The organism is Collinsella sp. AM17-1 (assembly GCF_003470665.1).
In the GTDB taxonomy this organism is placed as follows: Bacteria; Actinomycetota; Coriobacteriia; order Coriobacteriales; family Coriobacteriaceae; genus Collinsella.
The window spans coordinates 57,672-115,342 of record NZ_QRJZ01000003.1; the positions used below are offsets into that span (position 1 = coordinate 57,672).

Here is a 57,671-nt window from a genome sequence, read left to right on the forward strand (position 1 = left end):
GTGCATATCCACCAGGCCGGGGACGAGATACTTGCCGGAAAGGTCGCGGACCTCGGCTCCCTCGGCGGCGAGGTTCTCGCCGACCTCGGCGATCTTGTCACCGTCGATCAGGACGTCGACGACACCGTCAAGCTCGACGGACGGATCGACGACGTGGGCATTCTTAAGAAGCAAGGCCATTATCGGCACCTCCAAGCAGCAGATACAGGATAGCCATACGCACGCAGATACCGGCGTAGACCTGCTCCAGGATGACGGAGCGTTGCGGGTGGTCGGCCATATAGGAGTCGAACTCAACGCCGCGGTTGATGGGGCCCGGGTGGCAGATAATCGCATCGGGCTTCATGAGCTTCTCGCGGTCCTTGGTCAGACCGAAGAGCTTGTGGTACTCACGAATCGTGGGGAACGGTGCGCCCTCGAGGCGCTCCTGCTGCACGCGCAACATGTAGACGACGTCCAGCTCGGGCAGGACGGAATCGAGGTCGCTCGTCACGTGGTCGCAGCCCAGGACCTCGGGCGCCGGCGGCAGCAGCGTGCCGGGGGCGACGGCGTAGGTCTCGCAGTCCATGATCTTAAGTGCGGGGATCAGCGAGCCGCACACGCGGGAGTGCGCGATATCGCCGACGACGGCGACCTTCAGACCGTGGAAGTCACCCTTGTGCTCCCAGATGGTGTACAGGTCGAGCAGGGCCTGCGTGGGGTGGTTGTGCTTGCCGTCGCCGGCGCAGATGACGCTCGCGGGCGAGTTCTGCGTGACGATGTAGGGAGCACCGGCGTGCTTATCGCGAACGACGATGCAGTCGATCTTGTAGGCGTTGAGGGTCTCGACGGTGTCGACGAGGCTCTCGCCCTTGACCGTGGAGGTCGAGGAGCCGCCAAAGTTGAGGCTGTCGGCCGAAAGACGCTTCTCGGCGAGTTCGAAGGAGCTGCGGGTGCGCGTCGAGGGCTCGTTGAACATGTTGACGATGGTCTTGCCCTTGAGCGTGGGGACCTTCTTGATCGCACGCTCGTTGACCTCAGAGAACGCCTTGGCGGTCTCGAGGATGAGCTTGATGTCCTCTTCGGAGTACTCGGTAATGTCGATCAGGTGCTTATGGTTGAACGCCACGGTACTACTCACCTCCCAGCGGCGCGGAGCCCACGTGGGAACCCGGCGCGACGTCGTTAATCTCGACGGCGGTGTGGCCGTCGACTTCCTTCATATATAGGTGCACATTCTCCTCATGCGACGAGGGAACGTTCTTGCCGACAAAGTCCGGCGAGATGGGGAGCTCACGGTGACCGCGGTCAACGAGAACTGCCAGCTCGATGCGGCTCGGACGGCCCAGGTCCATAACGGCGTCCAGAGCGGCGCGGATAGTACGGCCCGTATACAGGATGTCGTCCACCAGCACGACGCGCTTGCCGTCGACGCTGAAGGGAATGTTGGTAGCGTGGATCGCGGGAGCGAAATTGGTCGCATAGTCATCGCGGTAGAAGCTGATGTCCAGGCTGCCGAGCGGAACGTCGACGCCCTCGATCTCCTTGATCTCCTCGGCGAGCTTCTTTGCCAGAAGGTCGCCGCGCGTGACGATGCCGACCAGAGCGAGGTCTTCACAGCCCTCGTTGCGCTCGAGAATCTCGTGCGCGATGCGGGTCATCGCTCGATTGACGGCGGTCTCGTCCATGATGACCGCCTTGGGGGAAGTCGTGCCCATCGATCTCCTTCCTCACATGTCTTGACTGCTGAAACAGTCAAAAAAATAGATGCCCGACCGCTTAAAGCGGACCAGACACCCACAGGAAGGGCTGCTCTTTGGCAGCTATGTAATTCCATGTGGGTATCTCGTACCCCTTTAATGGTCAAGGGATAGTGTAGCCAACCTCGAGCTTAATTGCGAGCATAAATACAGAACAATCCGTAAACGGGCGCAGGCGCTCCATAAACCTATATATATTTGTGGGACGAGCTTGAAAACGCACGCACGAGCTGGCATAATCCCCTCTGCTGCACGCAAATCGGATCTACGTCCAGGGCCGTGGCGTGAGCACTATCGCCAAAAGAGGAATATCTCTGTGTAGATTACGCACAGGGAGCTGCTTCTGTGCTATAGTTCAGGCTTGTTTGTTAACGCGACATGTTCGTTTGTCGCCCAAGGAGGGTCAGTTATGTCCAAAGTTTGCGAAGTTTGCGGTAAGCACCCCGTTGCCGGTCGCTCCATCAGCCACTCTCACCGCGTCACCAACCGTAAGTTCCGCCCCAACATCCAGCGCGTTTACGTCGTCGTCGATGGTCACCGTCGCAAGATGAACGTTTGCTCCACCTGCCTCAAGTCCGGCAAGGTTGCGCGCTCCTAAATAAGGTCTTACCAACAAGTACCTCGGACTCTCCGGGTCAAAGACCTCGCGTTCATATAGAACTTACCAAAGGCGTCCTCTCTTGTGGAGGACGCCTTTTTGCACTCATTGGGGACGCACTCATTGGGGACAGACTTACATGAGTGCTTTCATGCATTGGGAACAGACGTAACGCATGCCGGCAGCGGTTCGGCCCCTGCCTCACGCCGCCTCGTTCCAGCCTGCGGTGGCCTTGGTTACGCTTGTGGCGCCGATACCGGTGATACGGGCAATTTGCTTGACCGTGAGATGCGCCCGCCTGAGCCTCAGCAGACACGCATCACGTTCGGGGTGAGGCAGGGCCTTGAGCAGCGCAGGATCAATGCTCGGCAGGGCCTCGCGTGCGACGGTAAGGGCATCCTCGTCGGGAATCCGTCGACGCGGAAGAATCTCAACTGACCAGATCCGCCCGGCAACTTCCTTAAGATGCTCGCAATAGCGACGAGACCCCCCGACAATATCGAGCATAGGGGCCGCATCGCAGATGTCAAAGGGATCGTAGCCCAGCTGGTATGCCCTAAAGCTTGACCAGCGGTATGCTTCAAGTGAGTCGATCGCCCCTTTCACAGGATTGAGATGGATATAATCGAGTAGCTGCACCGCCTGTGTGTCAGACTCAACCGCAACACGCGAATAGCGATTGTCAAACAGGTGGCCCGTTCTCCCCGTTTTCCCGTTGAAATATTTAGCGTACGCCATCAGAGCACACTGCATCGCCCTTGAAAGGTTGTCATATGGGTCATCAACCATCAAATGGAAGTGATTGTCCATAAGGCACCAAGCCAACACCGCCACTTTATGGCGTGCAAACCTGTCCGAGATATCCGATAAGAAACGATAGCGGTCGGAGTCATCTTCAAAAATAATCTGTTTGGAATTGCCGCGGTCATAGACGTGGTAATAGCCGGTGAGCGAAACGGCGCGGGCGCATCGGGGCATAATCTCTCCTTTCAAAACTGTACAGGCAACACCTAAAAGGAGAGAAGCAACGCGAAATGCTGAGCCTGTGACCTATTTATATACAATGAACGACAAAAACATGCCCAAAACGACAAAATGACAAATCGATGTCTGTCCCAAATGAGTGAAAGCACTCATATAAGTCTGTCCCCAATGAGTGGGGCGATGCGGCAAACGAAAAGTTAAAAGTTATAGTTGAAACGTTTCAATTTATTGAAGCGTTTTAGTGTGCCTTTTACGGGAATCTTACCGTTTACCGAATTATTTCTTGCTATCATGCAAGACGTAGGGTAAATCTCCGATCGCAAGGAGACACAAATGGTGAAAAAGTCACCGGAAAACACTACTCCCGCAATTGTGGACAACGTAGAGGCGCTTGAGGCTAAGCTCGCTCAGATGCGAGAGGCCCAGGCGCTTTTTGCTACGTACACGCAGGAGCAGGTCGACAAGATCTTCTATGAGGCCGCCATGGCCGCCAACAAGGCTCGTATCCCGTTGGCGAAGATGGCCATCGAGGAGACCGGCCGCGGCGTTCTTGAGGACAAGGTCATCAAGAACCACTACGCCGCAGAGTACATCTACAACGCTTACAAGAACACCAAGACCTGTGGCGTTCTGGAGCGCGACGAGGCCTACGGCATCACCAAGATCGCCGAGCCCATCGGCATCGTGGGCGCCGTCATCCCGACGACCAACCCCACCTCCACCGCGATCTTCAAGACGCTGATCAGCCTGAAGACCCGCAACGCCATCATCATCTCCCCGCACCCGGCTGCCGCCAAGTGCACCATCGCCGCCGCCAAGCTCGTGCTTGACGCCGCCGTCAAGGCCGGCGCCCCCGAGGGCATCATCGGCTGGGTCGATGTCCCCTCCATCGAGCTGACCAACATGGTCATGCGCGACGTCGACATCATCCTCGCCACCGGTGGCCCGGGCATGGTCAAGGCCGCCTACTCCTCGGGCAAGCCCGCCCTGGGCGTTGGCGCCGGTAACACCCCGGTCGTCATCGACGACACCGCCGACGTGCTGCTCGCCGTCAACTCCATCATCCACTCCAAGACCTTCGACAACGGCATGATCTGCGCTTCCGAGCAGTCCGTGACCGTCATCGACACCATCTATGACCAGGTTAAGGCCGAGTTCCAGAAGCGCGGCTGCTACTTCGTCAAGCAGGGTGCCGAGATGGAGGCCCTGCGTGCCGCCATGTTCAAGAACGGCGCCCTCGATCACCGCATTCCCGGCATGGCTGCCGCCAAGATCGCCGAGCTCGCCGGCATCGAGGTTCCCGCCAAGACCAAGATCCTGATCGCCGAGGTCACCTCCACCGACCCCGCCAAGGAAGAGTTCTCCCACGAGAAGCTCTCCCCGGTCCTGGCCATGTATCACGCCAAGGACTTCCAGGAGGCCGTCGACAAGGCCGAGCACCTGGTGCTCGCCGGTGGCCCGGGCCACACCGCCTCTCTGTACGTGCACCCCGCCCAGGCCGAGAAGATCAGCCTGTTCGAGCACGTCATGAAGGCCTGCCGTATCGTCATCAACACCCCGTCTTCGCACGGCGGCATCGGTGACCTGTACAACTTTGGCATGAAGCCGTCTCTGACCCTGGGCTGCGGCTCCTGGGGCGGCAACTCCGTCTCCGAGAACGTTGGGGTGAAGCACTTGATCAACGTTAAGACTGTGGCCGAGCGCCGTGAGAACATGCTGTGGTTCCGCGCTCCCGAGAAGGTCTACTTCAAGAAGGGTTCCACGCCCGTCGCCCTCGACGAGCTGGGCAACGTCATGGGCAAGAAGCGCGCCTTCATCGTCACCGACCAGTTCCTCTTCAAGAATGGCAACACCCGCGCCATCGAGGCCAAGCTCGACGAGATGGGCATCGCCCACGACTGCTTCTACGACGTCGAGCCCGATCCGTCGCTGCAGTGCGCACGTCGTGGTGCCAAGCAGATGGCTCTCTTTGAGCCGGACGTCATCATCGCCGTCGGCGGTGGCTCCGCTATGGACGCCGGCAAGATCATGTGGATGATGTACGAGCACCCCGAGTGCAAGTTTGAGGACATGGCCATGGACTTCATGGACATCCGCAAGCGTATCTTCACCTTCCCCGAGATGGGCAAGAAGGCCTACTTCGTCGCCGTCCCGACCTCCTCGGGTACCGGCTCCGAGTGCACGCCGTTCGCCATCATCACGGACAAGGAGACCGGCATCAAGTGGCCGCTCGCCGACTACGCGCTGCTCCCCAACATGGCTATCGTCGACGCCGACAACTGCATGACCGCCCCGCGCGGCCTGACCGCCGCCTCCGGCATCGACGTCATGACCCACGCCATCGAGTCCTACGTCTCCATCATGGCTTCCGACTACACCAAGGGCCTCTCCGAGCGCGCTGCTAAGCTCGTCTTTGAGAACCTGCCCTCCAGCTTCACGAACGGCGCCAAGGACCCGCACGCCCGCGAGGAGATGCACAACGCCTCCTGCATGGCCGGTATGGCCTTCGCCAACGCCTTCCTGGGCCTCAACCACTCCATGGCCCACAAGCTCGGCGCTTTCCATCACCTGCCCCACGGCATCGCCAACGCCGTCATCCTGACCCGCGTTATGCGCTACAACGCCGCCGAGGCTCCCGTCAAGATGGGTACCTTCTCTCAGTATCCTTACCCCAACGCGCTGCACAACTACGCCGAGATGGCCAAGTACTGCGGCATCGAGGGCAAGGACGACAAGGAGGTCTTCGAGAACTTCATCACGAAGCTCGAGGAGCTCAAGGACTTCATCGGCGTCAAGAAGACCATAGCCGACTACGGTGTCGACGAGCAGTACTTCCTCGACACCCTCGACGAGATGACCGAGCAGGCATTCAACGACCAGTGCACCGGCGCTAACCCGCGCTACCCGCTCATGAGCGAGATCAAGGAGCTCTATCTGGACGCCTACTACGGCCGCGAGCCTCAGGATTACGCCGTCTGCTAGTTCTAGCACGGTTTTTAACGGCGGGGGTGCACGGGTGTTTCACACACCCCCGCCGTCGCTTCTATCGCATCGTTGAAAGGATGCAACCATGCTGCTACCCGATTCCAAGACCGAGCTCGTCCGCCGTGGCAACAAGGTCGTTTACGACCTGGGCGACAAGATCGTCAAGGTCTTTAACGAGACCAAGCCCGTCTCCGACGTGTTCAACGAGGCTTTGAATCTTGCCCGCATCAATGAGTGCGGCATCCGCAGCCCCAAGGCTCTCGAGGTTTCCCAGCTCGAGAACGCCAACGGCTGGGCGCTCGTGACCGAGAAGGTTCCGGGCACCACCCTTGCCGAGAAGATGACTGCCGAGCCCCAGCGCTTTGGTGAGTATCTCGAGATGTTCGTCGACCTCCAGATCGAGATCCACGGCTACACCTCCCCGCTGCTCAACCGTCAGCGCGACAAGTTCGCCCGCATGATCGACAGCCTTGATCAGCTCAATGCCACCACGCGCTACAACCTTCAGGAGCGTCTGGACGGCATGACCAAGGAGTTCAAGGTCTGCCACGGCGACTTCAACCCCTCCAACGTCATCGTCGGCGACGACGGCCAGCTCTATGTGTGCGACTGGGCACACGCCACCCAGGGCTCCCCTGCTGCCGACGTTGCCACCACCTACCTGCTCTTCGCCCTCAACAGCAAGGATCAGGCCGAGGCCTACCTGGAGCTCTACTGCGACCGCGCCGACATGCCCATGCAGGTCGTGCGTCAGTGGACGAGCATCGTCGCCGCTTCCGAGCTCGCTCGTAAGCGCAACGTGAACGATGAGTTCCTGAAGAACTGGATCGACGTCGTCGATTATCAGTAATATCTGAGCGATTTATTTCGCATCGGAGGCACAAGAAAACCCCGCAGCTCATATGGGCTGTGGGGTTTTCCTTTACCCATCGAGTTTATTCACGCAACAAAATAGACTGCTCCGCATCTCTTCCTAAGAGAGATACGGAGCAGTCCCGCAATTACATCTAATAGCAGAAACGTCGATTAACGGCGGGCCGCCTTCACAAGCTTGGAAACCTTGGCGACGACCTCATCGATCGCCACGTCCTCGCGCTCGCCCGTGGCACGGTCCTTGAGCTCGACGGTGCCGTTCTTAAGGCCACGCTTGCCGAGCACCACCTGATACGGGAAGCCCATAAGGTCGTTGTCGGCAAACTTAAAGCCGGGACGCTCATCGCGATCGTCGACGACGACCTCGATACCCTCGGCGCACAGGCCATCAACGATCTGCTCGCAGACAGAAGCGCACTCCTCCTTCTTGGGGTCGAGCGGAATCACCGCAACCTCGTACGGGGCAACGGAGACCGGCCAAACGATGCCGTGCTCGTCGTTGTGCTGCTCCACGACGGCAGCGAGCGAGCGAGACACGCCCACGCCGTAGCAACCCATAATCAGCGGCTTCTCCTTGCCGTCCTCGTCCATAAAGGTGGCACCCATGGCCTCGGAGTACTTGGTGCCCAGCTGGAAGACCTGGGAAACCTCGATGCCGCGGGCAGCAGAGAGCGGCTTGCCGCAGTGCGGACAGGGATCGCCGGCAACGACGGTAACCAGGTCGGCCCACTCATCGACGGTAAAGTCGCGATCGGGGCAGGCACCGGTAAAGTGATAGTCGACCTCGTTGGCACCGCAGGCCCACTGCTTGGACTCGCGCAGGCTCTCGTCGCACACCAGACGGATGCCCTCGGGCAGGTTGACCGGTCCGATAAAGCCCTTGTGCAGCCCGTTCGCCTGAAGTTCCTCGTCGGTCATCATGCGATAGCCCTTGCCAAAGACATGCTCGGCCTTACAGTCATTGAGCTCGTGGTCGCCCGGGACAATGGCAACGACCGGCTTGCCCTCGGCGTCGATCAACGCCAGCGACTTGCGCGTACCGTTCTCGGGGAAGCCGAAAAACTTGGCGACGGCCTCGATGGTGCCCATACCCGGAGTCTCGACCTTGGTAAGCGTGCCGTCGCCGGGGCCCTCGGTCACAACGACCTTGGTGCTTGCGGCCTCATCGTCGGCAGCAAAGCCGCAATCGTCGCAGTAGACGAGCGAGGCCTCGCCGGCGTCGGCCAGAGCCATGTACTCGACAGAGGTGTCGCCGCCGATCTCGCCAGAGTCGGCGACAACGGGCAGAGCCTTGATGTAGCAGCGCTCGCAGATGTTGGCGTAGGCCTGCTTCATCTTGTCGTACTCCTCCTGCAGACTCTCCTGCGTGGCGGAGAAGCTGTAGGCGTCCTTCATGATGAACTCGCGGCCGCGCATCAGGCCAAAGCGGGGACGGAACTCGTCGCGGAACTTGTCCTGAATGTGGTAAAGGTTGACGGGCAGCTGTTTGTAGGAGCGCAGCTCGTTGCGCACCAGGGCCGTGACGGTCTCCTCGTGCGTGGGGCCAAGGACGAACTCGCGACCGTGACGGTCGTCAAAGCGCACAAGCTCCTTGCCATAGGCGTCGATGCGGCCGGACTCACGCCACAACTCGGCGTCGACCATAATGGGCATCATGAGCTCCTGGGCACCGGCGGCATTCATCTCGTCGCGCACGATATTCTCGATCTTGCGAATCGAGCGCCATGCGAGCGGCAGGTAGGAATACAGACCGGCGGCCTCCTTGCGGATCATGCCGGCACGGAGCAGCAGGCGGTGGCTGGCGAGCTCAGCGTCCGCCGGATCCTCTTTAAGCGTCGGCGCATAGAGCTTAGACATATACATTGCTCGGGTCATTTATTTCTCCTCAATAAGTTTGTCGACCTCTGCCATAAGCGCGTCGACAATTTGGTCCTCAGCTACTTTACCAATGATCTGGCCATGCGAAAAGAGCAAGGCCTGACCACGTCCGCAAGCAACGCCCAGGTCGGCATCAGAAGCCTCACCGGGGCCATTAACGGCACATCCCATCACAGCGATAGAAAGCGGCGCGGAGTAGTTCTTAAGCCGCTCGGTGACCTCCTCGGCGATGGGAATGAGGTTAACCTGGCAGCGAGCGCACGTGGGGCACGAGACAATCTCAGGGCCACGGCGACGCAGGCCCAGCGACTGCAGAATACCCCAGGCAACCGGCGGCTCCTCAACCGGATCGGCCGTGAGAGAGACACGCATGGTGTCACCAATACCCTCAGACAGCAGAATACCAAGGCCCACCGAGCTCTTAATGGTGCCCTGAAGCTTGGTACCCGCCTCGGTTACGCCCAGGTGAAGCGGAACGTGGGGAATCTCACGCGACAGGGCTCGATAGGTATCGAGCGTCGTATGCACGCTATGGGCCTTGGCCGAAAGCACAATGTTCGTAAAGCCGCGGTCCTCAAAGTGCTTGACGAAGCGCTCGCTCGACATCACGAGCTTCTCGGGCTGCGTGAGGTCGTCGCGCTCGGCGATGTCCTGCTCGAGCGAACCGGCATTGACGCCGATACGAATCGCACAACCCGCGGCACCCGCAGCATCGATCACCGCGTCGACCTTAGCCCAATCACCGATATTGCCGGGATTGATGCGCAGCTTGGCGGCACCAGCCTCGACGGCGCCGATGGCGAGCTTATGGTTAAAGTGAATATCGGCAACAATCGGCACCGGAGACTCAGCACAGATGGTACAGAAGCCCTCGAGCGCGGCCTCGGTGGGCACGCTCACACGCACGATATCGCAGCCAGCCTGCGCCAACGCGCACACTTGCGCAAGCGTTGCCTGGGCATCAGCGGTATCGGTGCAGGTCATGGACTGAACCACCACCGGCGCGCCGCCGCCGATCTGCACGCCGCCCACATGCACGGGGCGCGTCAGCTCGCGCGGCAAAGAATGGGATAGAGACAATCCAAACACTCCCCTACAGAATGAATCGAAGGATGTCGGAACGAAGCATATAGACAAACAGCAACGCGAAGAGCGCGACGCCCACATAGCTCACGATTGTCTGGACCTTGAGCGGCAGCTCGCGGCCAGCAATCTTTTGAATGATCTCAATAAGCAGCTTGCCGCCGTCGAGCGGCGGGATGGGCAGCAAGTTCATAAAGCCCAGTGAGAACGAAATGAGCGCGGCAAACGACAAGAACGTGATGGGACCGGCAGCAGCTGCCTGCGAGGACATGACGCTAATACCCACGATCGAAGAGGACTGATCGAGGATCTCCATCGTATGCTGCGGCTGGAGCAGGCGCATCACGCCCTCCGCTGTCTGCGCAACATAGGAGAATGACAGACGCGCCGAGGTGATGGGGTCCAAACGGACTAGCTCCGTAGAAGCATACACACCTAACCGCTCGTCCTCTTTGAGCGCAACCGAGGTCGAACGCTGCTTGCCGTCGCGCTCATACTCAATGGCGATATCGTCCTTACCGGCGGCCTTGCCGATAGCATCGTAGACGTCCATCCAAGTGGAACATGAGACACCGTCGACCGAAAGGATCGCATCACCGGCCTCGATACCCGCCTTGGCGGCAATAGACCCCTCGTCAACCTGACCGATCACGTTGGTATCGATCGGCACGGTGACACCCGCAATGGAATAGATGCTCATAAGGAGCAAAAAGCCCGTCAGGATATTGACGATAATGCCCGCGAGCAGCATAAAGGCGCGTTTGACAAAACCCTGGCCCAAATAGGTGTGAGAGCGCTCTTGCGCCAAGAAATCAGCCTCGCCGCACGGCAGCACCCACACATCGCCCTCGGCAGTCGCATGCTCTCGATCGAACCGGCGGCCGTCAAAGGTGGTGTAACCCGCAGCGTCTCGAGGCAGTGTCTGATACTTGGTGGGATAGTAGCTCGGTGAGGGCTTCTCCCCTTCCTCATACCAAGGTGCGATGGAGCCCCAGCCCAGCAACAGAGCACAAGCCTCGAGCACATCTTCCTCGGAAAGCTCGAGCTCGACAGCAAGGTCGGCCACGGTCACGCGACCATGACGATAGATAGCCGCGAGCACGCGATCGGCACACGAAACATCGGTCGGATCCATACCGCAGATGGCAGCGTAGCCACCCAGCAGCAGCGGGGTCACGCCAAACTTGGTTCCAATGCGACGCGACGTGTAATGGATGTCAAAGCGGCACGGCAGGCCCAAAAAGAACTCGGTCACACGGACGCCGCAGGCACGCGCCGCCAAAAAGTGGCCGCCCTCGTGCAAAAACACGAGGACGGAAAGCATCAGCAGGCCCCAAAAGACCGATGAGAGAACGCTCAGAACAGTATCCATAAAACGAAAAAGAAATCCTTATGGGTTAGGAACGGGTTGCGGCGAGCACCTGCGCAGCCTTTTCACGCGCCCACGCATCGATGTCGCGAAGCTGCTCAAACGAATCGACCGCCTGCATATCGTGGGCATCCATGCAGGATTCCACAATGCGATCGATATCGGTAAAGCTGCAGCCATCGTGTAAGAAGGCATCGACGGCGACCTCATTGGCGGCATTGAGCACGCACGGCATGGTGCCACCCGTCTTGCCGGCACGCTCGGCCAGTGCCAGACAGCGGAAGGTATCCATGTCGGCAGCATCAAACGTGAGCTGCCCCAACTCGCGAAAATCGATACGAGGCGCCGGGGTATCCCAACGCTCGGGATACGAGAACGCGAACTGAATGGGAATACGCATGTCGGAAGCACCGAGATGCGCCATCACGGAGCCGTCGGCGAACTCGACCATAGAGTGAATCTTGGACTGACGCTGCACGACCACGTTGATGAAATCGAGATCGCAGTTAAACAGATGCATGGCCTCAATGCGCTCCAGGCCCTTGTTCATGAGGGTAGCGGAGTCGATGGTGATCTTGGCACCCATGGCCCACGTGGGATGTGCGAGGGCATCGGCACGCGTCACGCGGTCGAGCTCGCCGCGCGTGCGGCCAAAGAACGGACCGCCCGAGCAGGTGAGCCAAATACAATGAGCATCGCGTGGGTTCTCCCCCAGATAGCACTGGTAGATGGCGGAGTGCTCAGAGTCGACTGGAATAAGCTGGCCCGGTTGCGCCAACGGCATAAGCAAGTCGCCACCGACGACGAGGGACTCCTTGTTGGCAAGGGCAAGGCGCTTATTTGAGGTCAAGGCCGCATGGCTCGCCTCGAGACCGGCGGCACCCACAATAGCGACGAGCACGCAGTCGACATCGTGGCGACGCGCGAGCTCGCAAACCGCCTGCGCGCCAACGCCGAGCTTCGTGCCCTCGGGCAACTCCTGCAGCACGGCGTCATCGCCATGAGCGACATCGGCCACGGCAACCGCCGAAACCGAAAACTCGCGGGCAGCGGCAACGAGCTCGGAGGTACTGGAGTTAACGGACAGCGCCGTCACCTGCAGGCGATCGGCATGCTGGCGGCACACATCGAGCGCCTGGGTGCCGATGGAGCCCGTACAACCCAGGATGGCAACACGGAGGCGTCCATCGGGGCCATACGTCGTCTGGAATGACATTACAGCACGCCTCCGATCATCAGCATCAGCTGCGCGGTGATGCAGCCGAAGATAAGCGAATCGCTACGATCGAGCATGCCGCCGTGGCCCGGGATAAGGTTACCGGAATCCTTAACGCCCACACCGCGCTTGATGCGCGACTCGATAAGGTCGCCGATAACGCCCAAAATGGACACCACCACGCCGCACAGCAGCGCATAGGGCAGGCTGAGTTTGTAGAAGTGCGTCGCCCACAGGATGAGCCAAATCAAAACCGAGCCCAGGATGCCGCCAACAAACCCCTCCCAGCTCTTTTTGGGAGAGATCTTGGGAACCATCTTGTGTTTGCCGATACGGCTACCCACGATGTAGGCAAACGAATCGGAGACCCAAAGGGACGCGCAAACGCCCACCGAAAGCAGGGCGCCGGCAAAACCGGGCACGGCATCGCGCAGCAGCACGATAGCCGACAGCATAAAGCCAGTGTAGATGGGACCCATGAGCGTCACGGCCACATCAGAGATGCGGGTACGCGGCGACCAGACATACCAAATGCCCACAGCGAGCATCAGGGCAAAAAGCAGGGCATTCAGCAACATCGAATCGCCCAACGCCGACAGCGGAAAGAGTACGGCGGCAGCGATACCCATGCGCTCGTTAGCCATCTTGCCATCGAGCCTCGTCATACGGAAAAACTCATAGCAGCACAGACCGCTCATGACAGAAACAAAGATGGCCGTGGGGACGATACCCAAAACCAGGCACAGGATAAAGACAACGGCGTAGACGATACCGGCGGCGGCGCGGGTGATAAAGCCAGCCAGCCACGAACCGGTGCCGTTCTTTGCTGCAGGCGCTCCCGCAGCGGCAGCTTTGCGCGCAGGCGCCGCGGAAACTGGCGTCTTGGGAGCAGATGCCTTGGGACGATCGGACACGATTAAGCCTCCTCGGTCTTGCTCAGTCCACCAAACCTACGGTCACGGCCCTGATAGGCCAAAATGGCGTCGACAAGGCCCCAGCGATCAAAGTCGGGCCAATAGGTATCGGTGACGTAGAACTCGGAATAAGCCACCTGCCACAGCAGATAGTTCGAAAGGCGCAGCTCACCAGAGGTGCGAATCACAAGCTCAGGATCGGGAAGACCGGCGGTATAGAGGTGGGATGCCACCATGTCGTCATCAATTGCGGCAGGATCGATCTTACCGGCGGCAGCGTCGACTGCGATCTGACGGACAGCGCGGGTAATCTCGGCACGCGCGCCGTAGTTGACGGCAAGCGCCAGCGTCATACCGGTGTGATCGGCGCACTCGGCAAGACCGCGTTCAAAAACGTCGCGGGTCTTCTTGGGCAGCGCGGAAATGTCACCCAAAAAGACAACGCGCACGTTTTCGCGCTTCAGAAGCGGCAGCTCGTCGATAAACGTCTTAGCAAACAAATGCATCAAGACGTTGACCTCATGCTGCGGGCGGTTCCAGTTTTCGGTAGAAAACGCATAGGCAGAAAGCACGTCGACGCCCAGACGCACGCAGGCAGTAATGATCTCGCGAAGGGAGACGATACCCGCCTTGTGGCCCTCAGTGCGTGCAAGACCGCGCGACGTGGCCCAACGACCGTTGCCGTCCATGATGCACGAGATATGGTGCGGAATGTTATTGAGGTCAAGGTCGGAAAAACCGACGCCCGCAGGGGCGTCGGCAAAGTACTCGACCAGTTTATGCTCGTCGTATTGCACCTTAGATCTCCATGACCTCGGCTTCTTTTTCCTTCAGAAGCTCCTCGACCTTGGCGACATACTCATCGGTGTGCTTCTGGACCTTTGCCTGCTCGCGACGGACATCGTCCTCGGTGAGCTCCTCATCGCGCTCGAGCTTGTTGTTGAAGTCGCGACGGATGTTACGGATAGACACCTTGGCCTGCTCGGCGTACTCGCGGCACTCCTTGACGAGCTCGCGACGGCGCTCCTCGGTGGGAGCCGGGAACGGCAGACGAACGACGGTGCCATCGGAGTTGGGGGTAATACCCAGATCGGAAGCGCCGATGGCCTTGACGATAGCGTTGATGAGCGCCTTGTCCCACGGCTCGATGAGCAGCATGTGGGCCTCGGGGGTCTTTACGGCGGCAACCTGCGTGACCGGCGTGGGAACACCGTAATAATCGACGGTGATGTCGGACAGAATGTTAGCGTTGGCGCGGCCGGTACGGACCTTGGAGAAGTTATGCTTGAGGGACTCGAGCGACTTGTCCATGTGGGCGGTGATGTTCTCTGCCATGCTTAATCCTCCTGATAGACGAGCGTGCCGACGGGCTCACCCGAAAGCGCGCGCTTGACGGTGTCCTCGCCATCGATGTTGAGGACCAAAATCGGCATACGGTTATCCTGGCACAGTGCCGTAGCCGTGGAATCCATAACCTGCAGACCGCGGACGAGAACCTCGTGATAGGTAATCTTGTCAAACCGGACGGCGTCGGCACACTTGACGGGATCCTTGTCGTAGATGCCGTCAACCTTGGTGGCTTTAATCAGAATCTCGGCGCCGATCTCGCACGCACGAAGAGCCGCGGCGGTGTCGGTCGTAAAGTACGGATTGCCCGAACCGGCGGCAAAAATAACGACGTTGCCCTTGGAAAGGTGATTGATGGCGCGACGGCGAATATAGGGCTCGCAGATCTCGTTCATCTGGATAGCGCTCATCACGCGGCAGGGAACATCGTTATGCTCGAAGGCATCCTGCAGGGCGAGCGCGTTCATAACGGTTGCCAGCATGCCCATGTAGTCGGCCTGAGCACGCTCCATGCCACCGGCAGCGCCGGCCATGCCGCGGAAAATATTGCCGCCGCCGACAACGACGCCCACCTCATGGCCAACGGCGAGCAGCTCCTTGACCTGCTTGGCAAGATGGTCGGTAACCTTGGGGTCGATGCCATATTGGCCGTCGCCCATCAGTGCTTCGCCGGAAAGCTTAAGAAGCACGCGTTTATATCGGATGTCGGACAAAGCGATCCTCCTTTAGATTGAACTCTCAACATTCTATCAAAGGCTCTACGAAGAGCCATGAAAAAGCAGGCTGTGAGTAAAACCCACAGCCTGCTCATTACCAGCTACAAGAGCTTATTTACTCGCCACGGACCAGACGGTCAAAGGCAACGACGGTAATGGTGTCGCCGAGCTCCTTGGAGACCTGCTCAGCGTACTTCTTGATGGTGAGGGAGCTGTCCTTGATGAACTCCTGCTCGGTGAGCACGGACTGCTTGTAGAACTTCTCCAGACGGCCGACAGCCATCTTCTCCTGGATAGCCTCGGGCTTGCCGGACTCGGCAGCCTGAGCCATGTAGATCTGCTTCTCGTGCTCGACGGTCTCGACCGGAACCTGATCGCGGGTAGCGCAGATCGGGGCGACGGCGGCAACCTGAAGGGCAACGTCGTGAGCGAAGGTCTTGAAGGACTCAGCCTGAGCGGTCTCGGCCTTCTCGAAGGCGAACTCGACGAGGACGCCGATCTTACCACCCATGTGGATGTAAGAAGCGAGCGCGCCGTTCTCGGCCTTACGGGCGGCGAAGCGGGAGATCTTCATGTTCTCGCCCATGATGTGAATCATCTCGGTGAGCTCGGAGGAAACGGTCTCCTCGCCCATCGGCTTCTCGAGCAGAGCGTCGACGTCGGCAGGCTCGGTGGTAGCGACAACCTCAGCGACCTTGGAAGCAAAGCCGGTGAACTTGGCGTTGGAGCCAACGAAGTCGGTCTCGCAGGAGAGCTCGAGCAGAGCGCCGGTCTTGCCATCCTCGGAGACGAACGCGGCGACAGCGCCCTCGTTGGTCTCGCGGCCAGCCTTCTTGGCAGCCTTGGCAAGGCCATTCTTACGCAGAACGTCGACAGCGGCGTCCATGTCGCCGTCAGCTTCGACGAGAGCCTTCTTGCACTCCATCATCGGGGAGTCGGTCATCTCGCGGAGCTGCTTGACCATAGCGGCGGTAATCTGGGCCATTGTGGTTCCTTTCAAAGAGATGAAAAAGAATTAACTAAGACTGATTTACTCGGCCTTGGGCTCAGCGGCCATCTCGGCCTCGGAGACCTGCTCCTTGCCGGAGCCAGCGAGGCAGGCGTCAGCCATGAGCTCGCACATAAGGGTAACAGCGGAGATAGCGTCATCGTTGCAGGGGATGCCGTACTCGACCTCGTCGGGATCGGAGTTGGTGTCGATCAGAGCGACGACGGGGATGTTCAGACGCTGGGCCTCCTTGATGGCGTTCTCCTCGCGCTTGGTGTCGATGACGAAGAGAGCCTGGGGCAGACCCTTCATGTCGCGGGCGCCACCGAGGTTGGTCTGGAGCTTGGTGAGCTCCTTACCGAGCACAGCCTGCTCCTTCTTGGGAAGCACTGCCATGCGGCCGTCCTCGACCATGGCCTCGAGCTCCTCCATGCGGTTGATGCGGGAGCGGATGGTGACGAAGTTGGTCAGCATGCCGCCGAGCCAACGCTGGTTGATATAAGGCATGTTGGCGCGCTCAGCAGCGTTCTTGACGGCCTCCTGAGCCTGCTTCTTGGTGCCGACGAACAGCACGTTGCCACCCTTGGCGACGTTCTTGACGAAGGTGTAGGCCTGGTCGGCGTCGAGGATGGTCTGCTTGAGGTCGAGGATGTAGATGCCGTTGCGCTCACCGAAGATGAACGGCTTCATCTTGGGGTTCCAGCGACGGGTCTGGTGACCGAAGTGGCAGCCGGCCTCGAGCAGGGTGCGGATATTAATCTTGGTAGCCATGTTAAACCTCCTGTGGTTTGCCTCCGCGCGGGGTCATCCTCCAAAACCAACCCGGACATGTGCTACCAAAGCCCGGGCACCACGGTATGAAGTAGCCGCGCGTGCGTGATAAAAACCTGTTGCCGTGAAGCAACCCGATGAATGATAGCAGGAATGCTTCTTCCTGCCAACCCGCAATCAAAACCACACACCTGAGTGCGGCGCAGGACGTCCCAGCCACTATTCGCCGCGGGGATGGGCTTGAGCCACGGCCCGCTTAAGCCGATCGGGCGTGAGATGCGTGTAGATCTGCGTCGTGGACAGGCTCGCATGACCCAGCAGCTCTTGAACCGAGCGCAGGTCCGCACCGCCCTCGAGCAAGTCGGTCGCAAAGGTATGGCGCATCGCATGCGGGGCGATGTCGGCCGGAATGCCGGCGAGCGTCGCCAGCGTATGGAACCGCCGCCTGAGCATGGCGGCGCTCATGCGATTGCCGCGCGCCGATATAAGCAGCGGATGCGGCCCGGTAGCGGGGTCACGGCGCTTTGCCCGAGCGAGCAACTCCGGCCTCCCCTCCTCTATATAGAGACGCGTCGCCTCGAGCGCACGACGATACAGAGGGACGATACGTTCCTTGCTCCCCTTGCCCCACAGGCGCAGCGTGCGTTCGGACCAAGCGATGGACTCCACATTGAGTGCTGCGAGCTCAGAGATACGAGCACCCGAGGCATAGAGCAGCTCGAGCATCGCCGCATCGCGCAGTCCAGCGGGCGTCGAGGTATCAGGCGTCTTGAGCAGCGTCTCGACCTGCTGGGTCGTAAGGACGCCCGGCAGGTCACGCGGCAGCTTGGGCGATGCGATCGCCGAGACCGCATCGCCCTCGACAATCCCCTCGGCAGCCATCCAGCGATAGAGCGATCGAATAGCCGACAGATGCGCCGCAAGCGTTCGGGGAGCCACCTGCTCACGCGAAAGCTCGGCAAGATAGCGACGAATGGTGCGCACGTCGGCAGCGAAAGCATCGATATCCTCACGCTCGCACCAGGCAGCAAAGCGCTCCAGCCGCGAGCCATAGGCCGTCACCGTGTTGGGAGAAAGTCCCTCGACGCGTGCGATATAGGCGATAAACGAGTCGACGGTGTCGTACAGGTCAAAGGCTATGACCGGTCGCCTCCAAACAGATCGGGGCGAGTGGCCAGATAGGCATCAAGAGCCTCGAGCGCACGGTCCGCATAGGCCTGGTAGCGGTCGCGCTTACTGCGGCGCATGCCGTCCTCGAGCGGCGGCACCAAGCCAAAGTTGACGTGCATGGGCTGATAGCCCACCGTTGCCGGATCGGTCGCATAGCCCACGAGCGCGCCCAGGGCGCCCACGCGCGGCAGCTCGACGCCCGTGGCACCGATAGCCTCGGCATAGGTGTTGAGCGCCGCGAGCAGACCGGTCGCCACGGCCTCCATATAGCCCTCGGTGCCGGTGATCTGACCGGCCAGGCGCACACCGGTACCGGGCACGGCAAAGGTGCCATCGAGCACGTGCGGGGCGTCGACAAAGGTATTGCGGTGCATGACACCGTAGCGGAAGAACTCGGCGTTCTCCAGACCCGGCACCATATGGAAGACGCGCTTCTGCTCGCCAAAGGTCAGGTTGGTCTGGAAGCCCACCAGGTTATAGGCGGTCTTCTCCTTGTTCTCGGCACGCAGTTGAATCGCCGCCCAGGGGCGACGTCCGGTACGCGGGTCGGTGAGGCCGACGGGCTTCATGGCGCCAAAGCGAATGGCGTCCTTGCCGGTGCGCGCAACCTCCTCGGCAGGCTGGCATGCCTGGAACAGATCGCCGCCCTCAAAGTCCTTGAGCACCACGCGGTCGGCCGTGGTAAGCGCCTCGATAAAGGCCTCGTACTCCTCCTTATTGAGTGGAGCGTTGAGATAGTCGCCGCTCCCCTGTTCCTCGTAGCGCGACTGCGAGAACAGCACGTCCATATCGAGCGTGGAGGCATCGACGATCGGCGCCGCGGCATCGAAGAACGCAAGGGCGTCGCCACCGACGAGCTTCATGACCTCTTCGCTCAGTGCCGGCGAGCACAAGGGGCCAGCGGCAATGACCACATGGCCCTCGGGAATCTGCGTGACCTCGCCATGAATGATCTCGATATTGGGACGGGCGGCAACCTCGGCCTCGACAAGCTCGGAAAACTTGACACGGTCGACCGCCAGGGCCCCGCCGGCGGGAACGGCCGCACGATGGGCGCAATCGAGCAGGGCCGAGCCCATGCGCTCAAGCTCGGCCTTCAGCAAACCAGCCGCAGAATCCGGACGGGTCGACTTAAACGAATTGGAGCAGACGAGCTCTGCCAGGTGATCGGTATGGTGGGCCGGGGAGCTCACCTGGGGGCGCATCTCGCACAGCTTTACGGCAAACCCGCGGTCTGCCAGCTGGATCGCGCATTCCGAACCCGCCAGACCGCCACCGATAACCGTCACCTGATCAAACAGCATCTGCAAACACCTTTCTAATTGACACGTTTTCCATTGTGACCGAAGGGTGTCTGGGCGTGAAGGGCAAACTTGGAGGGCGCATACCTTCCATCCATCATGCGCTCGATAAGGCCCTCGAGCTCAAGCGAGCCCAAGAGCTTGAGCACTCCGACGGCATCGAGCGAGACAAGCGCCGCGATGTCGTCGACCTTGAGCGGAGAGGCGATGAGCGCATGCATCACGGTCTGCTGTGTTGGATCCAGGTCGGCAATGCCGGGCGCATCGGGGCGCGAGTAGCGCAGGGTGCCGTAGATGCGTGAGATAGCCATCTCGATAGATTCCTCGTCGATGATGCAGCAGGCCCCGTTCGCAATGAGGTAATTCGTGCCACGCGACTCGGGCGATAGGATCGACCCCGGCACGGCAAGAAGTTCGCGCCCCAAATCCATAGCAGCCTCGGCTGTAGAAAACGTCCCGGAAGGCATACCTGCCTCGGATACAAAGAGGGCTTGTGACAGTGCCGCGATCACGCGATTGCGGCGTGGAAAGGCAAACTTGCGCGGACCCATGCCCCACGGGGATATCGACACGACCGCGCCACCCGTATCGAGCGTGCGCGTAATAAGCCCCGCACTCGAACGCGGGTAGGCCACGTCGGCACCCGTCCCCAGCACCACGACGTGTTTGCCGCCGGCGTTGACCGCAGCCCAACCCGAGGCCTGGTCACAACCGACCGCGCCGCCCGAAACAACCGTCACGCCCGCCTCGACCGCCACCTTTGCCGCAAGCTCTGCCACGGCAAGACCATACGGCGAGGCCTTGCGCGCGCCGATGATGGAGAGCGCAGGCGTCGAAAGCACCTCGGGGTTGCCGCGCACATAGAGCGTCTGGGGAACATCAGAAAGCTCCAAAACAGTCTCGGGATACAACGCGTCACCTGGATGCAGCTCGAAGGTCCCCTCGGCCATCACTGGTCCCTCCTTCCCTGGTACATCGCCGCCTCGAGCACGTGGTCCTGCGTCACCTGCTCGCTCTCGGCGACGTCGGCGATGGTACGCGAGATACGCACCAGGCGCACGATGCCGCGGCCCGTGAGATGCGTGCGCTTCGACAGGCCGAGCACACACTTCTCCGCCGCAGCATCGAGCTCAAAAGTCGAAACGACGCCGTCAATGGACCGCGTCGCGTCATCCTCGGCCTCGGCATCCACATCGTCCATACGGGACTCGCGCCAGGCGCGAAAGGCGCGACCGCGCACAACGTAGTCACGCAACTCGGCCGACGACATACCCTCCGCACCCTCGATAATCACTTGGGGGTCGGGACGGGTCACATCGATCATCATGTCGATACGGTCGGCCAAAGGACCGCGCAGCTTTGCCCGATAGCGCTCCACCATCGATGCCGAGCAGCGGCATGGCACCTCGCGATCGCCCAAAAAGCCGCAGGGGCAGGGATTGCTCGCGGCCAGCAGCTGAAAGCGCGACGGGAAGGTAAAGGCCCCATCGACGCGTACGATCCTCACATGGCCGCGTTCGATAGGCTGACGCAGCGTCTGCAGCACACCCGTGGGAAACTCGGCAAGCTCGTCCAAAAAGAGCACGCCGCCATGAGCCAGGCTGATCTCACCCGGATGCACCGGGCGTCCTCCGCCGATAAGGCCTGCGATCGAAATACTGTGGTGGGGACTGCGGAAGGGCCGATGACCTGCCAATAAGCCATCGATGTTCTCGCCCAAGACCGAATGGATGCACAGCGCCTCCTGCTGATCCTCAACGGAAAGCTCGGGCAGGATGCCGGTCATACGGCGCGCAAGCATCGTCTTGCCCGATCCAGGGGACCCGATCATAAGCAAACCGAGCTCACCCGCTGCCGCCAGTGCCATGCCGCGTTTGGCAACCTCCTGCCCCAGCACGTCGGCATAGTCGAGCTCGGGCTCAAAGGTCGCCTCGAGCACTTCAGAATCCAAGTAGTGCCGCGCGGCATCGCCCATTCCATGAGCAAGCTGAGACAAATGATCGATAAAGCCGCAATCCACGCCCGCAAGCGGCACATGCTGATCGGACCTGCCAGCGATAAAGGACAGCCCCATATCACGCGCCAATAGCTGAAACGCCACCTCGCCCTTGACAGGAAGGACCGTACCGTCCAAGCCAAGCTCACCTGCGATAAGACAACGATCGAGGTTGTCGCGGGGAATCTGACCATCGGCCGCCAATACCGCGATGGCGATGGGCAGATCAAAGCCGCTACCGGTCTTGCGAATATCGCCGGGCGCCAGATTGACCGTAATGCCCGAGCGCGGGATCTCGAACCCGGCGGAGCGCATCGCACAGCGAATACGACCGCGTGACTCCATCACCTCCATACTCGGAATGCCGAGCATCTGAATGCCCGGAACGCCGCCGGCAAGCGAGACCTCGACCGTGACGGGAATCGCCTCGACGCCGCGGATGCAGGCCGCGTGAACGGCAAACGTCTCGAACGCCATCACGACACCTGCCAATCGAACGCATTGTACTGATGCTCGATCTCGGCGATATGCCCGCCGCGGATGGTGACGCCCACGGCATCGAAGCGAATCGCCTTGAGTGGATAATGCTCCATGAGGTAGCAACTTGCGATGCGGCGGTAGCGGCGTTGCTTTTGGGCGTTCACCGCCTCCTCGGGAAACACCCGCGTGTCGCAATCGAGCGCAACCCGCCTGGTCTTGACCTCGGCCATCACCACCACATCGTCGAGCTCATCGAGCAGCACCAGATCGGCCTCGCCCTCGGTGCAACGATAACCCTGCTCCAGCAAGGTGTAGCCGCGCTCGTTAAAGTAGTCGATGGTGATCAGCTCGCCCAGCATGCCCAGCTCGCGGGGACTGAGCCCCTTGATAAACTCGGGCGTCATCGCCCCGCAGTCGAGATCGCCGTTTTCCCAACGCTCCTTGAGCTGCTGCGTCTTGCTCTTTTTGCTTGCGGCACTCATGGGGTCTCCTTTCCCGCACACTGCATTGCCCCGATGATGAGGGCACCTTTCATGCGGGTAAGTACCGGAAGCAAACCAAAAGCTGACCAAATGCCAACAAAAAACGGGCCGTACGCAACAATCACGTTGCACACGGCCCGCTACCAGCAGGTTTATAAAACGCCAGGGGTCCCTGTCTCCACAATTGACCTAGAAAAGGCGCTCAGTCTGCAGAAAGTTTCCGCAAAAGCTCACGCGGTGCAGCGGACAAAGTCCATGTTTGCGAATCGCCTCGATGTGCTCGGGGCTTGCGTAGCCCTTCGACTCGGCTAGATGATACTCGGGGTACTCGGCGTCGTACTCGACCATCATCTCGTCACGCGTGACCTTGGCCATGATGGACGCCGCGGCGATGCAGGCGATTTTGGCATCGCCCTTCACCACGTCGCGCTCGTTGGGAACGGCGCCCAAGGGGTTGCCATCCATGAGGACGCAGTCGGGTTCAAGTCCCGTATCGGCCACGGCGCCCGCGACGGCGGCACGAATGGCACGCGCCATGCCCATCTCATCGATATCCTTAGGCGCGATATGGCAAAAACCGATCGCCGTCGCCACCTCGGCAATCTTCACTGAGAGCAACTCGCGGCGCGCCGGCGTGAGCTTTTTGGAATCGTTGATACCCCAAACGTGCGGCTCCATAGGAAGACAGACGGCGCACACCGTCAAAGGACCGGCCACCGATCCGCGACCCACCTCGTCGACACCAACGACCACCCCATCGCCGCCAAGCTCATGCATAAGCTCGTACATGTCATTGACGCGCTCGCGCTCGGCAAGCTCTTTGGCATGGCGTTTGAGGGCGCGTTCACAAGCCTTGATCACCTGCTGGCGCGGGTCCTCGCGATAATGCTCCACGAGGGCGGGAATCTCCTCAAACGTAGCGCTCGCCAACTCACCGGCAACCTGCGATGCCGAAACCGAGCTCGTCATGTTGGCCATACCAGGCCCTCCTTGCATGCAAATCAGATAAAAAGAAGGGCCACCCGAAGGTGACCCTTGTGTCCAAACGAGTGGACAGACGCTGCGATCTTCTTAGCGCTTCTCGGGGATGCGAGCAGCCTTGCCCACCTTGTCGCGGAGGTAGTACAGCTTGGCGCGACGGACGCGACCATGACGAACGACCTCGAGCTTGGCGATCTTGGGGCTGTGAAGCGGGAAGGTACGCTCAACACCGACACCGAAGGACATCTTGCGGACGGTGAAGGTCTCGCGGGCACCGGCGCCGGCCATGCGGATGACGTCGCCCTGGAAGACCTGGATGCGCTCGCGGTCGCCTTCCTTAATGCGGTAGTGAACCTTGACGTTGTCGGCGACGCGAACCTGAGGAATGTCCTCGCGGATCTGCTGACGCTCGATTGCGCGGATGTAATCCATGTGCAATTCCTTACTCTTCTAGAGGTGCCGTACCACCTTGGCCGGCACGTAGTTGAACAAACGTATTCGAGTATACACGCGCGGGTTTCTGCTGCAAGAACAATTTTTTACGCAGACAAAAAGACAAAACCCGCACATGATAACCGCCCGCCTCACGAATGAGGCGGGCGGCATGAAGGGGGCTACGCTAGGCGTCTATACCCAAAACGTTAGGCGGAACGTTTGGCCTCGAGCTTGGCCTGGGCGGCAGCCAGGCGTGCGAGGGGCACGCGGTAGGGCGAGCAGGACACATAGTCCACATCGGCCACGTTAAATAGGCCCTTGATGGACTTGGGGTCGCCGCCGTGCTCGCCACACACGCCAAAGTGCATGCCGGGGTTGGTGGCGCGACCCTTCTCGACGGCCATGCGCACCAGCTCGAGTACCGCAGAGTCGATGGTCTCGAAGGGGTTATCCTTCAAGATCTTCTTGTGCATGTACAGCGGGATGAACTTGGCCTCGGCATCGTCGCGGGAGAAGCCGAAGGTCGTCTGCGTGAGGTCGTTGGTGCCAAAGCAGAAGAAGTCGGCATGATGGGCGATCTCGTCGGCGACCATGCAGGCACGCGGCAGCTCGAGCATCGTGCCCACGGGAATATTGAGCTCGACGCCTTCCTCGGCGGAAACCTCGGCGATCACGCGCTCGATGACCTCGCGGGTCTGGACATGCTCCGCCGTGATGGAGACGAGCGGGACCATAATCTCGGGACGCGGGTCGACGCCTTCCTTGATAAGGCGGGCAGCAGCCGTTGCCACGGCACGGACCTGCATGAGCGGCAGATCGCTAAAGACGACGGACAGGCGCACGCCGCGTAGGCCGAGCATGGGGTTCGACTCGACCATGCCGTCGATACGACGCAGGCGGGTGCGCAGGACGGCAAGCTCTTCCTCGCTGGCGCCAGCGGCTTCCTTCTTGGTGATGGCGACCTCGAGCTCGCGAGGATTATCCAGGAACTCATGAAGCGGCGGATCGAGCAGGCGAACGACCACGTCGCGACCGGACATAGTCTTGAACATCGCCAGGAAGTCCTCGGTCTGAACCTTGAGCAGGTCGGCCAGGGCCTGCTGCTTCACGGTCTCATCGTCAGACAGGATAAAGCTCTGGATGATGTTCTTACGGTCGCCCAGGAACATGTGCTCGGTGCGGCACAGGCCGATGGCCTCGGCACCAAACTCGAGGGCGAGCTCAGCGTCCTCAGGGTTGTCGGCGTTGACGCGCACGTGGTTGGCGTGGCCATCGGTCTCGTCCAGACGAATCTCGTCGGCCCAGGACAGGATGGTGTCCAGGTCGCCGGTGAGCTCAGCCGAAACCAGATCAACGGCGCCGTCGACGACGATGCCCTGAGTACCGTCGATGGAGATGATGTCGCCCTCATGCAGCACGCGGTCACTGCCCTCGATGTGCACGACCTTCTCGGCGGCGTCGATGTGGAAGCGTTCAACGCCGCAGACGCAGGGCGTACCCATGCCGCGGGCGATAACGGCGGCATGGCTCGTCTTGCCACCGTGGCTGGTCAGGATGCCCTCGGCGGCGACCATGCCCTTCAGGTCATCGGGGTTGGTCTCCCAACGAACCAGAATGACCTTGTGACCCTCGTTGGCGCGCGCGACGGCGTCATCGCTCGAGAACACGACCTCGCCCACGGCGGCACCGGGGCTGGCGTTAAGACCGCTGGCCAGCGCCTCGTACTTCTTGGAGGCGTCAAACTGCGGGTGCAAAAGCTGGTCGAGCTGCGCGGGATCGATGCGGCTCACGGCCTCCTCGCGAGTGATCAGGCCCTCCTCGACCATTTCGATGGCGATGCGCAGGGCGGCGGTGGCAGTGCGCTTGCCCACGCGAGTCTGGAGCATCCAGAGCTTACCCTGCTCGATGGTGAACTCGATGTCGCACATGTCGCGATAGTGATCCTCGAGCGTCAGGAACACGCGCTCGAGCTCCTCACCTGCGGACTCGAGGCCCGGGGTGGTCTTGAGGTCGGCGATGGGCTCGGTATTGCGGATGCCGGCGACGACATCCTCGCCCTGGGCGTTGACCAGAAAGTCGCCGTAGAACTCCTTAGTGCCGTCGGCCGGGTTGCGCGTAAAGGCGACGCCGGTCGCGGAGGTCTCACCCTTGTTGCCAAAAGCCATAGCCTGGACGTTGACGGCAGTACCGAGCTCGTCGGAGATGCCGTGCTGTTTGCGGTAGATGCAGGCGCGCTCGTTCATCCAGCTGCCAAAGACGGCCTGGATGGCAAGGCGCAACTGGAGCTCCGGATCATGCGGGAAGACGGGCTTGCCGCCGGTGACCTCGAGCTCGGGATACAGGGCGGCCTCGACGTTATCAGAGAAGATGCCCTTGAAGGTCTCGACAAGCTCCTGAAGGTCCTCGGCCGAAAGCTCGGAATCGACGCGAACACCGGCGACCAGGCGGGCCTGGGTCAGGGCGTTCTCGAACAGGTCGGCATCAACACCCATAACGACGTTGGAAAACATCTGGATAAAGCGGCGGTAGCTATCCCAGGCAAAACGCGGATTTTGCGTCTGGGCGATGAGCCCCTGAACGGAGTCGTCGTTGAGGCCCAAGTTGAGGACCGTGTCCATCATACCGGGCATGGAAAATGGAGCGCCCGAGCGAACCGACACGAGCAACGGATCATTGTCGTCACCGAGCTTCTTGCCACAGCGGGCCTCGAGGTCGGCCTCGGCGGCAACGATCTCATCGAGTGCGCCTTCGGGCCAGACGTTGCCGGCACCGGAGTACTCGACGCAAGTCTGGCAGGTAATGGTAAAGCCACCGGGAACCGGCAGGCCGATGCGGCTCATCTCGGCAAGGTTTGCGCCCTTGCCGCCAAGCACGAAGTTCATGGACTTGTCGCCCTCAGTGACACAGGTGCCCTGGGCGTCGGTTCCAAAACGGTAAACCCTCTTGCAATCGCTCACGATACTTCCCCTTCCATGCGCTTACGCGCACGACCGTGGTAACGAATCGACCCGCCGGATGCGGGCCGTGAGGGAACTATACGGCCGGATTTGAACGGGCTTGAGCAGAGGATACGCGGTTTGGTAAACGTGCTAAAACTGGCGGTAAACGGTAGGTAAAGTTGGTTACCTTATGAAGATACCAACACAATAAAAAAGCAGGTCAGATGCGATGTTTTTGCTAAATCGCTTTATCAAAATGCTACTAATATTAGGCGCGGCGGGTGGCTCGGCGGGCGCGAGCTTCTTGGATTTCCTCCAAGTGGCTAATGATCTCGGAGGCGCTCTCCTCAATCGCCTTGCCATCGGTGCGTACCACAAAGCAGCCCAGGCGCTTCATAAGGGCACGGGCTTCCTCGAGCTCGCTGCGTACGCTCTCGGGCTCGGCATAGGAGCCGGCAACGGCACGGGCGTAATCATCCCCCAGGCGGCTATCGCGGATCTCGGAAATCACGTCAACAGTCGAAATCAGACCGAACAGCCGCATCGGGTCGACCTCGTAAATCGACTTAGGCGGCTCCATACCATGCGCCAGCGGAACATTGGCGACTTTATAGCCCTGATAGGCCAAATACATCGACAGTGGCGTCTTGGACGTGCGCGATACGCCCAACAGCACGATATCGGCACCCGACAGATCATCGCACCCGCGCCCGTCATCGTGCTCAACAAAATACTCCATGGCCTCGATGCGATGGAAATACCGGTCATCGGTCTTGTGAATCACGCCCGCAACGCCCTTGGGTGCAACGCCAATAAGCGACGAAAGCACGGCGAGTGTCGGGCCGATCAAGTCGACCGAGCGGATATGCAGCATGCTCAGGTAGTCGAGTACGCGAGCGCGCAGCGCCGGGTCGACGATGGTGTGGAACACAGCGATATCGCGGTGGTCGGCATCGACGCGCGGCCCCACAAACGACTTGACCTGCTCCACCGAGGTCACCTTGGGCAGGCGTAAAACACGAAAAGCCCCTTCATCAAATTGCCCGGACGCCGCAAGCACCACCTCACAAGCGGTATCACCGAGCGAGTCGGAGATAACGATAACGGTGGGACGAGCGGCGACCGGGCAATCCATGCGGGGCTCCTTTTGCGCTTACGCGCAGGCTAGCTTACTTTTTGCGGGCAAGCTCACCGATATTGGCGATGCCGGAGAACACGGCCTCGAAGCGGTTGAGCAGCTTAAGGCGATTATCGCGAAGCTGCTCGTCCTTGTCCATGACCATAACCTCGTCGAAGAAGCGGTCGATGGGTGCGCGCAGAGCGGCAAGCGCGGCAAATGCGGCCGGGTAGTCCTCGGCAGCAAGGGCGGCGTCGACAGCGGTCTGGGCAGCCTCGGAGGCGTCGGCGAGCGCGAGCTCGGCCTCGCCCATCAGGCTGCGGTCGTACTCCGCGCCCAGCTCGGGCTTGGAGATATGCGCGGCACGAGCATAGGCGGTGGCCAGGTTGTCAAAGGTCTCGGCGTCGTTCTTGCGGGCCTCGTCGAGGGCGGCGCAGCGGGCGAAGAAGACCGACGGCGCGATGATGTGCACCGCGGAGACGGCGGCAACAGTATCCGCCGGGATCTTCTCATCACGGGCCATGCTCACCAGACGGCCGTGGAAGAAGTCGCGAACCTGCTGGGCGACCTCGGCGGCGTCGAACTCGATGCCCTGCTCGCTATAGAGCTCAAGGGCGAAGTCGATGAGCGACGTGGGGTCGATCGGCAGACGGTCGCGCAGGATGTTGATGATGCCGATGGCGGCACGACGCAGCGCGTAGGGGTCCGAAGAGCCGGTCGGAGGCTCTCCGATGGCAAAGATACCGGCGATGGTATCGAGCTTGTCGGCGCAGGCCACGATGCAGCCAGCGGTGCCCTCGGGCAACTCGTCACCGGCAAAGCGGGGGCGATAGTGATCGCGGATGGCATGGGCGACCTCGTCGTTCTCCCCCATCGCGGTCGCGTAATAACCGCCCATCACGCCCTGCTGGCTTGTAAACTCGACGACGGCGTTAGACACCAGGTCGGCCTTGCACAGGTGCGCGGCACGGCCGGCGTCGGCTGCCAGGTGAGCACCCAGGTGTGCCTCGCGGGCAATCGCAAGCGCAAGCTGCTCAATGCGCTCGGACTTGGCAAGCACGCTGCCGAGCTTCTCCTGGAAGGCGACCTTGGCCAGGCGCTCACGGAACTCGTCGAGGGAGATCTTCAGGTCCTCCTCGTAGAAGAACTTGGCGTCGTCCAGACGGGCACGCACGACGCGCTCGTTGCCGTCGATCACGCGCTCGGCGTTCTCGGGCTTGCTGTTGGAGACGACCACGAACTCACGCGTCAGCTTGCCCTCGCCGTCATAGATCGGGAAGTAGCGCTGGTTGGTGAGCATGGACTCGCAGATGATCTCGTGCGGGACCTTGAGGAATTCCTCATCGAAGGTACCGACGAGCACCGTCGGCCACTCGCAGAGGTTGATAACCTCCTCAAAGACCTTCTTGGGCGTATCGACATGGCAGCCGGGACGGGCAGCCTCGACCTCGGCGATACCGGCTAGAATCGCCTCGCGACGGCGCTCGGCAGAAAGCACGCCGGCGTCCTCGAGCACCTGCTCGTAGGCGGCGGGGCTAGCGACAACGTGGTCACCGGGGCCAAGCACGCGATGGCCGCGCGTAGTGTTGCCGCTCGTCACGTCGGCAAACGACACGGGCACAACATCCTCGCCCAGAAGGCAGCAGATCCAGCGGACCGGGCGCACGAAGGTGGCGTGCTCGTGGCCCCAGCGCTGACTACGGTAGTTGGGCCACTGCAGGCCGGCGATGGTCTTCTCGCACAGGGCCGTCAGGATCGGAGTAGCCGGAGCGGAAGGAATGTTCTTCTCGGCAAAGACGTACTCACGGCCGTCGGTGTCCTCGCGACGGACCAGATCCTCGGCAGCCACACCGCACTTGCGGGCGAAGCCCTGGGCGGCCTTGGTGGCGTTACCGTCAGCGTCGAAGGCGATGTTGGCCGCAGGGCCACGCTTGACCTCGTGAACCTCATCGGTCGCAGTGGCGACGTTGGCCACGAGCGCAGCCAGACGACGCGGACTCGAGATCACGCGGACCTCGCCATGGGCCAGACCGGCCTCGTCGAGGCCCTTGGCGATCATGGTGCCAAGCTGCTTGACAGCATTGTTCAGCGGTGCGGAGGGCATTTCCTCCGTACCGATCTCAAACAGGAAATCCTTAGCGTCTGCCATGGCTTACGCCACCTCGCCTTCCTGGTCGGCATTCTCGTTGACTCCGGCGACCTCGGCCATATAGGCCTCGCAGCACGCCTTGGCGACGGCGCGGACGCGCAGGATGTAGTTGGCACGCTCGACCGCGGACAGGGCGCCGCGGGCATCGAGCAGGTTGAAAGCGTGGCTGCACTTCATGACACAGTCATACGCTGGCAGCGGCAGCTTGCGCTCCAGGCAGGAATGGCACTCGGCCTCGTAGTCGTCAAACTTCTGACGCATCATCTCGACGTTGGCGACCTCAAAGTTATAAGCACTGAACTCGCGCTCGTTCTCGAGGAACACGTCGCCATAGGTCATGGGCGTACCGTCGGGCAGGTAGCTCCACACCAGGTCGTAAACGGAGTTGACGCCCTGGGCATACATGGCGATACGCTCCAGGCCATAGGTGATCTCGACGGGCACGGGGTCGACCTCGATGCCGCCCACCTGCTGGAAGTACGTAAACTGCGTGACCTCCATGCCGTTGAGCCAAACCTCCCAGCCAAGGCCCCAGGCGCCCAGGGTCGGGCTCTCCCAGTCATCCTCGACAAAGCGGACGTCATGGTCGTTGGGGTCCAGGCCAATGGCGGCAAGAGACCCCAGGTAAAGCTCCTGAGCATTAACCGGAGAGGGCTTAATGAGCACCTGGAACTGATAGTAGTGCTGCATGCGGTTAGGGTTCTCGCCGTAGCGGCCGTCGGCGGGACGGCGGCAGGGCTGCGCATAGCAGGTGCGCCACTCGGCGGGACCGAGCGAGCGGAGCGTGGTCGCGGTATGGAAGGTACCGGCACCGACCTCGGAGTCATAGGGCTGCATAATGACGCAGCCCTGCTCGCCCCAGTACTGCTGGAGGCGCAGGATGATGTCTTGGAAGGAAAGCGATGAAGCGTTCATGCCTCTAATATCCCCTCGTCGAAACGATTACACGGTTAGGTACTGTACTATAGCGGTTTTTAGTCGATAGCGCCCAGACGGTTGAGCGGCCAGTAACGCACGAGCGCTACGGCGATCAGGTCCGAACGGTCGACCGGGCCAAAGTAGCGTGAGTCGGCTGAATTCTCGCGGTTGTCGCCCATCACCCACACGCAGTCGTCGGGGACGGTGTAGGGATAGCTCACCTGGGCGGCGGGCGCCTGGACCGAAAGCGGCCAGCTCATGCCGGTCGTATAGTCCTCGTCGAGAGCCTGGCCGTCGACGACGACCTTGCCGTCCTGCAGGTCAACGGTCTGGCCGGCCGTGGCAATGACGCGTTTCACCAGCACATCATGCTCAGAGGTGCCATCGGGGTTGTGAAACACCACGATATCGCCCTGGGTGACAGGCTGGCCGAGCTCGAGGCTCACCTTTTGCGCCAGGATCTGGTCGCCAATCTCGATCGTGGACTCCATGGAGCCGGTGGGCACCACAAAGGGTTCGATCACAAAGGTGCGGATCAGGAAGGTGGCGGCGAGCGCGATGACGACGACCGCGATCCACTCAAAGGCGCCCCTCAACGCGGAATGCTGCGATGGAACCATTCTCACTCCTCGCTCTGCGAATACGAAGCGTCCAGAATCTCCTGCGCGTATGCGCGCTCCTGGGGCGTAAGCCGCGCCGTCTCGATCAGATCGGGACGCCAACGACAAGTGCGCTCGATGGCATTCTTGCGGCGCCAGGCATCGACCTTAGCGTGATCTCCGCTCACGAGCACCGGAGGCACACCCTGGCCATTGAACTCAGCGGGGCGGGTGTACTGCGCATACTCGAGCAGGCCTCCGTCCTCGGCGGTCGAGAACGACTCGTCGACGTTGCTCATCTCGTCGCCCAGGGCGCCGGGAATCAGGCGTACGACGGCATCGGCAACGACCATAGCGGGAAGCTCGCCGCCCGTGAGCACGTAATCGCCGATCGACAGGCGCTCGTCGGCATACGCATAGGCACGCTCGTCGACACCTTCGTAACGGCTGCACACAAACAGCAGGCGCTCGGTTTTGAGCAGGCGCTCGGCCACATGCTGCGTAAAAGGCTCGCCACAGGGGGTAAAAAACACCACGGTGGGCTTAGGACCCTCGGAGCTAATAGCCTCGATGGCCTCGGCGATAGGCTCGACCTTCATGAGCATGCCCTGCCCGCCGCCGTACGGCTCGTCATCGACGGTACGATGGCGGTCGTGCGTCCAGTCGCGCAGGTTATACGCCTTAAAATCAAAAAGGCCGGCCTTGCGGGCGCGGCCCAAAATCGATGTGGACATGACGGGCTCAAACATCTCGGGAAAGACCGAAAGGGTCTCAATCAGCATGTTGTCCTCCCTACTTGTCCATATCGATCAGGCCGTCCATAACGTGGACGGAAATTGTTCCAGTGTCGGGAAGATCGAGCACGACCTGCTCGATCACGGGAATCAGTACCTCGCCGTACCGATCACCCTCGACAACCCAAACATCGTTAGCGGGCGTCGACATGATCTCGACGATCGTGCCGAGCGAACCGAAGCGCTCATCGACCACCTCGCGACCCATCAGGTCGGTATAGGCAGCGTCGAGCGAATCGAGCTCAAAGTCGTCACGATTTGCCAGCACATAGCATCCCGTGATGCCCTCGGCGGCCGTCAAGTCGTCAATACCCTCAAACGAGACCAGATCGCCATCGCCCGTATCGGTGACGGACACGACCGTGCAAAAGCGGTCGCGCTTGAGCGCCGGCGGCGTCAGGGCGACGCGCATACCCGGCTCTAATACAGAAGGAAGCCCCCGCAGCGGCTGCGCGAGGACCTCCCCCTTCCTTCCGTGCGGCTTGACCACACGGGCGATGTTTTTGTACTGGGACCTCAAGGTCCTAGCCCAGAACCTCTACCTCGACAGCAGTGTCGAGGCGAGCGGCCAGTGCACGGGCGAGCGTGCGAATGGCCTTGATGGTACGGCCACGACGGCCGATGACCTTAGCGACGTCATCCTCGGCGACCGAAACCTCAATCGTGGAGGCGTCGTCACCATCGATGACCTCAAGGCTCACGGAATCCGGGTCGTCGACGATCTGAACAACGAGATATTCGACGAGATCGGCGATGCGATCTGAGAGCATTGCCTCACCCTCGAGCTGTGCAGCGTCAACCTCAGGCACGATTTACTCCTCGGCGCCCTCAGCGGCCTCAGCGGCAGCCTTAGCGGCCTCGGCCTCTTTGGCGAGCTGCTTCTTGGACTTCTTGACGACGGTCTCGGTCTTCTCGCCCTCGTTGGCGGCCTTGACCAGAGCGGCGACGGCGTCGGTGAGCTGAGCGCCCTTGGACTGCCAGTCGGCGATCTTCTCGAGGTCGAGGTTGATGGTCTTGGGGGCGGTCATCGGGTTGTAGCGGCCAACCTCCTCGATGATACGACCGTCACGCGGGGCGCGGGAATCGGCGACGACGACACGGTAGTACGGACGCTTCTTAGCGCCGTGACGAGCAAGGCGAATCTTGACTGCCAAAGGAAACTCCTCCAACCAAGCAGCTTTAGGCTGCAACTACAAACAAACAGTTGAACATAATACGCCATCGACGCGGGCAGGTGAAGTCCGTGAGACCAACTTCTTCGGTGTAGTCGAGGGCAAATCCATATCTTAGACAAGAATTCGGGATTTGCAAGCACATACACGCACCCCACATGAGCTGCGCGGTATACTCATGACATGGAAAGACGCGAACATACATACGGTTATGAGGATGCCATGGGCGTCACACCACCTCCCTGGACGGGCCCGGCGGTGGGTCTGATGGACCTCGATGCGTTTTTTGCGAGCGTGGAAATGCTCGATCATCCCGAGTGGCGCGGCAAGCCGCTCATCGTGGGCGGAGACGCCGATTCGCGTGGCGTCGTGTCCACGTGTTCGTATGAGGCGCGTCGCTTTGGCGTGCGCTCTGCCATGCCCTCGGCCGAGGCACGGCGCCTGTGCCCGCAGGCCATTTGGACGCACGGGCACTTTGATCGCTACCGCGAGGTCAGCTCGCAGGTCATGGCGATTCTCGCCGACGAGACCCCGCGCGTTGAGCGCGTATCCATCGACGAAGCCTTTATCGATATCACACCGGGTCGCTTTGCGCCCGAAGACCCGCTGCTGGTTGCGCGGCGTATAAGCGACCGCGTTGCAGCGCTGGGAGTGACCTGCTCTATTGGCGTGGGCTGCAACAAGACGGTCGCAAAGATCGCAAGCGAGCGGGACAAGCCGTTTGGGCTGACCATCGTGCGCCCCGGAACCGAGCAGCGCTTTTTGGCCGCACTGCCGGTATCTGCCATGAGCGGCATCGGGCGCTCGGCCGAGGAGCGACTGCGCCGCATGCGCATCTACACGCTCGGCGAGCTGTCACGTGCACCGGAATCCACCTTGGCCTCTATTTTTGGTGTCAACGGCGAACGCATGCGCCAGCGTGCGCTGGGACTCGAGGTTTCCGAAGTCACGAGTCTCGATGAAGAGCGTAAGGTCAAGTCGGTCAGCAATGAACGCACCTTTGCTAAAGATTTGACTGAGCGTGGGGATATTGAGGCGGCGATTGCGCTGCTGGGCGAGTCAGTGGGACGCCGCCTGCGCCGTCAGGGACTAACGGGCGCCACGGTGACGCTCAAGCTCAAGTATTCGTATGGAAACGGTCGCTCGGCACAGCGCCGGCTGCCTCATCCGACCGACGATGAGAACATCTTCGTGGCGGTTGCACTCGAACTGCTCGACAACATCTGGCAGGAAGGAATGCACGTGCGCTTAGCAGGCATCGGCATGAGCGACTTCGACCACCAAGGCGGCATCCAAACCGACCTGTTCTGCGAGATCGATGACCGCGGAGCCCAATCCAGCGACCGCCGCGACCTCTCCGTCGCCATCGACGCCGTCCGAGACAAGTTCGGCGACACCGCGCTATCCTTCGGCCGCCAATCCCGCTTCAACGATTAACCGCCTTTGGGCAAAAAGAAAGCTGGGCAGGTACGGAAAACCGCAACTGCCCGGCAAAATGCGCGAGGCTAACTAAAAGCCCCGTATCAAATGAGCCACTAGAGGAGGTCGAGGGGGAGCTGGGGAGCGTCGCCCCAGAGCTTCTCGAGGCGGTAGAAGTCGCGGGCCTCGGGGGTGAAGACGTGGACGACAACCGAACCGTAATCCATGAGCATCCAGGTCTTCTGCTCGCGGCCCTCGATGGAGAACGGATGCTCACCGCAAGCCTCGGCGACCTTCTCCTCGATCTCGTCGACGATAGAATCAACCTGACGGTTATTGGTACCGGTGGCGAGCACAAAGTAATCGCACACGTCGGAGAGCTCGGTCAGATCAAGCACCTGCACGTCCTCGCCTTTCTTGTCGTAGGCGGCCTGCGCGGCGGCGCGGGCGACATCCTCGGCGGCGACACCGCTCGTGGACAGCGAGGCAGCGGTGCGGTCGGACGTGGCAACGAAGCTCTTGTGCTCCACACCTTCAAGAATCTGCTCGTCGGTCATGGTCTCATCGGCCATGGAATACCTCTTTCTAGACACACCCGAGCTAGCGCAGCTGGGCGTAATGGTTGTAAATCGTAATAGCCGTGGGATAAAGATAACGCCCGGAATGGATCACGTAGACCAGACCCTGCGCAAAACAGGAGAAGAACAACTCGTCAAGCGTCGACTCCCCCACCATCTTGCGCAGCGCGATGGCATAATCACCATGGCGGTTGGGCTCGATGGCATCGGCCACAAAGACCACCATATCGAGCGGCGTCATGTCGCAGGCGCCCACGGTGTGACGGTCGACAGCCTGGAAAACGGCTGGCGATAGCTCGGGAAATAGCTGCGGAAGCTCATAGGCGGCAACCGGGCCATGCAGCAGCGGTGTCGCGGCCGAAGGAGAGCCGGCAACCTTAATGCCGTAGTGCAACGCGCGGGCCACGAGCTCGTCGTCGGAGAGCACCTTATCCCAGTCGTGAATCAGGCCGGCGGCGGCGGCATCAAAGCGGTCAACGCCGTAGACCTCGGCCAAATGAAGCGCGGTCTCGGCAACGCCCAGCGAATGCATGTAGCGCTTGCGCTTATCCTTCATACGCACATCAAGCAGCTCTTGAATGCGCTTAAGCAGCGCGCGCTCATCGCCTTCAAACTGATCCTCTACCGACAACGTAGACCCCCATCACTCAAAATCTTCTTGACCCAGATCGGTATACAGCCCGCGTTTACGAATATAGCCGAGCACGGACTCGCTCGTAAGATAGCGCACGCTCATGCCACGGGCAACTCGCTTGCGAATGTTGGTCGAGCTAATCGCCAGCGCCGGAATCTGGATATAACGCACGTCAAACGGCAGGCCCGACTCTTTAATTCGCGCGCGAGCAGTATCGATATCAAAGCCCGGTCGCGTCGCCGCAATAAACGTGGCAAGCTCGGCGATTCGGTCGGCATCATGCCAGGTCACAATATCTATAATCGCGTCAGCGCCCGTAATAAAGTAGAGCTTTACCTGAGGCGGGTAAAAGTCGCGAAGGGCATGAAGCGTATCGGCCGTATAGGTCACGCCCGGACGATCGATCTCGAATCGGCTCGCCAAAAAAGCCGGATTCGCAGCGGTGGCGAGGACCGTCATGGCATAACGGTCCTCGGCAGGCGTCACCGGTTTGTCGAGCTTAAAGGCGGGAGAGCCGGCCGGCATAAAGAGCACGGCGTCCAAGTCGAGCGACTCGCGCGCCTGCTCGGCGGTAACCAAGTGCCCGTAGTGAATCGGGTCGAAGGTGCCACCCATGATGCCAAGCCGAAACTCCTGACCATCCTTGATAGGCAGCTCAGGCAGACCAATTCCACCGCGCAGCGACATGACTTACTCGCCCTCCGGGGTCTCGACATCGTCCGCGACGTCCGCTGCATCGACAACCTCGACGTCATCATCCGCAGCATCGGCTACGTCAAAGACCTCAACGGCAACGTCCCCGCCTTCGTCCTCAAGTTCCTCCTCGTACTCCGAGAAGTCCTCGGCGCCCTCAAAGTCAAAGGCGCGCTGGCAAATGCGGACCTCGTCGCCCGCACGGCAGCCGGCCTTCTCGAGCGCGTCGTCAACACCCATGCGCGCGAACTTATGCTGCAGGTAGATGACAGCCTCCTCGTTTTCCCAGTCGGTCTGGATGACCATGCGCTCGATGGCGCGACCGACCACGCGGAAGGCGTGGGGCTCTTCCTGAACAATACGGAAACGCTTCTCACGTTGCAGGCGACGGCGCTCCCACTCATCGTCGCGCAGATCGACCGGCTCATCGGAGACAGCCAACTCGGCGCGCAGCTTAGCCACCTGCTCTCCCACGGCAAGCATCAGCGTGTTGAGGCCGGCGCCCGTTACAGCAGAAACGGCAAAGAACATATGTCCATCGTCGAGCGCAGCGCGTTTGAGGTCGGCAATCTTGTCAGCCGTGCCCGGCGCATCGCACTTGTTGGCGACGACGATCTGCGGGCGCTCCGAGAGCTCGGCGCCATACTGCTCGAGCTCGCGGTTGATGATGCGATAGTCCTCGACCGGATCGCGATCCTCAAAACCGCCCGTCATGTCGACGACATGCATGATAAGTGCCGTGCGCTCGATGTGGCGCAGGAACTGATGGCCCAGACCCTTGCCCTCGCTCGCACCCTCAATAAGGCCGGGGACGTCGGCAACGACATAGGAGTACTCGCCGGCACGCACCATACCCAGGTTGGGCACGAGCGTGGTAAACGGATAGTCGGCGATCTTGGGTCGGGCGGCACTCATGCGCGCAATGAGCGAGGACTTGCCGACCGAGGGAAAGCCCACGAGCGCGGCATCGGCCATGAGCTTCATCTCGAGCTCAATCCAGTGCTCCTCGGCCGGCTCACCCAGCTGGGCGAATGCGGGCGCGCGGCGCACCGACGTCACAAAGTGCGTATTGCCCAGGCCACCGGCGCCACCAGGGGCCACGACAACGCGCTCGCCATCATGCACCAAGTCGGCAATCTCGAACATCGGGGTCTGCGTCTCGGGGTCGAGCTCGCGCACCACGGTACCCATGGGAACCTTCAAGATAAGGTCCTCGCCGCTCTTTCCGTTGCGGCGGGCGCCCTGACCGTGCGTTCCGCGCTCGGCACGAAAATGATGCTTAAAGCGGTAATCGATCAGTGAAGACAGCTGAGCATCGGCCTGGATGACGACATTGCCGCCACGACCGCCGTCGCCGCCATCGGGGCCACCCTTGGGGACAAAGGCCTCGCGCCTAAACGACATGCATCCGGCACCGCCGTCGCCGCCGCACACGTTAATGCGGCTGATATCGGTGAACTGTGACAACAGAATCGCCTCCTACAAAAAGAGGGAGACCCTTGAATCCTAAAACTCAAGTGCCTCCCACATATGTGCTCTATGAAGGGTGAATTACGCGTTCGCGAGCGGGCGTACGCTGACCCTGTGCTTGATACCCTTGTGGAACTCAACGGTACCGTCGACCAGCGCGAACAGCGTGTCGTCCTTGCCACGGCCAACGTTCTCACCCGGGTGGATGTGAGTGCCGTGCTGACGGACGAGAATCGTGCCCGTGGTTACCGTCTGGCCGGCATAGCGCTTCGTGCCAAGGCGCTGACCGCGGGAGTCACGGCCATTACGGGAGGAACCGAGTCCTTTTTTGTGTGCCATTGTGTATACCTACTCTTTCGTTACGAGTGTAATCTACTCGGCGACGGGAGCCTCGGCAACAGCCTCGGCCTCTGCCTTGACAGCCTTCTTGGCGCGGGACGTAGCCTGGACCTTCACGATCTTCAGCTTGGTGAGCTGCTGACGGTGACCCTTCAGACGACGATAGCGCTTACGCTTGTGGAACTTAAAGACCAGCTGCTTCTCGCCCTTGAACTGCTCAACGATCTGAGCGGTAACCTTGGCCTTGGCCAGCTTGTCGGGATCGGTGACGATCTTCTTACCATCGTTGAGGAAGATGACCGGCAGGGTGACCTTGTCGCCCTCATTGCCCTCGATCTTCTCGACGGTGATGACATCGTCGGTGGCGACCTTGTACTGCTTGCCGCCCGTGTTAACGATTGCGTACATGTTTACTTGCCCTTCATGCATCAGTTAGTGCAACAGCCGAATATAGTAGCAGGCGATAATACCCCCGTCAACGAGTATGTGGAGCAAATCCACAAGTTCGCACAGGTATGGGGCTGACGAGTCGGCCCTCGTCGTCCTCGCATGCTTGATTCTGACGCTCGACATCGTAGGAGCAGATGGTCACGAGGTCTTGCATACCGGTGGAAACAATAGGTGCATCGACGCCCGGGGTCAAGCCCTGCAACAAAACATCAGCAGCAGAAAGCAAAATCTCCGGACGCATGGAGCCCTCGTTGTCGGCATGGGTGTCGAGCATGAGCACCAGATGGTCCGGACGCTCCCCCGCCGTGAGCTCATAGCCCACCAGTGTGTGGTCAAGGTCTAAGCGCTTACTCTTCTTACCGCGTGCGTAGTCGATGCCATGGCCTGCACGCAACGTATCGATCGCGGCGCGTACCTCGTCGGCGCTCACGGGGGCCTCGGAGTCCAGGTGCAAGTCGATGCGGTACGACAGACGCGTAAGCTGAGCCGTCAGAGCCGGCGTGCGCACGTCGATGTAGGCGGCCTCGATAGGCGCCAGATCGGCCGGGGACGCGGAGGCCAGGCGCTCAAAAGCCTCGTCAAGCGCGACGAACTCAGTCATAAACAGGTCGTACCACTCGCAGGTCGACGACGTGCCCACGGGCAGCGCCGACGAAAAGCCCACGCGCATATGCGGCGAGAAACCCTGTGTCACGGCATAGGGCAGGCCCGCACGGCGCACGATGCGCTCAATGGTATGGATTAGTTCCAGATGGCCCAGGTACTTAAGGCGATCACGCTTGCCGTAGCGAACGCGCAGCCTAAAGAGCGTGGGATTGTCGGTCAAGCGCTCACTCATGCGCGATCACCCATCAATACGTTCTTGGCGTGGAGCGTGGGGCAGATTCCGCAACCGGTACACGACGTGCGGGTGCAGTCGGGCGTCGTGACGCCCTCGAGCGAGCGACGGTACTCGCGCTCGAGGAAGCCGCGCGTGCAGCCGGGGCTCACATGCTCCCACGGCAGGCGCCAGTCCAACTCGTAGGGCAGGTGCACCAGCTCGTTGAGGTCGATGCCGTTTTTGGCAGCGGCCTCCTTCCAGTTGTCGAGCGAAAAGTGCTCCACCCAGGCGTCGAAGCGCGAGCCCGCACGCCAGGCATCGATGATGACCGGCGTCATGTCACGACCGGCGCGGGAGAGCGCGGCCTCGATGAGCGAGGTCTCGGCATCGTGGTAATGCACGCGGACGGCACGGTTGCGAACGCTCGTGATAAGCAGTTTCTGGCGGCGCTTGACGTCGTCGTAATCGAGCTGCGGGCACCACTGGAAGGGCGTTGCCGCCTTGGGGATGAACACCGAAACCGAGATAGACACCGAGATGGACCCGCGGCGCGCCTTGGGCACCACGGAGCGGCCAAGCTCCAGCACGTGATCGGCCAGGTTGGCGATAGCCACGATATCCTCGTCGCGCTCGCCGGGAAGGCCCATCATGAAGTAGAGCTTCATGCGGTTCCAGCCGGCCTCGAAGGCCGCCTTGGCCGCTCGGTCCAGGTCCTCCTCGGTCACGTTCTTGTTAATGATGTCGCGCATACGCTGGCTGCCCGCCTCGGGCGCGAACGTCAGGCCGCCCTTCTTTTCGCCGGCGACCGACTCGGCCATATCAACGCCAAACGAATCCAAGCGCTGCGACGGAATGGACACGCGAATACCCGTGTCCTCCAGACGACGGTTGAGCCTACCGAGCACGTCGCGGATGCAGGAGTGGTCGGTCGTCGAAAGCGAGGTAAGCGACACCTCGTCATAGCCAGTCTTTTCCAAGCCCTGGATCACCGATGACACGATCTGGTCGGCCGAGCGCTCGCGTACCGGACGATACGTCATGCCTGCTTGGCAAAAACGGCAGCCGCGGGCGCAGCCACGCAAGATCTCGATAGACAGGCGATCGTGGACGAGCTGCGCATACGGCACACACGACTGAGAAAGTGGATTGGTGGCACCAAAGTCCTCGACGACGCGCTTGTAGACTACCGGCGGGACGTCCTTGCCCTCGCGCGGCACGGTGTAGCCATGCGGGGAGCAGGGCTCGTCATAGCGCACCTCATACAGGGACGGCACATAGGTACCGGCGACCGTCGCGAGCTGCTCGACAATATGAGCGCGCGAGACGCCCTCGTCGCGCAAGCGGCGATGCAACTGGCAGATCTCAAGCAGCGACTCCTCGCCCTCGCCAATGAGGATGGCATCGAAAAAAGCCGCATATGGCTCGGGGTTATACACCGAGGGACCGCCGGCGACGATGATGGGATCGTCCTCGGTACGGTCGGCCGCAAGCAACGGAATGCCGGCGAGATCAAGCGCTTCGAGGAAGTTCGTCACAGCCATCTCGTGCGGTACGTGCATGCCGACGATGTCGAACGAGGCCACGGGCGCTGCACCCTCGAGCGACAGCAGCGGAATCCCCGCCTCGCGCATCGCATCGCCCATATCGGGCCACGGCACGTAGCCGCGCTCGCAGGAGATGCCCTCGGCCTGATTAAGGATGTTGTAGAGAATGGCGATGCCCTGGTTGGGCAGACCGACCTCATACACGTCCGGATAGATCATGCAGCAGCGATAGTCGGCATCGGCCTTTGAGAGCGTGCCCCACTCGTGGTCGATATAGCGACTCGGCTTTTCGACCTTGGCGAGCAACGGCTCGATCAGATGAAAACAGTCTTGGTATGCAACGCGCAACGGAAAACCCCTAAGCAGCGAGATCGGATGCGTCTTGGTAGGACGCCATAGGACGGGTGGCACCGGCGACCGTGGTCACCAGATCGCGAACGCGCGAGAACGTGGCGGCAGCGACCTCGTTGGCGCGGCTGTAGTCGACATCGCGCTCGTAGAGCGACACGAGCGCGCGACCCATGCCATAGGTACCCGCGGCGGCGGTAAGCGCCTTAACGACAAAGCCGATGTGCGGCGTCCGCTTCACCAATGCGCGGGTAACAGCGCGAATCACCAGACCGCCGGCGAGCACGCCTGCGACCTCGTAGCCGCGCTCGGGCTTAATGCCGCGTCCAAAGATGGCCGCGAGCTCAAAGAGCATTCCCACCTGCGCCAGCGCCATCACGGGATAGTCGGCACCCGGCAAAAACACCAGGGCGCCCGTCGCCATGTTGGTGAGCGCGCACGAGGTAATGATGCGATTTGCCGCCGCGATGCGCATAAAGGCAAAGTTGGCGGCAAAAGCCGTCTCCTTGTCCGTACGATCGAGAATCCAGCGGGCAAGCGTCTCGAGCAGATACGTCTTATCGGTTGCCGCCACCACGCCGAGCATGGGTGTGGACTCCTCGATAAACGGCACCTCCACAGCAGACTCGGCAAGCACGCACACGGGCGCGCCGGCGATCACGAGCTCCTGCACGGCACTCTCCAGGCGGTCGGAGCCGCACGAGAGGACCAACACCACATCGGTATCGGCCTTGGGAACGATACGGTCCTCCCCCAGGCGATCAACACGCACAATGCCCGAAGTCGTCTGCGGCACAAAGGCATCGCGCACCGTCTCGACCAAAAAGCGAGACGCAGTCGAATCAAGGTAAACCGAGACACGCACCGGTGTATCGGAATCCTTCTTAACAGACGCGCCCATCTTAAAAGCGCTGGTCAACTTATCTACGGGAATCTTCATGGCAAACCCCTCCAGCGGTTACGCGGCGCCCGAACGATGCCGCCATATGGATTGTACGATACCCACCGTCAGCAACTGAATCATCATCGACGACGAACCAAAACTAATAAACGGCAGCGGAATACCGGTAATCGGCATCATGCCAATGCACATGCCGATGTTCTCGAAGGTCTGGAACGCCCACATGCCGACGATACCCACGCACGATAGGCGCAAGAACAGCGACTCGCACTTAAAGGCAACGCGGATCGTCGAGAAGATCAGCAGCACGTAGAGGCACAGGAGCAAAAAGGAGCCGCAGAAGCCGAAGGTCTCGGAAAGGAAGGCAAAGACGAAGTCGGTGTGGAACTCGGGCAGAAAGCCGCCGGCCGACTGCGTCGCGTGGCCCAGGCCCTTACCAAAGAAGCCACCCGAACCGACGGCAATGAGCGACTGCTGCAGGTTGTAGGCATCATCCGAATTGGCGTTGTCGGGGTCGATGAAGACCGTCAGACGGTTCATCTGATACTGCTTGATAAGCACGTCGTGGCCAAGGAGCGAATCAAAGACCGAGTCGAGCGCCAAGATGAGCGCAATCAAACCAACCAGCAGGGCCAAGGTCGACAGCACCCATTCGCGACGTGCACCGCTCATGCAGATGACGATGGCACACGAGACCAGCACGACCAGGCCCGAGCCCAGGTCGCCCATGGCGACGACGGCCAAAAACGGGATGGACAGCATACCGCAGAGCTTGACGTAGTCGCGAACGGTATCGATGCGGCCGTTGTATTGCGAGCCAAGCGTGGCGATAAAGAAGATGGTGATGAGCTTGGCGAGCTCAACGGGCTGGAAGGTCAGGCCGATACCGGGGATCTTGATCCAGCCCGTCATGCCCAGACCGCCCGTATAGGACAGGCCCGGAATCTTGGGCGAGAAGATCACGATCAGGTCAATGACGAGCAGCGCCGTCGAGAAATTGGAAATGCCACGCAGGTCGGTGCGCCAGACGAGCACCGCCAGCACCGCGCCAATGCCAATACCCAGCAGGTGGCGCGAGAACGAGGCATCGGCCTTAAACTGCGAGGCCGACCAAATAATGATGGCGCCATAGGCAACGAGCGCGACGGTAGCCAGCAGCACACCGATGTGTACCTTCTGGCGGAACGTGCCGCGCGAGGCCGAGAGCTGCTTGTTAACGCGGTCCAGGCTGCTGCGGGAGCCGGTCTTGGTTGAGCGGAACAGGTCCGCCGGCGAAAAGTCCATCGCAACCTCCTATCGAACCGAAGAATCGCCCGAGGCCGAAGAGGTATCGGGCTCGTCATAAATCACGCCGAGCACGTCGCGCACGACATGCATCGCGGTATCTGAGCCACCGCCGCCCTGCTCCAGGACAGTAGCGATGACATACTTGGGATCATCGGCCGGCGCATAGGCGCAGAACCACGCGTATTCGTCCTCGCCGCTTTTCTCGCCCGTGCCCGACTTGCCGTATACCTGCGGCGTCAGGGTGCCAAAGTGAGCCGCCAGGGACGTCGATGCCGTGTAAATCACGTCGTGCATGCCGTTGCGAACAAGAGCCAAATCCGAATCGCTGTTGATCTTGGCCTCCAGGCGCTTCTTCTTGCCTTTGCCGTTGTACTTATAGGCATCGCCGTCGCCATCGCGCGACACGGCAGACAAAAACACGTGAGGCACGTACTGCTTACCGCCGTTGGCAAGGCCCATGTAGGCGCATGCCATCTGCAGAGGCGTCACCAAAATGTCGCCCTGGCCGATAGCGATGTTGGTCATATCGCCGGCGTTCCATTTGCGGTCCTCGGCAGAGGCGTCGGTAAAGTACGACTCTTTCCACTCGGCATCGGGAATACGGCCCGCGCCCTCACTCGGCAGATCGATACCGCAGGCCTTGCCTAGGCCCCAGCGACGAAAGACCTCCTGCAGGCCCTCGGAATGTTGCTCGTCATAAAAGAACGCCTTGCCCATGTCGTAGAAGACGGGGTCGCACGAGTTGGCGATACCCGACTGCAGCGTCATGGTGCCGTGGCCAGACGTCAGCCAGCAGCGCTTGCCCCAAGCCTTGCCAAGGCCCGTCCAATAGCCCGTGCAGTTGGTTGTCTGCGTTGAGGTGTAGGTTCCAAACTCAAGACCGGCCAGAGCCGAGAGCGGCTTGATGGTCGAAGCCGACATATACTGGCCGCTAATGGCGCGGTTGAGCAGCGGGTGCGAACCCTCGTCGTCGTTGAGCTCGGTCCACACGTCGTTGGAAATGCCGCCGATGAACACCGACGGATCAAACTTGGGCTCGCTCGCCATGCCCAGAATCTCACCATTGTTGGGATCGAGGCACACCACGGCGCCGTTGCCGGCATTGCTATGGCCCGTGGTCTTGGCAAGCTCAATGGCATTCGCCAGAGCCGTCTCGCAGGCCTGTTGAATCTTAAGATCGAGCGTAAGCTTAATGTCGGAGCCGGCCTTGGCGGGAACGGCGCCGGCTTGTCCGGTCACGTTACCCGAGGCGTCAACTTTCACGGTCTGCTCGCCACGAATACCCTGCAGCAGGTTTTCGTAGTAGCTCTCAACACCCGCCTGGCCCACGATATCGCCCGACTGGTACGTAATCCGGCCAGCAGAAGCATCATCATCGCCAGAGGTTTTCTTATTCTGGGCCTCAAGCTGCTCGGAGGTAATGGTGCCGGTATAGCCCAAGATATGGCATGCCGTCTCGCCATATGGATACTGGCGCTCGGTGCGCTCGGCAATCTTCACGCCAGGGAACTCGCCGGCGTGCTCCTGAATATAGGCAACTGTGGAGCGGCGCACGTCCGTCGCGATGGTATGCAGGCTCTGGGCGCCCTCGGAATTGTCCTGGATATTGCGCAGCACCGCGACGTAGGGCATACCGAGCACGTTGGCAAGATGGCGAACCAGCACAGTGTCATCGGCCAGGTCGCGATAGGCGACGACGGCAAGTGAGGGACGGTTTTGCACAAGTGCCACGCCATTGCGATCAAGGATTCGCCCGCGCACAGCCGGCGTGGTGACAGTACGGGTCTGGTTGCTCTTGGCCTGCTTGTCGTAGTAGTCCGACGAGACCATCTGCATACCCCACAGCTTGACGGAGAGCGCGGCAAACATCGCGCCCACGCCGGCGGTGAGGATGGAGAAGCGACCCTTGAAGGCGGTAGCGGCGGTATTGCCCTCGCCCTCGGTGGCACGCGGGGCCGTTCCATGCTGCGTGTCGTAGGTAAAACGGGAATCGCCGCGGCGCATGATGACCAGCGCGACCACAATGGCCACGACCAACACGATACCGGCGATGATAACCGTCATCTGGGAAGACATCTACGGGCCTCCCCTATTTGAGTTTGCGGGTCTTGGGCTTGAAGCGCATGCCCGTCTGACGACCACCTCGTGCGGAGAACCCAAAACCGGACTGCGGCACGACACCGGACATCAAAAACGGAATGGCAACCAGACCCGTCAGGATCGAAGACGGCAGTGCGTGGCCAAAAATAGCCACCACGAAGCTCGTCTCCAGACCCATAAACAGCAAGATGATGCTGTAGGCCACGTTGATGGCAAGCGCGAAGGCGCCCACGGTAATACCGCGCGCGCTCGGAGAGCCGCCCGTCTGACCGGCCGCGCTGTGCACCAGGGCAAAACTGCCCACCGTCAGCAGCAGCGACATAACGCCCACCGGAACGGCGGCGGAAAGATCATAGAACAGGCCACTGCAAAAACCGCAGACGACAGCCCGCGTGGGATCGCCCGAAAACACGCTCAGGCACACCAGGATAATCATAAAGTTGACGCGACCGCCCGCGATAGAAATCTGCGGCGCCAGGCCCGCCTGCAGGAGCACGCAGGCAATGGCGGCGATAGCAAACGTACGGAAGCTCGCCCCCTGTTCGTGTAGATCCATGGACATGCCCTCCCTATTCGCTCGAGCCGGAATCGGTTGTCTCGGACGATTCGGAGCTCTCGTCCGAGTCCTCGTCCTTAGTCTTGGTCGCCGAATCGCGCGAGGTGCCCTGCGGTGTGCTGTTAGCAGAGCTCACGTCCTCGTCCGAGGCCGACTGCTCGTCGGTCAACGAGGTGATGACGAGCACCTCCTCGTTATTCTCTGCCGTGGTCTGGGCGCGTACGACGATGGTGTAATACACATCGTTGGCCGACTTCTCCACCGAGGAAACAGTGCCGAGCGGCAGGCCCTTGGGAAACACGCCGCCAATGCCCGAGGTCACGATGATGTCGCCCACTTTGACGTCGGAGTCGACGCTCACGTACTCAAGGCGCAGGGTGCCATCGGGCTGGCCCTGGAGCATACCCTGGGCGCGCGTGTCCTGCACCATAGCCGACACGCGCGAATTCTCATCGCCAATCAGGCGCACGGTAGAGGTCTTGGCCGATACCTCGATAATCTGGCCGATAACACCGGCGGAACTCGTCACGGGCATGTTGATGGTAAGACCGTCGGCAGAGCCCTTGTCGATGGTAACGGTCGAGGTCCAGGCATCGCCCGACGCACCGACAATACGAGCAGCGGTCGACTTAAGGTTGTAGGTCGATTGCAGCCCGACCAGGCCCTCCAGGCGCTCGGCAGTCTTTTGAGACTCGGAAAGCTCGGCGACCTTAGAGGTCAGTACCTCGTTTTGCTTCTTGAGGTCATCGAGCGACTCCTGCGAAGCCGTGAGGTTGGAGAACACGTTGCCGATCGCGTTAAAGGGAGCCGCCACGGCCGAGCCCACAAAGCGCACCGGCGAGGTAATCGTCGTCACACCCGAGCGTACGGCATGAATCGGCCCGGCCTCGCCCTCACGGATATAAAACGTGAGCAGCAACACCGAAATCAGGCTGAAAACAATCAACGGGCGCATACCCGTTGATTGTCGCTTGGTATTCAGATTTGTGGAGAAACCCGAAGATCGTGCCAAATGGAATCCACCTTTTGGAAATTAAGCATTGGTCTGGACGAAGCCGCCATCAAACGCATTGGCCTCGAGCACGCGGGCACAGCCGTTAACGACGTTATCGAGCGCCGTGGGGCTGACGTTGACCGAAACACCGGTCTCATCGCGCAGGCGCACGTCGAGACCGCGCAGCAGCGCGCCGCCACCGGTCAGCAAAATGCCGTAGTACATAAGGTCCGAGGCAAGATCGGGAGGCGTAGCGTCGAGTGCGTCCTTGACGGCCTTGGCCATCTCGTCGAGCGGCTTGTTGAGTGCGCGACGAATCTCCTCGCTCTCGATGCGCACGGTCTTGGGCAGACCGGTGATCACGTCGCGACCGTTGACCTCGACGTCGAGCTCATCCTTGAGCGGCACGGCGGAGCCGACCTTGATCTTGATGTCCTCTGCCGTACGCTCGCCGATGGCCAGGTTGTAGGCATCACGAACGTGCGTGAGGATGGCCTGGTCGAACTCGTCGCCGGCAATACGAATGGACTGCGAGACGACGATGCCGCCCATAGCGATAACGGCAACCTCGGTGGTACCGCCACCGATGTCGATGACCATGGAGCCGGTGGGTTCCTCGACGGGCAGGTCGGCGCCGATGGCAGCCGCCATGGGCTCTTCGATCAGATAGGCCTGGCGGGCACCGGCCTGGATCGTGGCCTCAAAGACAGCGCGCTTCTCGACCGACGTGACACCGGAGGGAACGCAGACGACAACACGCGGACGCGGAGTCCACGGATAGCGCTTCTCGGACGCCTTGTCGATAAAGTAGCGAAGCATGGCCTCGGTAACATCGAAATCGGCGATGACGCCGTCCTTCAGGGGACGAACGGCCACGATGTTGCCGGGCGTACGGCCGAGCATGCGCTTTGCCTCGATACCGACCGCCAAGATGCGCTCGTCGTTCTTGTCGATGGCGACAACAGAGGGCTCGCGAATGACGATGCCCTTGCCGCGCACGGAGACAAGCGTATTGGCGGTGCCGAGGTCGATGGCAAGATCGCCCGCATAGCTACCGAAGAACATATCCATCAAAGAAAACAACGCAACTCCTGATGTGTTGGATGATTGCTGGAAAACTACTATCCCATCATACTAGCGCAAGCCCGGCGCCTCACTTGCGGTGAAGCGCCGGGCAAAGCTAAATCCCATAAGGTCACTACTGGTTGTCAGCAGCCGAGAAATCCATATCGAGCGAAGAAACGGCCCAGCCGATATGGTTGTCGGAGCGCACGAATTTGACGGTGTACTCCTGCTCGCCGCCCTTGGACAGCGATGCCTTCACCTTGGCGGTCGTCTCGGTCATGGACTGATCCATGCCCTCGACGGACACGGTGGCACCCTGCGGAATCGAGGAGATGATCATCGACTTAGCGTCCTCGGACAGGCTCGAGGCCAGACAAGACTCGGCCTTTGCGGTGTCACCGTCGCCAGCAGCCTGGAACAGATCGGTGATAACCGACTCCTGCGAGGGGAAGCCAAAGCCGCGCGTATAGGCAAAGCCCAGACCGCCCGCGGCGATCAAAATGAGCAGAAGCAGCACGATGAAGACTTTGAGACCCGTGTGGCGATGGCGACGACGAACCTTGGCCTGCTTGCGGTCCTGACGGTCCTGCTGGACCATCTCGGACTCGGACAGCGTAAAGAAGCCGGTGTCCGAGGGATCAGGCATAAACTGACCGGTCGCGCCCGTAGGATCGAGCGGATCGACGGCAGGAGCGTCCATCGCGGGCGCCGGAGCCGTGGCCATAGCCGTCTGGGCAGACAGCGCGGCAAGCGAATCGTGCACGCGGGCAAGCTCGTCGGCCTGCTCGGAGGTGAGCTGGTAGATGCCATCGGCAGTAGCGGCGTTAAAGGCGTCGAGTGCGTCGGAGGGACGGCCGGCGGCAGAAAGCGCCTGACCCATGCCGGCGTTGAGCGCACGCGTGTCGTCGCGGGGGCCGGCAAAGTCGATAGCCGTGCGGTAGGTCTCCACGGCATCCGCCGGACGGCCGAGCTTAATGAAGCAACGACCGAGCTCGCCGAGTGCGGCGGCAGGAGCCGGATTGGCGCCGTCGATGGCGGCCTGACGGAAGGCAGTACCCGCGTTGGCATAGTCGCCCGACTGGAACAGCGCGTTACCCAGGCCCAGATAGGCCTTAAACGGCGTGGCATAGGAAGCATCCTGCGTAGCAGCAGAGAACGCCTGGGCGGCCGTCGTGTAGTCGCCCACGGCGGCGAGCGCCTTGCCGCGGTTGGTGAGCAGCGCGCCGCGCTTGCCGTAGGTGCCGTCGTTGAGGGCGGCGGCATAGGCCTCGGCGGCCTCGGCATACATGCCCAGGTGCATCAAGGCGTTGCCACGAAGGTGATCGGCCTCGCCCATAATCTCATCGGGAGTCTTTGCCGCCCCAAGCATCTGGGCTGCAGCGGAAAAATCACCCGCGCGGTAAGCGGCGCGGCCCTGTTGGATCAGCTGGCTATTCAAGGAAGTCCCCTTTACTCGTGAACGATCTCGACATGGACGATCTCGTCGCCGGCACGCAGCTGCGAAATCACATCGAGACCCTCAACCGTGGTACCAAAGACGGTGTAACCGGAATCGAGGTTATGCTGGGCGCCCAGGCAGAAGTAGAACTGCGAACCCGCGGAATCGGGGTCCATGGAGCGTGCCATGGCAAGGGCGCCATCGACATGGCTGTTGCGCGGATTAGTGGCAAACTCGCCCTTGATGCAGTAGCCGGGGCCACCGGTACCGGGCATGCCGTCGGGGCCCTCAAGACCGGCAGCGACGTCGGCGCCGGACATGTCGCGGGTATTGGGGTCGCCGCCCTGGATGACAAAACCGGGCACATAGCGATGGAACTTAAGGCCATCATAGAAACCCATCGTGGAAAGCTCGCAGAAGTTCGCGACATGAATGGGAGCGCCCTCGCCGTCAAACTTGACCTTGATGGTACCCTTCGACGTCTCGATAACGGCGCACTCGTCGCCGGCAAGCTGATACTCGGGCGTGTAGAGCTCTTTCTTAAAACCAAACATGTGGTTCCCTCCTCGTGCGTTTAAAGCATATTTGTACGAATTGTAGCAATAAGCATGGGCTTACATCAATTGCGCACGTAGGTTATGCCGACTATGGCGAACTAATTTTAGGAACGCTGCTGCGGCTTCCAGGAGCCCACGTTGGCGTCGTACTGGTTCAGCGCGCTATTGCCGCCCTGCGCGATGGGCGCCAGGATCTCGCTTTGGTGGGAACTCATCGACTCGCCATCGGGAATGGCCAGCGAGATATCCCAGCTCTGGCAGATCACGTCGACGCGCTCATACATCCACTCGGCAAGCTGCTTTAAGTGGGCGATGTCATCCGCATAGACCGTATCGTCCTGTACTTTCAGGTTGTTAAGCTCATCTTGCGTCTTTTTGATCTGGTCGCGCAGGGCGTAGGCACTCTGCGACAGCTCCTGACGGGTGGACAGCGGCGTTCGGAGATAACCGTTGTTAAAGGAATCGATGACCTCGCCGATCTGGTCCTCGTCAGCGTAGGACACGATGGTCTGATACAGACCGTCGAGCCTGGTATAGAGCTGATCATCGGTGAGCACGGTTTCTTCCTGGACCACCTCGGCAGAATCGTCCTGCTTGGTATCGTCCTCAGTGGCCTCGCCCTTTTGGCGCGTGGGGAAGGTGGTCTGTGCAGCTTGGCCAAACTGGTCGTAAAAGCCGGGCATGACACCCATGGGATCGGTCGTCACGAACCAATAGGCACCGCCGCAAACGACGGCAAGGACCGCGATGACGACGAGCGGCTTGGGGATATGACGCTTATGCTTGTGATAGGCGTCCTCGTCGGGGTGCACCTTGCGCTTGGGTTTTTGAGCATCGTCATGCAGGGAAACGGGCGTGGGAATATCGACCTTGGGGATACCGAAATCCTTATCGAAAGCCGGCAGCACGCAGGTCTCATTGGGGTCGGCGGCGTCCGAAAGCACCGCAGCGGCAGAGGCTGGCGCATGCGGCACCTCGGTATCGATCTGCTCTTGCGTTAGGCGCGGAAAGCCCGCCGTGCGGCCCGCTGCCAGGTCGGATGCGGCCGCGTCCTCGGAGAGGATACCCGGAGCGGGGCGTCCGCATTTGGGGCACGTGCGATCATGCGGAGAAAGACGGGCACCGCAGCCCTCACAGAACACAAACTCGGTGTGCTCGGGACCATCGCCCGGACCCACATAGGCGTTGCAGTAGGGGCAGAACGAGGCGCCGTCCTCGATAGTCTTAAGGCAATGCGGGCAGATCACGGCATCCTCTTTTCGAAGCAATTCAAACAATCGAGGTTAGAGCATAACATCGCCACGGCCCCACAGGAGCAAGGCACCAATTCAACATCGCCAGGGCGCGTAGCTACTTCTTCTTTTTGCTTGCCATCGAAACTTTGATGCCTTGGGCGGACTTGGTTACGCGGGAGCGCTTGGCGCCCGTGGGCTTCTTTTTCTTGGGCTGGGCCTGGGCCACGCCCTCGAGTGCGCGGGCCTCGGCCTCACGAACGGTGCGAGCTTCGCGGCGCTGCGCCATGTCGGCGGCGACGCGCTTGGCAAAACGCTCCGCCGTCGAACCCGTCGAGCTCACCTTGCCGCCGCCGCGACCCAGGCGAACACGCACGCCACGGCCAAAGCCGGTGGCCGCATGACGGCGACGGGGCTTAAGCGAGTCCATCATCGTGGCAAGCTTAAAGAACACCGCACAGGTAAAGACGACGATAGCCGCCAAGATGACAATCTGACCCATCGACAAGTTGGCAATCGACAGCAGCTCCGGGAACCCGATAACGCCCGTCAAAATACCAGCGATGACAAACACGAAAAGCACCACGCGCAAGGGCGTGAGCGGCTGCGAAATGCGCCAGATCAGGCTGACACTCGCCGCGCACGACGTGAGCAGGCACATGGTCGAAAGCGTAAGCTGGCTAAAGCCAAATACGCGCGCCACAAAGATATCGAGCGCCGCGGCCAAAATGACCGCAATCGACGCCGGCAGCGCACGCTTAAGCACGTTGATCAAGAACGACCCCTTCACGCGGGCGTTGTTGGGCTCCAGGCCCAGCACAAAGCCCGGCGCGCCGATGCAGAAGAAGTTGATGAGCGTCATCTGAATGGGCTCGAAGGGATACGGCGGCAGCGCGATGCACAGCGCCGCCAGGCCCATCGAGAACAGCGTCTTAGTCAGAAAGAGCGCGGCAGAGCGCTGCAGGTTATTGATAGAACGACGGCCCTCGGCCACCACAGCGGGCATCGAGGCAAAGTCGTTATCGACGAGCACGATCTCGGCCACATTGCGCGCGGCATCGGAGCCGGCGGCCATCGCCACGGAGCAGTCGGCCTCCTTGAGCGCCAGAACGTCGTTGACGCCGTCGCCCGTCATGGCCACGGTGTGCCCGCGGCGTTTGAGCGCCTGTACGAGCTCGCGCTTCTGCTGCGGCGTCACACGCCCAAAGACGTGATAGCGGTCCACCGCCGCATCGAGCTTGGCAGGCGTATCGAGGGTTGTCGCGTCCACGTAAGCATCCGCCCCGGGCACGCCCACCACGCGCGCGATCGACGACACCGTACGCGGGTCGTCGCCGCTGATCACGTTGAGGGTCACGCCCTGCTCGTTAAAATAGCCGATGGTCTCGGCCGCCGAGGTGCGAATCTCGTCACGGATGGTCACGAAACCCACGGGCTCGGCCTCGCCCACCATATCGCCGTCGGGCGTAAAGCCGTCCACGCGCGCCACAACGAGCACGCGGCAAGTGTCGGCGAGCTCGGCGACACGGTTCTCGACCTGAGCAAATGCGCGATCGGAGAGTACAAACTGCGCGGCGCCCATCACATAGGAGCCCTGCGCAAACGACGCGCCGCTCCACTTTTTGGACGACGAGAACGGAATGACCGACAGCGGCTCGGACACCTCGACCGGACGATCGGCGTAGTAGTTGAGCAGCGCCTGGCAGGTCTCGTTAGCATCTGCCGAGGTCGCACGTGCCACGTTGGCAAGCGCAAAGTCGAGCACCGTGGTCTCGACGGGGACAGCTGCCTCATCCGAGTCCGCGCCAAAGCCAACACCTTCAACAGGCAGCGGGTAGGTGCCCTCGACCTCCATGCGGCCCGAGGTAATGGTGCCCGTCTTGTCCAGGCACAGCACGTCGACGCGCGCAAGCGTCTCGATGCAGTAGAGCTGCTGTGCCAGCACCTTGCGACGAGCCAGGCGCACCGTGGCAATCGCGAGCACCGACGAGGTCAGCAGCACCAGGCCCTGCGGAATCATGCCCAGCAGGGCACCCACCGTGGACAGCAGCGCCGAAGAAGGCACACGACCGGCCAGCAGCTCGGAGAAGCACCAGGAAAGCGCGCTATCGCCCGGGGTTCCCGCGGCATCCCACAGCTCGCTCACACTCGAGGTAAAGAGCGCCAGACCAAGCGGAATCATGATAATACTCGCGAACCGCACGATGGCGTTCAGCGCGTTCATGATCTCGGAATTGACCTTTTTGACGTACTTGGCCTCGTTGTTGATCTTTGCCACGTAGTTATCGGCGCCGACATGGATCACGCGGGCACGCAACAGGCCCGAGTCGATAAAGCTGCCGCTCATGAGCTCGGAGCCGGGCTGCTTTTTGATGAGATCGCTCTCGCCCGTCAGCAGGCTCTCGTTGACGAGCGCCTCGCCCGACACTACCACGGCGTCGGCCGGAATCTGGTCACCGCGACCCAGGCGAATGATATCGTCGAGCACGATCTGGTCCAGGTCGAGCTCCACCTCGGCGCCGTCGCGCACCGCGATGGCCTTCTTAGAGGTGAGCAGCGTAAGCTTGTCGACCATCCGCTCGGAACGCATGGACTGAATGACGCCAATTGCCGTGTTCAAGAACACCACGAACAGGAACGTCAGGTTTTTAAACGAACCGGTCAGCAACACCAAAATCGCCAAGACCACGTTGATTAAGTTAAACAGCGTGCAGAGGTTCTCGATAATGAGCTCGCGGACCGACTTGGTCTTGAGCTCCATGTTGCGGTTGATCTTACCAGCGGCGATGCGCTCCTCGACCTCGGCGGTCGAGAGTCCGCGCTCGATATCCGTTGCTGCCATACCACGTCCCATCACGTCGCGTCGGTATAAGAAAACCGCCCGGACCATGCGAGGTTCGGACGGTCTTACGTTCGATGGTGCCCCGTCTGCATGGATTCTAGAACCGAGATCTGCGCCGTTGGGACCGTCGTGCTGCTCAGGATACCACGTGCGGCGTAGCAACACCTTTTCTCGAGAAAAAAGCCCGCCCGGGATAACCCGAGCGGGCTGCGGCTAGCGCCGGTTGATGCTCACGATGCAGAGCCCGATTGTCGCCACGGCGCCGCCGAAGAGCGCGCCGAGCACGAATGCCAACGCGATCATCGACGGGTACCGTCAGACACGTAGCATTGGAGACGGTCGAGGGCATAACCGTAGATGCCGGCATAGTCGTCGCCGCCATAGGTCGTTCCATCGTCGCAGACCTCATCGTGGTAGTCGGAATGGGCGACGTCCTGGCTGCGGTAGTAGACCTGCTTGTACTCGCCAGACGTGGTGATGTAGAACATCTTCACGCCGTCGATGGTCTGCCCCCAAAGGCCCGCCATGCCGTTGACGGAGTCACCGTAGTTGGCGGTCTGGACGTAGTCGAGCCAGCCGCTCTCCTTGGTGTGGACTCTATACATGAGGGTGCCAGAATCCACCCAGGCGATGAGCATGTCGTGCGATCCATAGGGCACGCCGGCGAAGCCCTCGCTGGTGCTGTCGTCGAAGTTGGTCACGACTTCGTTCCAGCCGCCGCCGCGATTGTGTAAAGCGTAGTGGATGTTGACGCTCTTGCCCGTTGACTTCGGGAAACTCGTGCGAGCAGCAGAAGTAGAGGGCTGGTACGTGCCGCCGTTGCCATCAGTCGGTGCGATAGGGGCGACATAGCCGCTACCGAGATAAGCCGCCACGGCCTGCTTAAACTCGTACCACGTCTTTCCGTACTGACGAAAATAGCCATTGGGGTCGGTGTGGTCAGAACCGCCCCAGCGCTGAGCAGCTTCATAGTGAGAAAGCAAACGGGACGTATCCCAACCACGGGAGCGGAGTTCGTCGCCCGCCCACTTGACCGCTTCAGTCCACTGCTTGGCGAAGTCGCTGGCATTGGTCGCGTGGGCAAGCTCGATACCGACCGTGGCGTAATTTCCATTGCCCACGTGCCAGCACAAGCGGTTCTCGGGCACGGTGTTGTACACGGTGGAGCCGTCCAGTTCCATCACATGATGAACGGCGTAGGTATCATTGCCGCGCCAATACAGCACATGGTTCCACGCGGACGCGCCGGGGTTCGCCGTCTCGTGGATAACCAAGTACTGGGCGTTGAGGTAGCCGTGTCCATTGCTCACGTAGGCATCTTGGCTCTGGTAGGCTTCGGCGCTGAGCGGGGCGGCAAGCGCTGCCGCAAGGGCGAGGACAACGGCAAAGGCGCTACGCAACGGCAGCTTGCGCTTGGGCTCGGCGTTAGTCTCCGTCATGCTCGCCTCCCGACTTGAGTCGCGCGGCGTCCACGGCCTGCTCGGCCGCGGCGTAGATGGCCGCGCTCGCGACCCCGCACACCGTGCCGATGGCGGCGACGGTCTGGTTGTCCGTGGCGATGCCGGCCACACTGGTGGCGACGGAGCCCAGGAAGGCAGCCGTGCACAGCCAGAACTTGCGGCTCGTCAGCTTCTGGACGATCTTATCCTTGGTCATTGATTCATCCTCCTAATCGAGTACGGGCATGTTCATCGCGTCCGTGTACAGGCGAGTGCCGGTACCGTTGCCGCCCAGCCCGTGATAGGCGGCGTAGACGCTCTCCAGGTGGCGGCGCTCCTCGACGGTCAGGCCGCCCTGCGCCATCGCCCTCTCGTGGATGCGCTGCAATTCGGCCCACAGCAGCGCGCGCATACCGGCCTTCATGGCCTCGGACTCCACGCGCTCCCGCTCGGACCTCTCGGACACCTTCCGCCCCTGGGCCTTGACGGTGGCCACGACCGACGCGACGCACGTCGCCACGACGCACGAGATGATGTCGGTTATGACGATGGCCGCCAGTGATTCCACGCTCGGCCCTCCTTTCCTCTCGCCTTCCGCGCCATCCTACGGGCGGCGTGAGATTGGGCTCCGCCGTCCGCTGCAAGCAATAAATCCCAGACGTAACGCGGCGGGCTACCATTCGTTAGGTCTGGGATTTTTAAGAGATTGGATTGTTCAAAATGCTGTTTTCCGATGCCGCAACCGAGTACATGGCCGACAAGGGCAAGCGTCTCCGCGCCACCACATTGGAAGGCTACCGAAGCGCCATCCGCTGCCACCTGATGCCGCAGTGGGGCGGTCGCGAGATAGAGACGATCAGCTTTGAGGAAGTGCAGGATTGGGTGGACGGGTTCGACCTCCCCGGCGCGGCGGAAAAGGCCTACAAGACCTTCCGCCAGATATACCGCTGGGTATTGCGCCGCCACCAGCT

Annotated in this window: 56 protein-coding genes (2 of these 56 cut by a window edge); 5 read left to right on the forward strand and 51 right to left on the reverse strand. The window is 61.0% G+C overall.

Translation table 11 applies throughout. The annotated features are described in order from the left end of the window. The 3 genes in view from DW195_RS02490 to pyrR are tightly spaced (at most 4 nt apart) and all read right to left on the reverse strand, a layout consistent with a single transcriptional unit that may run on beyond the window. Positions 1–180: the start of a dihydroorotase gene (locus DW195_RS02490; protein WP_117564269.1), read on the reverse strand. It extends 1,110 nt beyond the left edge of the window; only the first 180 of its 1,290 coding nucleotides appear in the window; its start codon is at positions 178–180; its stop codon lies beyond the left edge, outside the window. Continuing rightward, on the reverse strand, positions 164–1,108 hold the full coding sequence (locus tag DW195_RS02495; RefSeq protein ID WP_118205728.1) for an aspartate carbamoyltransferase catalytic subunit: 945 nt from the start codon (positions 1,106–1,108) through the stop codon (positions 164–166). The genes DW195_RS02490 and DW195_RS02495 overlap by 17 nt, the downstream gene beginning before the upstream one ends. Before the next feature lie 4 nt (positions 1,109–1,112). Beyond that, positions 1,113–1,697, reverse strand: a complete 585-nt coding sequence (gene pyrR, locus DW195_RS02500; protein WP_006236123.1) for a bifunctional pyr operon transcriptional regulator/uracil phosphoribosyltransferase PyrR — start codon at positions 1,695–1,697, stop codon at positions 1,113–1,115. Between the two features lie 451 nt (positions 1,698–2,148). On the opposite strand from pyrR, the gene rpmB reads away from it, so the two are divergent. Further along, positions 2,149–2,337 (forward strand): 50S ribosomal protein L28, encoded by a 189-nt coding sequence (gene rpmB / locus DW195_RS02505; protein ID WP_022094725.1) that lies wholly within the window; start codon positions 2,149–2,151, stop codon positions 2,335–2,337. 201 nt (positions 2,338–2,538) lie between these two features. Here the strand turns inward: rpmB and DW195_RS02510 are convergent, their stop codons facing one another. Then, on the reverse strand, positions 2,539–3,315 hold the full coding sequence (locus tag DW195_RS02510) for a transposase (RefSeq protein WP_118205729.1): 777 nt from the start codon (positions 3,313–3,315) through the stop codon (positions 2,539–2,541). A gap of 339 nt (positions 3,316–3,654) precedes the next feature. Between DW195_RS02510 and adhE the strand changes: the two genes are divergently transcribed. Together adhE and DW195_RS02520 are read left to right on the forward strand one after the other, a co-directional pair. Further along, positions 3,655–6,303, forward strand: a complete 2,649-nt coding sequence (adhE, locus tag DW195_RS02515; protein WP_117716641.1) for a bifunctional acetaldehyde-CoA/alcohol dehydrogenase — start codon at positions 3,655–3,657, stop codon at positions 6,301–6,303. A gap of 88 nt (positions 6,304–6,391) precedes the next feature. Next, positions 6,392–7,156, forward strand: coding sequence for an aminoglycoside phosphotransferase family protein (locus DW195_RS02520; RefSeq protein WP_006236119.1), 765 nt, complete (start codon positions 6,392–6,394; stop codon positions 7,154–7,156). A gap of 176 nt (positions 7,157–7,332) precedes the next feature. Here DW195_RS02520 and DW195_RS02525 read toward each other — a convergent pair whose 3' ends face one another. From DW195_RS02525 to rpsP, 26 genes are all read right to left on the reverse strand, one after another. Then, complete coding sequence (locus DW195_RS02525; protein ID WP_233540794.1) at positions 7,333–9,054, reverse strand: proline--tRNA ligase; 1,722 nt, start codon at positions 9,052–9,054, stop codon at positions 7,333–7,335. Continuing rightward, complete coding sequence (ispG, locus tag DW195_RS02530; RefSeq protein ID WP_118205730.1) at positions 9,055–10,137, reverse strand: flavodoxin-dependent (E)-4-hydroxy-3-methylbut-2-enyl-diphosphate synthase; 1,083 nt, start codon at positions 10,135–10,137, stop codon at positions 9,055–9,057. 13 nt (positions 10,138–10,150) lie between these two features. Then, positions 10,151–11,512 carry an RIP metalloprotease gene (locus tag DW195_RS02535; RefSeq protein ID WP_118205731.1) on the reverse strand — a complete coding sequence of 454 codons (1,362 nt, stop codon included), beginning with the start codon at positions 11,510–11,512 and terminating at the stop codon, positions 10,151–10,153. A gap of 25 nt (positions 11,513–11,537) precedes the next feature. Further along, positions 11,538–12,725: a 1-deoxy-D-xylulose-5-phosphate reductoisomerase gene (gene dxr, locus DW195_RS02540; protein ID WP_118205732.1), complete on the reverse strand. Its 1,188-nt coding sequence runs from the start codon at positions 12,723–12,725 to the stop codon at positions 11,538–11,540. After that, a complete protein-coding gene (locus DW195_RS02545; RefSeq protein ID WP_233540795.1) occupies positions 12,725–13,639 on the reverse strand; it encodes a phosphatidate cytidylyltransferase in 915 nt (304 codons plus the stop codon). The genes dxr and DW195_RS02545 overlap by 1 nt, the downstream gene beginning before the upstream one ends. Positions 13,640–13,641: 2 nt before the next feature. Continuing rightward, entirely contained in the window at positions 13,642–14,436 is a 795-nt protein-coding gene (locus tag DW195_RS02550; RefSeq protein WP_117629174.1) for an isoprenyl transferase, read from the reverse strand. Position 14,437: 1 nt separating this feature from the next. Continuing rightward, positions 14,438–14,974, reverse strand: a complete 537-nt coding sequence (gene frr, locus DW195_RS02555) for a ribosome recycling factor (RefSeq protein ID WP_006236112.1) — start codon at positions 14,972–14,974, stop codon at positions 14,438–14,440. A gap of 2 nt (positions 14,975–14,976) precedes the next feature. Then, positions 14,977–15,699, reverse strand: a complete 723-nt coding sequence (gene pyrH, locus DW195_RS02560) for a UMP kinase (protein ID WP_035138557.1) — start codon at positions 15,697–15,699, stop codon at positions 14,977–14,979. Between the two features lie 118 nt (positions 15,700–15,817). Continuing rightward, entirely contained in the window at positions 15,818–16,687 is an 870-nt protein-coding gene (gene tsf / locus DW195_RS02565; protein ID WP_118205733.1) for a translation elongation factor Ts, read from the reverse strand. A gap of 45 nt (positions 16,688–16,732) precedes the next feature. Further along, positions 16,733–17,461 carry a 30S ribosomal protein S2 gene (rpsB, locus tag DW195_RS02570; RefSeq protein WP_006236109.1) on the reverse strand — a complete coding sequence of 243 codons (729 nt, stop codon included), beginning with the start codon at positions 17,459–17,461 and terminating at the stop codon, positions 16,733–16,735. A gap of 219 nt (positions 17,462–17,680) precedes the next feature. Next, positions 17,681–18,601 (reverse strand): tyrosine recombinase, encoded by a 921-nt coding sequence (locus DW195_RS02575; RefSeq protein WP_118205734.1) that lies wholly within the window; start codon positions 18,599–18,601, stop codon positions 17,681–17,683. Further along, positions 18,598–19,935 (reverse strand): methylenetetrahydrofolate--tRNA-(uracil(54)-C(5))-methyltransferase (FADH(2)-oxidizing) TrmFO, encoded by a 1,338-nt coding sequence (gene trmFO, locus DW195_RS02580; RefSeq protein WP_118205735.1) that lies wholly within the window; start codon positions 19,933–19,935, stop codon positions 18,598–18,600. The genes DW195_RS02575 and trmFO overlap by 4 nt, the downstream gene beginning before the upstream one ends. Before the next feature lie 14 nt (positions 19,936–19,949). Next, positions 19,950–20,882 carry a DNA-processing protein DprA gene (locus tag DW195_RS02585; RefSeq protein WP_118205736.1) on the reverse strand — a complete coding sequence of 311 codons (933 nt, stop codon included), beginning with the start codon at positions 20,880–20,882 and terminating at the stop codon, positions 19,950–19,952. Continuing rightward, complete coding sequence (locus tag DW195_RS02590; RefSeq protein ID WP_118205737.1) at positions 20,882–22,405, reverse strand: YifB family Mg chelatase-like AAA ATPase; 1,524 nt, start codon at positions 22,403–22,405, stop codon at positions 20,882–20,884. The genes DW195_RS02585 and DW195_RS02590 overlap by 1 nt, the downstream gene beginning before the upstream one ends. After that, the gene (locus DW195_RS02595) at positions 22,405–22,890 is read right to left on the reverse strand and encodes a YraN family protein (protein ID WP_118205738.1); all 486 of its coding nucleotides are present in this window, start codon (positions 22,888–22,890) and stop codon (positions 22,405–22,407) included. The genes DW195_RS02590 and DW195_RS02595 overlap by 1 nt, the downstream gene beginning before the upstream one ends. 189 nt (positions 22,891–23,079) lie before the next feature. Further along, on the reverse strand, positions 23,080–23,868 hold the full coding sequence (locus DW195_RS02600) for a ribonuclease HII (RefSeq protein WP_118205739.1): 789 nt from the start codon (positions 23,866–23,868) through the stop codon (positions 23,080–23,082). Positions 23,869–23,961: 93 nt separating this feature from the next. Then, positions 23,962–24,303 (reverse strand): 50S ribosomal protein L19, encoded by a 342-nt coding sequence (rplS, locus tag DW195_RS02605; protein WP_006236098.1) that lies wholly within the window; start codon positions 24,301–24,303, stop codon positions 23,962–23,964. Positions 24,304–24,512: 209 nt separating this feature from the next. Next, positions 24,513–27,263 carry a pyruvate, phosphate dikinase gene (gene ppdK, locus DW195_RS02610; protein WP_118205740.1) on the reverse strand — a complete coding sequence of 917 codons (2,751 nt, stop codon included), beginning with the start codon at positions 27,261–27,263 and terminating at the stop codon, positions 24,513–24,515. A gap of 250 nt (positions 27,264–27,513) precedes the next feature. Further along, on the reverse strand, positions 27,514–28,380 hold the full coding sequence (locus DW195_RS02615) for a pyruvate, water dikinase regulatory protein (protein WP_118205741.1): 867 nt from the start codon (positions 28,378–28,380) through the stop codon (positions 27,514–27,516). Positions 28,381–28,414: 34 nt separating this feature from the next. Then, the gene (glyS, locus tag DW195_RS02620) at positions 28,415–30,511 is read right to left on the reverse strand and encodes a glycine--tRNA ligase subunit beta (protein WP_118205742.1); all 2,097 of its coding nucleotides are present in this window, start codon (positions 30,509–30,511) and stop codon (positions 28,415–28,417) included. A gap of 3 nt (positions 30,512–30,514) precedes the next feature. After that, complete coding sequence (locus DW195_RS02625; RefSeq protein WP_006236091.1) at positions 30,515–31,426, reverse strand: glycine--tRNA ligase subunit alpha; 912 nt, start codon at positions 31,424–31,426, stop codon at positions 30,515–30,517. A 59-nt stretch (positions 31,427–31,485) separates the two neighbouring features. After that, the gene (lepB, locus tag DW195_RS02630; protein ID WP_118205743.1) at positions 31,486–32,049 is read right to left on the reverse strand and encodes a signal peptidase I; all 564 of its coding nucleotides are present in this window, start codon (positions 32,047–32,049) and stop codon (positions 31,486–31,488) included. 2 nt (positions 32,050–32,051) lie between these two features. Further along, entirely contained in the window at positions 32,052–32,810 is a 759-nt protein-coding gene (gene trmD / locus DW195_RS02635; protein ID WP_118205744.1) for a tRNA (guanosine(37)-N1)-methyltransferase TrmD, read from the reverse strand. A gap of 10 nt (positions 32,811–32,820) precedes the next feature. Then, the gene (gene rimM / locus DW195_RS02640) at positions 32,821–33,342 is read right to left on the reverse strand and encodes a ribosome maturation factor RimM (protein ID WP_055309865.1); all 522 of its coding nucleotides are present in this window, start codon (positions 33,340–33,342) and stop codon (positions 32,821–32,823) included. 4 nt (positions 33,343–33,346) lie between these two features. Then, positions 33,347–33,592, reverse strand: a complete 246-nt coding sequence (locus tag DW195_RS02645) for a KH domain-containing protein (RefSeq protein WP_171021534.1) — start codon at positions 33,590–33,592, stop codon at positions 33,347–33,349. 42 nt (positions 33,593–33,634) lie between these two features. Continuing rightward, the gene (gene rpsP, locus DW195_RS02650) at positions 33,635–33,976 is read right to left on the reverse strand and encodes a 30S ribosomal protein S16 (RefSeq protein ID WP_022094749.1); all 342 of its coding nucleotides are present in this window, start codon (positions 33,974–33,976) and stop codon (positions 33,635–33,637) included. A 201-nt stretch (positions 33,977–34,177) separates the two neighbouring features. On the opposite strand from rpsP, the gene dinB reads away from it, so the two are divergent. Next, positions 34,178–35,431: a DNA polymerase IV gene (gene dinB / locus DW195_RS02655; protein WP_199576295.1), complete on the forward strand. Its 1,254-nt coding sequence runs from the start codon at positions 34,178–34,180 to the stop codon at positions 35,429–35,431. Positions 35,432–35,529: 98 nt separating this feature from the next. Here dinB and rsfS read toward each other — a convergent pair whose 3' ends face one another. The 21 genes from rsfS to DW195_RS02760 form a co-directional block, all read right to left on the reverse strand. Beyond that, positions 35,530–35,985: a ribosome silencing factor gene (gene rsfS, locus DW195_RS02660; RefSeq protein WP_117876980.1), complete on the reverse strand. Its 456-nt coding sequence runs from the start codon at positions 35,983–35,985 to the stop codon at positions 35,530–35,532. Positions 35,986–36,013: 28 nt separating this feature from the next. Beyond that, on the reverse strand, positions 36,014–36,547 hold the full coding sequence (gene yqeK / locus DW195_RS02665; RefSeq protein WP_199576298.1) for a bis(5'-nucleosyl)-tetraphosphatase (symmetrical) YqeK: 534 nt from the start codon (positions 36,545–36,547) through the stop codon (positions 36,014–36,016). 87 nt (positions 36,548–36,634) lie between these two features. Further along, the gene (gene nadD / locus DW195_RS02670) at positions 36,635–37,312 is read right to left on the reverse strand and encodes a nicotinate-nucleotide adenylyltransferase (RefSeq protein ID WP_117583242.1); all 678 of its coding nucleotides are present in this window, start codon (positions 37,310–37,312) and stop codon (positions 36,635–36,637) included. Positions 37,313–37,315: 3 nt separating this feature from the next. Next, on the reverse strand, positions 37,316–38,785 hold the full coding sequence (gene obgE, locus DW195_RS02675) for a GTPase ObgE (RefSeq protein WP_199576296.1): 1,470 nt from the start codon (positions 38,783–38,785) through the stop codon (positions 37,316–37,318). A gap of 84 nt (positions 38,786–38,869) precedes the next feature. Further along, positions 38,870–39,127: a 50S ribosomal protein L27 gene (rpmA, locus tag DW195_RS02680; protein ID WP_006236075.1), complete on the reverse strand. Its 258-nt coding sequence runs from the start codon at positions 39,125–39,127 to the stop codon at positions 38,870–38,872. Positions 39,128–39,160: 33 nt separating this feature from the next. Then, complete coding sequence (rplU, locus tag DW195_RS02685) at positions 39,161–39,535, reverse strand: 50S ribosomal protein L21 (RefSeq protein WP_035138585.1); 375 nt, start codon at positions 39,533–39,535, stop codon at positions 39,161–39,163. A gap of 67 nt (positions 39,536–39,602) precedes the next feature. Next, positions 39,603–40,415 carry a TIGR03936 family radical SAM-associated protein gene (locus DW195_RS02690; protein ID WP_118205748.1) on the reverse strand — a complete coding sequence of 271 codons (813 nt, stop codon included), beginning with the start codon at positions 40,413–40,415 and terminating at the stop codon, positions 39,603–39,605. Beyond that, a complete protein-coding gene (locus DW195_RS02695) occupies positions 40,412–42,289 on the reverse strand; it encodes a TIGR03960 family B12-binding radical SAM protein (protein WP_118205749.1) in 1,878 nt (625 codons plus the stop codon). Before DW195_RS02695 ends, DW195_RS02690 begins: the two co-directional genes overlap by 4 nt. Positions 42,290–42,299: 10 nt before the next feature. Continuing rightward, positions 42,300–43,229, reverse strand: coding sequence for a YcjF family protein (locus tag DW195_RS02700; protein WP_118205750.1), 930 nt, complete (start codon positions 43,227–43,229; stop codon positions 42,300–42,302). 18 nt (positions 43,230–43,247) lie between these two features. Beyond that, entirely contained in the window at positions 43,248–44,474 is a 1,227-nt protein-coding gene (locus DW195_RS02705) for an FtsW/RodA/SpoVE family cell cycle protein (RefSeq protein WP_118205751.1), read from the reverse strand. Positions 44,475–44,483: 9 nt separating this feature from the next. Beyond that, positions 44,484–46,553: a penicillin-binding protein 2 gene (gene mrdA / locus DW195_RS02710; protein WP_118205752.1), complete on the reverse strand. Its 2,070-nt coding sequence runs from the start codon at positions 46,551–46,553 to the stop codon at positions 44,484–44,486. A gap of 13 nt (positions 46,554–46,566) precedes the next feature. Beyond that, a complete protein-coding gene (locus tag DW195_RS02715; RefSeq protein WP_118205753.1) occupies positions 46,567–47,133 on the reverse strand; it encodes a hypothetical protein in 567 nt (188 codons plus the stop codon). 13 nt (positions 47,134–47,146) lie between these two features. Next, positions 47,147–48,088 carry a rod shape-determining protein MreC gene (gene mreC, locus DW195_RS02720; protein ID WP_118205754.1) on the reverse strand — a complete coding sequence of 314 codons (942 nt, stop codon included), beginning with the start codon at positions 48,086–48,088 and terminating at the stop codon, positions 47,147–47,149. A 78-nt stretch (positions 48,089–48,166) separates the two neighbouring features. Continuing rightward, positions 48,167–49,198, reverse strand: a complete 1,032-nt coding sequence (locus tag DW195_RS02725; RefSeq protein ID WP_006236061.1) for a rod shape-determining protein — start codon at positions 49,196–49,198, stop codon at positions 48,167–48,169. Positions 49,199–49,325: 127 nt separating this feature from the next. Further along, entirely contained in the window at positions 49,326–50,630 is a 1,305-nt protein-coding gene (locus DW195_RS02730; protein ID WP_229065279.1) for a tetratricopeptide repeat protein, read from the reverse strand. An 11-nt stretch (positions 50,631–50,641) separates the two neighbouring features. Next, entirely contained in the window at positions 50,642–51,184 is a 543-nt protein-coding gene (locus tag DW195_RS02735; RefSeq protein ID WP_006236059.1) for a peptidylprolyl isomerase, read from the reverse strand. A 107-nt stretch (positions 51,185–51,291) separates the two neighbouring features. Beyond that, positions 51,292–52,434: a zinc ribbon domain-containing protein gene (locus DW195_RS02740; protein ID WP_158567883.1), complete on the reverse strand. Its 1,143-nt coding sequence runs from the start codon at positions 52,432–52,434 to the stop codon at positions 51,292–51,294. Between the two features lie 103 nt (positions 52,435–52,537). Beyond that, positions 52,538–55,261 carry an HAD-IC family P-type ATPase gene (locus DW195_RS02745; RefSeq protein WP_118205756.1) on the reverse strand — a complete coding sequence of 908 codons (2,724 nt, stop codon included), beginning with the start codon at positions 55,259–55,261 and terminating at the stop codon, positions 52,538–52,540. A gap of 299 nt (positions 55,262–55,560) precedes the next feature. Beyond that, on the reverse strand, positions 55,561–56,700 hold the full coding sequence (locus DW195_RS02750; RefSeq protein ID WP_118205757.1) for an N-acetylmuramoyl-L-alanine amidase family protein: 1,140 nt from the start codon (positions 56,698–56,700) through the stop codon (positions 55,561–55,563). Then, complete coding sequence (locus DW195_RS02755) at positions 56,687–56,917, reverse strand: hypothetical protein (protein ID WP_118205758.1); 231 nt, start codon at positions 56,915–56,917, stop codon at positions 56,687–56,689. Before DW195_RS02755 ends, DW195_RS02750 begins: the two co-directional genes overlap by 14 nt. Positions 56,918–56,929: 12 nt before the next feature. Further along, positions 56,930–57,268, reverse strand: coding sequence for a hypothetical protein (locus tag DW195_RS02760; protein WP_118205759.1), 339 nt, complete (start codon positions 57,266–57,268; stop codon positions 56,930–56,932). A gap of 152 nt (positions 57,269–57,420) precedes the next feature. Between DW195_RS02760 and DW195_RS02765 the strand changes: the two genes are divergently transcribed. Further along, on the forward strand, positions 57,421–57,671 hold the 5' portion of the coding sequence (locus DW195_RS02765; protein WP_147356476.1) for a site-specific integrase. It continues 616 nt past the right edge of the window; the window shows 251 of its 867 coding nt (coding positions 1–251); its start codon is at positions 57,421–57,423; the stop codon falls past the right edge of the window.

What these genes read in the sequence shown, in the direction of transcription:
- pyrR (WP_006236123.1), bottom strand. Translation starts at nt 1,697, where the DNA reads ATGGGCACGACTTCCCCCAAGGCGGTCATCATGGACGAGACCGCCGTC.
- rpmB (WP_022094725.1), top strand. Translation starts at nt 2,149, where the DNA reads ATGTCCAAAGTTTGCGAAGTTTGCGGTAAGCACCCCGTTGCCGGTCGC.
- DW195_RS02510 (WP_118205729.1), bottom strand. Translation starts at nt 3,315, where the DNA reads ATGCCCCGATGCGCCCGCGCCGTTTCGCTCACCGGCTATTACCACGTC.
- adhE (WP_117716641.1), top strand. Translation starts at nt 3,655, where the DNA reads ATGGTGAAAAAGTCACCGGAAAACACTACTCCCGCAATTGTGGACAAC.
- DW195_RS02520 (WP_006236119.1), top strand. Translation starts at nt 6,392, where the DNA reads ATGCTGCTACCCGATTCCAAGACCGAGCTCGTCCGCCGTGGCAACAAG.
- DW195_RS02525 (WP_233540794.1), bottom strand. Translation starts at nt 9,054, where the DNA reads ATGACCCGAGCAATGTATATGTCTAAGCTCTATGCGCCGACGCTTAAA.
- DW195_RS02535 (WP_118205731.1), bottom strand. Translation starts at nt 11,512, where the DNA reads ATGGATACTGTTCTGAGCGTTCTCTCATCGGTCTTTTGGGGCCTGCTG.
- dxr (WP_118205732.1), bottom strand. Translation starts at nt 12,725, where the DNA reads ATGTCATTCCAGACGACGTATGGCCCCGATGGACGCCTCCGTGTTGCC.
- frr (WP_006236112.1), bottom strand. Translation starts at nt 14,974, where the DNA reads ATGGCAGAGAACATCACCGCCCACATGGACAAGTCGCTCGAGTCCCTC.
- tsf (WP_118205733.1), bottom strand. Translation starts at nt 16,687, where the DNA reads ATGGCCCAGATTACCGCCGCTATGGTCAAGCAGCTCCGCGAGATGACC.
- rpsB (WP_006236109.1), bottom strand. Translation starts at nt 17,461, where the DNA reads ATGGCTACCAAGATTAATATCCGCACCCTGCTCGAGGCCGGCTGCCAC.
- trmFO (WP_118205735.1), bottom strand. Translation starts at nt 19,935, where the DNA reads ATGCTGTTTGATCAGGTGACGGTTATCGGTGGCGGTCTGGCGGGTTCG.
- DW195_RS02585 (WP_118205736.1), bottom strand. Translation starts at nt 20,882, where the DNA reads ATGGCCGAGGGGACCTTCGAGCTGCATCCAGGTGACGCGTTGTATCCC.
- DW195_RS02590 (WP_118205737.1), bottom strand. Translation starts at nt 22,405, where the DNA reads ATGGCGTTCGAGACGTTTGCCGTTCACGCGGCCTGCATCCGCGGCGTC.
- DW195_RS02595 (WP_118205738.1), bottom strand. Translation starts at nt 22,890, where the DNA reads ATGAGTGCCGCAAGCAAAAAGAGCAAGACGCAGCAGCTCAAGGAGCGT.
- DW195_RS02600 (WP_118205739.1), bottom strand. Translation starts at nt 23,868, where the DNA reads ATGGCCAACATGACGAGCTCGGTTTCGGCATCGCAGGTTGCCGGTGAG.
- rplS (WP_006236098.1), bottom strand. Translation starts at nt 24,303, where the DNA reads ATGGATTACATCCGCGCAATCGAGCGTCAGCAGATCCGCGAGGACATT.
- DW195_RS02615 (WP_118205741.1), bottom strand. Translation starts at nt 28,380, where the DNA reads ATGGATTGCCCGGTCGCCGCTCGTCCCACCGTTATCGTTATCTCCGAC.
- glyS (WP_118205742.1), bottom strand. Translation starts at nt 30,511, where the DNA reads ATGGCAGACGCTAAGGATTTCCTGTTTGAGATCGGTACGGAGGAAATG.
- DW195_RS02625 (WP_006236091.1), bottom strand. Translation starts at nt 31,426, where the DNA reads ATGAACGCTTCATCGCTTTCCTTCCAAGACATCATCCTGCGCCTCCAG.
- lepB (WP_118205743.1), bottom strand. Translation starts at nt 32,049, where the DNA reads ATGGTTCCATCGCAGCATTCCGCGTTGAGGGGCGCCTTTGAGTGGATC.
- trmD (WP_118205744.1), bottom strand. Translation starts at nt 32,810, where the DNA reads ATGCTGATTGAGACCCTTTCGGTCTTTCCCGAGATGTTTGAGCCCGTC.
- DW195_RS02645 (WP_171021534.1), bottom strand. Translation starts at nt 33,592, where the DNA reads ATGCTCTCAGATCGCATCGCCGATCTCGTCGAATATCTCGTTGTTCAG.
- dinB (WP_199576295.1), top strand. Translation starts at nt 34,178, where the DNA reads ATGGAAAGACGCGAACATACATACGGTTATGAGGATGCCATGGGCGTC.
- rsfS (WP_117876980.1), bottom strand. Translation starts at nt 35,985, where the DNA reads ATGGCCGATGAGACCATGACCGACGAGCAGATTCTTGAAGGTGTGGAG.
- yqeK (WP_199576298.1), bottom strand. Translation starts at nt 36,547, where the DNA reads ATGAAGGATAAGCGCAAGCGCTACATGCATTCGCTGGGCGTTGCCGAG.
- nadD (WP_117583242.1), bottom strand. Translation starts at nt 37,312, where the DNA reads ATGTCGCTGCGCGGTGGAATTGGTCTGCCTGAGCTGCCTATCAAGGAT.
- rpmA (WP_006236075.1), bottom strand. Translation starts at nt 39,127, where the DNA reads ATGGCACACAAAAAAGGACTCGGTTCCTCCCGTAATGGCCGTGACTCC.
- rplU (WP_035138585.1), bottom strand. Translation starts at nt 39,535, where the DNA reads ATGTACGCAATCGTTAACACGGGCGGCAAGCAGTACAAGGTCGCCACC.
- DW195_RS02690 (WP_118205748.1), bottom strand. Translation starts at nt 40,415, where the DNA reads ATGAGTGAGCGCTTGACCGACAATCCCACGCTCTTTAGGCTGCGCGTT.
- DW195_RS02700 (WP_118205750.1), bottom strand. Translation starts at nt 43,229, where the DNA reads ATGAAGATTCCCGTAGATAAGTTGACCAGCGCTTTTAAGATGGGCGCG.
- DW195_RS02705 (WP_118205751.1), bottom strand. Translation starts at nt 44,474, where the DNA reads ATGGACTTTTCGCCGGCGGACCTGTTCCGCTCAACCAAGACCGGCTCC.
- mrdA (WP_118205752.1), bottom strand. Translation starts at nt 46,553, where the DNA reads ATGTCTTCCCAGATGACGGTTATCATCGCCGGTATCGTGTTGGTCGTG.
- DW195_RS02715 (WP_118205753.1), bottom strand. Translation starts at nt 47,133, where the DNA reads ATGGATCTACACGAACAGGGGGCGAGCTTCCGTACGTTTGCTATCGCC.
- mreC (WP_118205754.1), bottom strand. Translation starts at nt 48,088, where the DNA reads ATGCGCCCGTTGATTGTTTTCAGCCTGATTTCGGTGTTGCTGCTCACG.
- DW195_RS02725 (WP_006236061.1), bottom strand. Translation starts at nt 49,198, where the DNA reads ATGGATATGTTCTTCGGTAGCTATGCGGGCGATCTTGCCATCGACCTC.
- DW195_RS02735 (WP_006236059.1), bottom strand. Translation starts at nt 51,184, where the DNA reads ATGTTTGGTTTTAAGAAAGAGCTCTACACGCCCGAGTATCAGCTTGCC.
- DW195_RS02745 (WP_118205756.1), bottom strand. Translation starts at nt 55,261, where the DNA reads ATGGCAGCAACGGATATCGAGCGCGGACTCTCGACCGCCGAGGTCGAG.
- DW195_RS02750 (WP_118205757.1), bottom strand. Translation starts at nt 56,700, where the DNA reads ATGACGGAGACTAACGCCGAGCCCAAGCGCAAGCTGCCGTTGCGTAGC.
- DW195_RS02755 (WP_118205758.1), bottom strand. Translation starts at nt 56,917, where the DNA reads ATGACCAAGGATAAGATCGTCCAGAAGCTGACGAGCCGCAAGTTCTGG.